Here is a 56,870-nt window from a genome sequence, read left to right on the forward strand (position 1 = left end):
GGTTACGCAGAGGATCGTAACGGGATACCAGATCAAGAGCCTGTCCAATGTGCATAAAAAAATCCGGAAACGGGTGAGCATTTCCGGATTCTTACACAGCCACTGGATCGGTCAACCGATCCTTAACTGATCGGCATTACAACCGAAGTTGCCGTTTTGCTTTTACCTACGCTACGTGATTCGCCGCGATATCCAGCAGTGCCATCTCTTCGCTGTTCAGCAGCTTCTCAATGTTCACCAGAATCAGCATACGATCGCCGAGCGCACCCAGCCCTGTCAGGTATTCGGTGGACAGCGTGACCGCGAACTCCGGTGCCGGGCGGATTTGGTCAGACGTTAACGACAGCACATCAGACACACCATCCACCACAATACCCACCACGCGCTGACCCAGATTCAGGACAATCACCACGGTGTTGTCGTTGTAGTCAACGTCGCCCTGGCTGAATTTCACACGCAGGTCAACGATTGGCACAATCACGCCACGCAGGTTAGTAACACCTTTAATAAATGCAGGCGTGTTAGCGATGCGGGTCACCTGATCGTAACCACGGATTTCCTGCACTTTCAGGATATCGATGCCGTACTCCTCATCGCCTAAAGTGAATACCAGGAATTCCTGTCCTGATGGCTCGCCCGCCAGTTTCGTTACATTACTCATACCGGTCATGTTATTACCTTTTACTTAATCAGGCGGCTGTGTACGCCACACGTTGTTCACGATTTAATCCCTGAAGCGCCGACACATCGACGATCAGCGCCACGCTACCATCACCCAGAATGGTGGCGGCTGAAATACCCGGCACTTTGCGGTAGTTACTTTCGAGGTTCTTCACCACCACCTGATGCTGACCAATCAGCTGGTCGACCAGCAGCGCATAGCGGCGACCCGCGCTTTGCAGGATCACAACGATACCCTGCGTGGCCTCGGTTTTGGCCTCGTCCACTTCGAAGACTTTCCACAGTTCCACCAGCGGCAGGTATTCACCACGCACTTCGAGGACACGTTCACCACCCGCCAGCGGGTGCAGATCTTCTTCACGCGGCTGCAGCGATTCCATCACCGCGTTCAGTGGCAGAATAAAGACTTCGTCCGCCACTTTGACAGACATACCGTCCAGGATCGCCAGCGTCAGCGGCAGCAGAATGCGTATGGTGGTACCTGAACCTTGCTTAGACTTGATCTCAACGTGGCCACCCATCTCCTGGATGTTACGTTTCACCACGTCCATACCGACACCGCGCCCGGAGACGTCCGTCACCTGCTCTGCCGTGGAGAAGCCCGGTGCGAAGATCAGCATGCCCACTTCTTCGTCGGTCATGTTTTCGTTAACAGCCATTCCCTGCGAAATGGCCTTCGCCAGGATACGTTCCCGGTTCAGACCCGCACCGTCATCCGTCACCTCGATACAGATGTTACCGCCCTGGTGTTCCGCTGACAGGATCAGGTTACCAACCGGCGATTTCCCTGCGGCTATGCGGTTTTCCGGCAGTTCAATCCCGTGGTCGAGGCTGTTACGCACCAGGTGCGTTAACGGGTCGATAATGCGTTCAATCAGGCTCTTGTCCAGCTCGGTAGAGCTGCCCATCAGCGTCAGTTCTATTTGCTTGTTCAGCTTACCGGCCAGGTCACGTACCAGACGCGGGAAGCGGCTGAAGACATATTCCATCGGCATCATACGGATGGACATCACCGATTCCTGCAGATCGCGGGCGTTACGTTGTAACTGCCCCATGCTGGTGATGAGATCGCCGTGGGTTACCGGGTCCAGTTCGTTAGAACGTTGCGCCAGCATCGACTGGGTGATCACCAGTTCGCCAACCAGGTTAATCAGCTGGTCAACCTTCTCAACGGCTACGCGAATACTGGTGGACTCACTGGAACGGGCGGCCGGTTTTTCACCACGACCTGGTGCAGCGGCATCTTTTGGCACCGCTTTCAGTGCAGGCGCAGCTGGCACCACGGCAGGTGCAGCCGCTTGTGCAACCACAGCCACTTCTTCCACCCCGGCAGGTGCTTCCACCACCGCGGCTTCGGTTTCAAAAGCAATCTGATCCGCTTCAATAACAAAGCACAGCACCGCCACGATGTCGTCCTGGCTGATACCGTCGTCAAGCGTCGCGGCAAGGCTGTCTTTGCCTTTCACCACATTGCTTAATGTCGCCAGGTTACCCAGTTCTTCTTCCAGCAGGTTAACTTCGCTCTCTTTCAGGCGAGACAGCACAACGCGCAATTTGCCCGGTTGTGCTGCGGCCGGAGCAGCATCTTGTCCGGCAACGGCATCGACAACACTCAGTTTCGCCGCGGGGACAACGGCTGCGGCCACTTCACCTTTTGCTTCCAGCGCTAACTGGCGCAGTGCATTGCAGATGTATTCAAAGCTGGCGGCATCAGGCTCTGCCGAGCTTTTATAGGCGTCGAGCTGTTCCTGCATAATATCTTTGGTTTCCAAAAACAGGTTGATAATGTCGGTATTGAGCTGCATCTCACCGCGTCGTGCTTCATCAAGCAGGTTCTCCATTAAATGGGTCGTTTCCTGCAAAATGGTAAATCCAAACGTTCCGGCTCCGCCTTTAATAGAGTGCGCTGCACGGAAGATGGCATTGAGCTGCTCTGAATCTGGTGCTTCGGGCACCAGATCCAGCAGGTGTTGCTCCATATCGGCCAACAATTCGTCGGCTTCATCAAAGAATGTCTGGTAAAAATCGCTAATATCCATGCTCACGCTATCACCTCGGATTGGCTGGTGGCGATGTTGGAACGGCAGCCGAAGGAACGGCCCCAGGCTGTTTTAAATCGTCCAGTGACTCATTCTGACTTTCGGCGTTTTCATGCAGGATGGCCTGCTCCGCCTGTTGGTTCAGCACCAGAAGACTGATACGACGGTTGATGGCATCACCCGGCCCGCGGTCGGAAAGGCGCATGGTTGCTGCCATGCCGACTACGCGCAGTACTTTGCCATCATCAAGCCCACCCGCCACCAGCTCGCGACGCGAGGCGTTGGCACGATCGGCTGAAAGTTCCCAGTTGCTGTATCCCTTTTCACCCGAGGCATACGGGAAATCATCCGTGTGTCCTGAAAGGCTCACCCGGTTTGGAATACCATTCAGCACCGGTGCGATTGCGCGCAAAATATCGCGCATGTAGGGTTCAACTTCCGCACTGCCAGTTTTGAACATCGGGCGGTTCTGGCTATCAATAATCTGGATACGCAAACCTTCCTGCACCAGATCGATCTTCAGGTGTGGTCGCAGTGCGCGCAGTTTCGGGTCGGCTTCAATCAGTTGGTCCAGGTCGCCACGCAGTTTCTTCAGACGCGCCTGCTCCATCCGTTTTTTCAGTTCGTTGATGTTAGGCTCTTTTTTCACCTCACCCTTCTGTTGGGTGTAATCATCGCCGCCACCGGGGATTGGGCTGTCGCTGTTAGAAATGCGTGGCCCACCAGCCACCGCAGTCGCCAGCGGCGTTCTGAAATATTCCGCAATCTGGATAAGCTCTTTCGGGCTGGAGATGGAAATCAACCACATCACCAGAAAGAACGCCATCATAGCGGTCATAAAGTCGGCGTAAGCAATTTTCCAGGAGCCATGCGCACCGTGCCCATGCCCCTTGTGCTTGCGCTTTTTTACGATGACGATCGGATGGGACTGATTTTTCATGCGTCCTCAGTTGTCGTCTGTTGGTTTGGGTTTTTCACCGCACGCACGTGTTCTTCCAGTTCGATAAACGACGGACGCTCGCTGGAGTACAGCGTTTTACGGCCAAATTCCACGGCGATCGGTGGTGCATAACCGTTGAGGTTAGAGAGCAGCGTGATCTTCACGCACTGCATCATTTTGGTGGTTTCGGCGCTCTTCTGGCGCAAAACACTGGCCAGCGGAGAGATAAAGCCGTACGCCAGCAAAATACCGAGGAAGGTTCCCACCATCGCGTGAGCAATCAGTGCGCCCAGTTCTGCCGCAGGACGGTCAGCGGAGGCCAGCGCGTGGACCACCCCCATCACTGCCGCAACGATACCGAAGGCAGGAAGGGAATCGCCCACCAGCGCCAGGCTGTTTGCCGGCACTTCGGATTCGCTCTCGTGGGTTTCGATCTCTTCGTCCATCAGTGCTTCGATTTCGAAGGTATTCATGTTGCCGCTGATGATGAGACGCAGGTAATCGACGATGAAATCCAGCATCATGGCATCAGCCAGAATACGCGGATAGCTGGCAAAGATTTCGCTCTCTTTTGGATTTTCGATGTCTCGCTCCAGCGAGAACATCCCCTGCTGACGGGACTTCGCCATCAGACGATAGAGCAGCGCCAGCAGGTCCATGTACATGCTTTTGGTGTATTTCGAGCGACGGAACAGCAACGGAATCGCTTTCAGCGTTCCCTTGATCGACTTACCGTTGTTACCAACGATAAAAGCCCCTACCCCTGCGCCGCCAATGATAATAAGTTCAGCCGGTTGATAGAGTGCTCCAAGGTGCCCGCCGGTCATCATGTAACCGCCGAAAACTGTACCGAGAACTACCAGGTAACCTAATAAGATAAGCACGACATCATCCTTCCGCTAGTGACTAAGGCAGGACGTTCATTTCGAGTGTGTTACCGGAACGCGGGGTAAAAAAAAGCAGCGGTAATTGCTTACCGCTGCTGGAATCTTGCCCACACGTTCGGGTTAAACAGCCTGTTCGATCTGTTCATCCAGCAGTTGTGGAATAATATCGGCAGCATCCCGGGAAAGTTTACGTCTTTTTACTGCACGGGATGGAGGCTGGCATAAACTACAGGCGAAGCTGCCAGCAGGCTGATGAGCATGGGTAATAAAATTGCCATCGCAGCAATTACAGCGCGACAGTTCAAGCATTCCACTTTCAACAAAACGCACCAGCGTCCATGCGCGGGTCAGCGCCAGCAGGGGGCCATCTTCCTGCTGTGGGCATTGCTCAAGGTAGAGTTTATACGCTTTGATCACGGCATCAACGCCGCTGCACAAACCGGTTTTTAGCAGGTACTGCCAGGCGTTACAGAACATGGATGCATGGATGTTCTGTTCCCAGGTCATAAACCAGTCTGTTGAAAACGGCAGCATCCCTTTTGGCGGAGGGCTACCGCGTAACTCTTTATACAGTTTGATGAGACGACCACGGCTCAGCTGAGTTTCGCTTTCCAGCATTTGCAAACGAGCACCCAGCGTAATCAGTTCCATTGCCAGCTGTATGTCACGCGCTTCCTGAACAATGCTTTTTTCGCTCATTTTTAAGCTCTTTTCTTACGGGCTACGTCATCAGGCTGGCTGATTTCGTTGAGCAAGCGAGTGGAAAGAAGAATACCGGTATGGATCTGCTGAAGATCGTCAACACGGGATTCCTGTGTCAGACGTGTGATGGTCTGCGGATTATCAAAGCGGAACTGACAAACAAGTTGATTCGTTTCGGCCAGCTTTACCATTTGCGGGAGCGTTAATCCGCCCAGCATGGTGGCCATTTCTTCGTTAATGCCAAGACGAAACATCGCGGACGCCTTGTCCTGACTAATCAAACGCTGTGCAAGCAGTAAATATGACAAATTGATGTCATAGATATGTTTTAGCAACTCGGATGTATGCATTTTTCCCATCCCGAATAACCAACTATTATTTTTATGCGGAAAGACCGCACCCCGTGATGTCGCCGGGAAAACACCCGGTATAAAAAAAAAGAAAAGGCCAAATGCATAGTTGAATTAAGGTTTGTATGCAGCAAAACGCGCAACAGGTACACAAAAATGTGCCCTTACACGCTTTATCATTTCTTACAAATAACTAAGATTTTTCCTAATTCGACGCAAACTCTACTCGTCAGTTTTGCCACATACAATGCAGCCACTCCCAAATTTAAAAAAAATGTGATCCACATCACACAATTTAAGTGAATATTACCCATAAATCCATCAGCGTGACTTGTAATTTGGTCGTTTTTTAAACAAAAAATGCTATTTTGTATTCTTAGAAGACGAATACTCATGCAAAAGCATGGTCTGGCGGGGTAGCACCAATTGCTTTATTGCGCATTATTGACTACGCCACCTGAACAGGTCATACCACACCCGGAGGGTGATTTTTATTATTCATAAAAAACATATAGTTATAATCAGTGCGCAAGGTAACAATTTCGCACCCTAATCATTCGAATTGTGTTTATCCCCCGCCACAACGATTTCATGCTGCAAACAGAAATTTGTGTGATTTACGTTAAGTTGTTAATTTTTTTCATCGAGACTTCGTTTTCAATTATTCTTCTTATAAGAATAATTAATGAATAATTATGATAAGCTTCACACTAATGTCGTATTCACCTCTTGCAGAAGCGGGAGATTCGCGGTAAAGCTGGCTAAAACACCGTGTTTCAGACGTCTAAGGAGTATGCGATGGGTTACACTCATCTTCTTGTTTCTGTTGCTGTTTCACCGGAAAGCCACCAGCTTGTCGCCCGTGCTGTCTCCATCGCCAGACCGAACAATGCCCGTATCAGCCTGATCACCCTTGCAGCAGAACCTGAAATGTATAATCAACTGGCAGCGCCCATGCTTGAAGATATTCGTGACGTTCTTCAGGAGGAAACGCAGCAATTTCTGCTGGAGCTGGTCGAAAAGGCTCAATACCCTGTTCACCAGACTGTCATTGCAACAGGGGAATTAAACGAACATATTCTTAGCATGTGCCGTAAGCAGAATATTGATTTGGTTATTTGCGGTAATCATAACCACAGTTTTTTTTCTCGCGCAGCCTGTGCGGCAAAATCGATTGTTGCCTCAAGCCAGGTTGATGTTTTGTTAGTGCCTCTTGGGGGCCATTAACCCCCAGGAGGAATATCACGCCAGTTTAGGGAATGTTGCGATCTTTTTTTGCAACTGCATGGCGTGATTTTGCGGGATGATTTTGCGCAGATCGTGAATAAAACGCGCCTGCCAGTGGTTGATATCATGCTTACGGACAGTGTCCATCATCTCAGCATGGCGGGAAATACGTTCCGTTAGCGGCATTGTTAACGCACGATCGAGCGCATTAGCAACATCATCGCGATCGTAAGGGTTAACGATAAGCGCTGACGTTAGCTCATTCGCGGCTCCTGCAAACTGAGATAACACCAACACGCCAGGATCAGCAGGATCTTGTGCTGCCACATACTCCTTTGCGACCAGATTCATCCCGTCACGCAGCGGCGTGACCAGGCCAACATCGGCGTAGCGGAACACCTTCATCAGGATCTTGCGTTCAAAATGCTGATTCAGATAAAACAGCGGTGTCCAGCCTAGCTGTCCATAGCGACCATTAATCCGCCCCGCCTCCATCTCCAGTTGATGGCGGATGTCCTGATAAGCCTGAACTTCACCCCGCGACGTTGGCGCTATCTGCGTATAACGGATCTTACCGCGGTGTTGAGGATACTTTTCCAGCAGGGTTTCGTACGCCAGAAAACGCTCCGGCAACCCTTTGGAATAATCGAGCCGTTCCACTGAAAAGATATTCTTTACGTGTTTCAGTTCGTTCTTGAGCTGCGCCAGCTTTGGTGGCAATGGCCCGGATGCTTGTTCGGCAATCTCCTCCGGCTCAATACCGATCGGATACACTTCGGTGTGAAATGCCTTTCCCCAGGCTGTGTGCGTTTTACCGCCTTTTGTCACCAGCCGCGTTTTGCCTGATACGGAGTCCAGGAATGCCAGCCGATCATTTTCCGTCTGAAAGCCCAGCAAATCGTAGTCACACAGCGCCTCCAGCAGATCTTCATGTGGCGGAATGGCGTTAAAAATTTCCGGTGTAGGAAACGGAATATGCAGGAAAAAGCCAATCCGGTTATTCACCCCCCGCTCCCGCAACGCTCTGGCGAAGGGAAGCAGATGGTAATCGTGGATCCATAAAATATCGTCTTTCCCGACTAAGGGCAGCAGTTTATCCGCCAGTAGTGCATTTACCCGCATATAGCCATCAAAGGCATCGCGCTGGTATTTTACCAGGTCAAGACGGTAGTGAAATGCAGGCCACAGCACCGCATTGGAGAACTCGGAGTAATACTCTTCGTAATCTTTCTCCTTCAGGGCAAAGGATGCCCACGTGATATTGCCGCGCGTCACTTTTTTGAGCGGTTTTTCTTCATCACTGATATCACCACTCCAGCCAAACCACAGCCCACCAGCGGCTTTTAAGGCACCTAAAACGCCTACTGCCAGTCCACCGGCACTGACCTTTTTGTCATCAGGCGCTGCGATACGGTTAGAAACGACGATTAAACGACCCATAATGGTTTCCCCCGTTGTTTCGCGCTATGTGTTGTTGCTGGCTGGCGACGTCAGTGATCCACTGCCAGACGCTGGCGACATTGGCCAGACGCCATCCGGCGATGGTTTCACCTGGCCCCACTTTGACTGAGATCCCTTCGGCCTGGTTCACCACGCAAAACCCTGCCTCATCGGTCAGGTCATCTCCCATGAAGAGCGGCGTCCTGCCGCGAAAAGGCGGCGTCACCATAAACGCGGCAATCGCCGCACCTTTATTAACCCCTTTGGGCTTCAGTTCCACCACGCATTTTCCCGGCTGCAGGGCCAGCTGTGGGTACCTGCTGACGATCTCAGCGGCCAGCGCAAGTACCGCGTCGGCATGCTGTGGGGCCTGCCGGTAGTGCAAAGCAAACGCCATACCTTTGGCTTCCAGCTCCGTGCCTGGCAGTTCAGCCAGTGCCGAAGAGAGCTGCGCCTGTAGCGTTTGTGTTAATGCATCGGGGAGTGAAACGATATGCGTGTGAGCATGGATGTCGCGGCGCTCCGCTCCGTGTACACCGGCTAGCGGAAAGCGATAAGGCCTGGAGAGCTGATCCAGCTCAGCCATTGAGCGCCCTGATATCAATGCCAGTGCTCCCTCATTCATCTGCGAGAGTTGGTGCAACATCTGAAGAACCGTGGCAGGGATCGCCACCTGGTCAGGATGTGGTTTTATCTCAGCAAGCGTGCCATCGAGGTCAAAAAAGAATGCAAAATTTCCGGGCAGTACAGGCGGTGCGGTTAACGAGTCAGCCACCCTTTTCCTCCTTACAGTTTTCGAGAGGTAAAAGCCATTACCTCAATCATCGCCATGTAAGTATAGACAGTGTGACGTTGCTCGCCATTTGACCACCGCCCCGCCAGCAAAACTGGCGGAGCGGTTGAGAAGTCAACTATGGTTATAAGTTGAGCAATAAAAAGGCAGGGATCGCGTTATACGGTACGTTTCGCTTTTTGCTTGTAACGGTCGAAAATCACCGCTGCCAGCAGGATCAGACCGCGAACCACATACTGCGAGAACGGAGAGATATTCAGCAGGTTCATGGCGTTCTCAACGGTCCCCAGGATCAGGATCCCGGCCACCACATATGAGATTTTTCCGATGCCGCCTTTCAGGGAAACGCCCCCCAGTACGCAGGCTGAAATCACGATCAGCTCGTAACCGATGGAGGTCATTGGCTGGCCGCTGGTCATACGTGAAGCCAGAATAATCCCCGCCGCAGCAGATACCAGCCCGGAAAGCACAAAGATAATGATTTTGGTACGCACAACCGGAACACCCGCCAGGCGTGCCGCTTCTTCATTACCGCCGATAGCCAGCGTATTGCGGCCAAAGGTAGTACGGTTGAGCAGGAAACCGAACAGGATCAGGCAGGCCACCGTCAGCCAGATTGGCGCAGGCAAGCCCAGCCAGTTGGCATAGCCCAGGGTAAAGAAGCGCTCGTCTTCAATCCCCACGGCTTTACCGTCAGAGATGATATAGGCCAGACCGCGCACAATTTGCATGGTCGCGAGTGTCGTGATCAGCGCGTTAATCTTCAGACGCGCAATCACAAAACCGTTCACCAGGCCACTGATGACACCCAGCAGCAGACCTGCCAGCACGCCAATCCACAGGCTTTCGGTCATGTTGATCACCACCGCCGTCGTGACGCCTGCACAGGCAATCACGGAGGCCACGGACAGGTCGAAATCACCGGACGCCAGGCAGAACAGCATCCCGCAGGCCACCATGCCGGACATGGAAATAGCCAGCCCCAGCCCTTTCATATTAATGAAGGTGGCAAAATTAGGTACAAATATCGCGCAGGCGAGGAACAGTGCGGCAAAAACTACCAGCATGCCGTACTGATCCCAGATGCGTCCAAAACTGAAAGCCGACTTCGGCACTCCGGATGTAGTAACAGAGGACATCATTAACTCCTTACTCAGGCGACAGCCTGGCTAACTTTAGGCATGGCGAGACTCAACGCCTGTTGTTCATTCGCCTGTTCATGCAGCAATTCACCGGCAATTTCACCTTCACGCATCACAACGATACGGTCAGCAACGCCAAGCACCTCGGGCAGATCGCTGGAGGCGAACAGCACCGCCACACCGCGTTTTGCCAGTTCATAAATCACGTTATAAATCTCGTGTTTTGCCCCCACATCGATACCGCGCGTCGGCTCATCGAGCAAAATGACCTTCATGTCTTCCGACAACCAGCGGCCTAAAATGGCCTTTTGCTGGTTACCACCGGAAAGATTCATGATCAGTTGCTCAGCACCCGGCGTTTTGATGTTCAGTGAACGAATGTGGTGGTCGGCATTGCTCGATTCCCAGCTGTCGTTGATTAAACATCCCGCCCGAATATATTTACGCCTTGCAGAAATATTGATGTTGTCGCGCACAGAGTGCACCGGAATGATCCCCTCTGCTTTGCGGTCTTCCGGGCAGAGCATCATGCCTGCGTTAATGGCATGAGCAGGCTTCTGAATATCAACCTGTTGTCCGTCAATAGAGACCTGCCCCTGCGTAATACGTGTGCCGCCAAACAAGCCTTTCATCAGCTCACTGCGTCCCGCCCCCACCAGACCAAACAGCCCGACGATTTCACCGCTGCGCACCGATAACGAAATCGGTGTCCGCACGCCAGGTGCTTTCACGTTATCCAGACGCAGGCGTTCAGGACCATATTCACGTGGCTGCCAGTGGTAAATATCCCCCAGCTCACGTCCGACCATCGCCTGAACAAGCTGATCATGGTTAACCTGTTGCATATCAGTAAAGGTGCGCACATAGCGGCCATCCTTAAACACGGTGATGGCATCGCTTAAGGCAAAGATTTCTTCCATACGGTGCGAAACGTACAAAATAATACGGCCTTCCTGACGCAGCTCGCGGATCACGCGGAACAGATTTTCGATTTCACGCGCCGAAAGCGAACTGGTGGGTTCGTCGAAGGCAATGATCTTGGCATTACGTGCCAGCGCCTTGGCAATTTCGACCATCTGCCACTGGCCGATGGAGAGATATTTCAGAGGCGTCTGGGGATCGACATCCAGACCAAGGTGTTTTAACTGCAGCCCCGCTTCATAATTAAGTAGCGAGCGATTAACCACGCCGCTTTTGTGCGGGAGCTGTCCTAAATAGATATTTTCCGCCACGGTCATCTCGGGGATCAGGTGCAGCTCCTGATAGATAATGGCAACCCCGGCGTTTAGCGCCTCTGTAGTATCGGCAAAAGCGACGTCTTCGCCGCGAATGGCCAGCGTTCCGGTCGTTGGCGTGTAGTTGCCACTGAGGATTTTCAACAGCGTGGATTTCCCCGCGCCGTTCTCCCCCATCAGGGCGTGAACCTGGCCGGCATAGCAGTCGAAACTGATATCGGTCAGCGCGTTGACACCGGGGAACGTTTTCCCGATGCCGCGAAAAGAGAGATACGGTAAGGACTGTTGCATAACGTCTCCGTAATTCCTGTAGTGTGTACGTCAGGCCCCTCACGGTGAGTGAGGGGCACAATCACAGCGTATTACTTACCGCCCAGTCCTTTTTTCGCCAGCTCCTCTTTGAAGTTATCGCGGGTGATCAGCACCACGTCGGTCACTTCGGTAAATTTCGGCGGTTCGGCTCCTTTGGTCACCCAGTTGTAGAGCATTTCGCTGGATTTATAGCCATGCACGTCCGGGCTTGGCAGCAGAGAGCCATAGAAACCTGTTGCCTGTGCTTTAGACAGTTCGCTGACGGCATCAACGCCGTTGATACCGATCCCGATAACATCAGGCGCTTTGAAGCCTTGACCTTCCGTTGCACGCACGCCGCCCAGCACGGTGTTGTCATTCATACCGACCACCAGCCAGTGTTTCACCTCTGGATGCTGCACCAGCATGGAGTTCGCCGCGTCAAAAGCCCCCGGGATGTCGTTGGATTTGGTCGGAACTTTATAGATCTGTTTTTCCGGGAAACCGGCTGCTTTCAGTGCGGCCATTGAACCGGAAGTGCGGCGACGCGCGGTGTCCAGCTCATCAGCAGTAATGGCCATCACGGCAGTCTCTTTCACATCCCAGCCGCGTTTTTGCATCTCTTTATAGAGTTCCTGGCCCTGACGTTCGCCGATTTTGGTCGCCGCCATCATCACCAGTGGTACGGTGTCCATCGGTTTGCCTTTGGCATTGACGAACTGATCGTCAACGGCAATGACCTTCATGCCGTAACCACGCGCTTTGGCTGCAATGGCTGACCCCAGTTTTGGATCTGGCGTACAGATAACAAACCCTTTCGCGCCGCTGGCTGCCAGGCTATCAATGGCGTTCAGCGTTTTTTCACCATCCGGCACGGCGATTTTAATCACATCAAAACCTAAATCTTTCCCGGCTTTATCGGCGAATTTCCATTCGGTCTGGAACCAGGGTTCTTCAGGTTGTTTGACCAAAAAACCGAGTTTTAAATTTTCTGCGATAGCGGATTGTGACATAACAGCAGCCAGACCGATGGCCGCCAGCGCTTTAGTAAATTTGTGCATGGTAAACTCCAGCTTTAGCAATCTTTTCTGTAGGGAATATGTGCGTACTTCTTATTTAATCGGACTTAAAACAAGACATTAGCGCTTACCTCGTCATAAGCGTTAGTGCTGGTGATAGTTTTAGCGGGAAATTAATCATCCATAAGAGAGCGCCATCACACCGCAGAATTACAGTAATTGCGTACATAAATTCAGCGAAAAATGACATAAAAATGGCAGTAATTGTCAGACAAATAAAAATACACTGAGCAGAATCATCCATAAGATTAGCTAAGAAATCCCTGAATAGTGGTAACGCCTTCTGGCTCCTCAAATCCTGGTAGTTACGGCACCGCAACTTTCGTCACATCCCCCCTCAGCCGGAAAAATAATGTAAACCCTTGTTCCTTTTTTTCATCTGAAACAAAAATAACCGTGCGCAGGAGCGACCTGGTCGGGTAGTCAATAAAAATGATCTAGCGCAATTTTTAAAGCGAAGAATATATCTGATAACATTAACAGCACTTATTTTTTATTATCATGCAGTGAATAGTGAGAACCTCTACCATTTCCATAAAAACGAAAAATAAAATATATAAAATTATATATTTCAATAAATTACAATAAATCCGCCCACATTCCCTTATTGCAAAACTTCAACTTCATTAAATTTTGTAATGTAGCGTAAAATTATCGAAACCAGGAGTTTTCTTAAAGGAATAACCAGCGTATGCTTGTGGATATCGAACACAGGATGTGAATATTCGAGACCATCCGGAGAAAGAGTAAAACGCTATTCTGTTACCCGCTATCGTGCGTAATGGTGATGCGCGATAGGTATTTCCAGCCTGAAGAGCCAGGTTAAGCAGCTGACTTTGCGTCCCACATAAATAAGGATATTAGTATGGCTACCCAAGCGATGATTCAAAAGCTCAATGCACAGATGAACCTTGAGTTCTATGCCTCAAATTTGCACTTGTACCTGAGTGAATGGTGCTCAGAGAACAGTCTCACCGGTACCGCCACCTTCTTCCGCACCCAGGCACAAAGCAATGTCACACATATGATGCGCGTGTTTGATTTTATGAAAGATTCTGGTGCAAATCCCATTGTGAAAGCGCTGGATGTCATGAACGATGATTACTCTTGTCTGGAAGACCTGTTCCAGAAAACACTGGAAGAGTATGAACAACGCTGCGCAACCCTCAGCAAACTGACCGATGAAGCCAAAGCGCAAAAAGACAGTACCACGCTCAATTTCCTGCGTGATATGGACAAAGAGCAACAACAGGATGGCGTACTGCTAAAAACGCTGGCCAACGAAATCCGCAATGCAAAACGCGCCGGATTATGTCCTGAACAAACCGACAAGCACGTGCTCAACGTCGTTAATTACCAGCATCACTGATTCTGCCGCCTGTACCTGTACCCAGGTGCAGGCAGCCCCACATCCCCCCTCCGCTTTTACTACCAACTCTCTGCTTTTGCTGACTTTTAACAAATCAGATCTTGCTCCCAATGAATAACCTCACAACATGTAATGATTTATTTAGTTACATAATTATTGACGAGGGAGCATCATGATCACCATTGAGTTTATTGTCATTATTCTCTGCCTGCTGGTTGGTACGCGTTTCGGCGGCATGGGGCTTGGGCTGATAAGCGGTATCGGCCTGTTTATTTTAAGTTTTATTTTTGGCCTGCAACCCGGCAAACCACCTGTTGACGTGATGCTGACCATCCTGGCCGTCATTGGCTGTGCGGCCACCTTACAGACCGCTGGTGGTCTGAATGTGATGATGCAATTTGCAGAACGTCTGCTGCGCAAACATCCTCAACACATTACCCTTCTCGCGCCCTTTACCACCTGGATGCTGACCTTTCTGTGCGGAACCGGGCACGTGGTGTACACCATGTTCCCCATTATTGCGGATATCGCGCTGAAAAAAGGGATCCGCCCGGAACGACCAATGGCCGTGGCGTCGGTAGCGTCGCAAATGGCGATCACTGCCTCCCCGGTTTCGGTTGCCGTCGTGTCACTGGTGTCCATCCTGGGTGCGCAACACGGTATCGGCCACGCGTGGGGGATCCTCGAAATTCTCGCCGTATCGGTTCCTGCCTCGCTATTTGGCGTCGCTATTGCCGCATTGTGGAGTTTGCGCCGGGGTAAAGATCTGGCGGATGACCCGGAGTTTCAGGAAAAGCTGAAAGATCCGAAACAGCGCGAGTTTATCTACGGTGGCGCTGAAACGCTGATGAATCAGCGTTTTCCTAAGCAAGCTTACTGGTCAACCTGGATCTTCTTCGCCGGGATTGCCGTTGTTGTCCTCCTGGGGGCACTGCCTGAGCTGCGCCCTGCCTTCGAGGTGAAAGGCAAAATGACAGCGCTGTCGATGAACCTTGTCATACAGATGATGATGCTCATTGCCGGGGCCATTATGCTGATGTCCTGCCAGGTAAAAGCCTCTGCCATTTCTAACGGAGCGGTGTTTAAAGCGGGGATGGTCGCAATCTTCTCGGTGTTTGGCGTCGCGTGGATGAGTGATACGTTTTTCCAGGCACACCTCGACGAGCTAAAAATGGCGCTGGAAGGCGTGGTGAAAAGTCACCCGTGGACGTATGCCATTGTGCTTTTCCTGGTCTCTAAGCTGGTGAACAGCCAGGCGGCGGCGCTCACCGCTGTTGCGCCAATGGGCTTAATGCTGGGAATCGAACCCAAAATGCTGATCGCCTTCTTCCCCGCGTCTTACGGATACTTTGTGCTGCCAACCTACCCAAGCGACCTGGCCTGCATCGGGTTTGACCGTTCAGGTACGACCCGTATCGGCAAATTTATCATCAACCACAGCTTTATTCTGCCAGGGTTGATTGGCGTGAGCTGCGCGTGTGCGGCCAGCTATCTGCTGGTACAAGCCTTCTTCTGACCCTTCTCCGGGCGACAGAGACTGTCGCCCTTTCACGTTGTCTCAGAAAACCAGGTTCAACGTATCAGCCTGTCTCAGTGAGACTCACCCTGCGGAGTGAATCTCAGCTCAATCAGAGCGATGGCTTTCTGGATCGCGCGAAGCGTAACCGGGTCGGCGGCCGCCGGATGACTGGCGAAATCAATGTTTTTCAGTTGGGTGGACATTTTCTCGCGCACTTCAACGGGTGCGATAACATCTAACACATCAAGAATTTGTTTGATAACCAGCTGGCATGCAACGACGTCAGACACCAGTTCCTGATCGGCGCTCAGGTTTTGTGACATGGACTTTCTCCTCATGTAAAGGCCGCCATAGTAGCAAAACGCACGCCCTTTCATCTCCTTCTCATCGCTGATGGGTACAAAAAAACCTGCCAGTGCAGGTTTTTGTCAGAGCATCATCCCCGCCAGACACGTGATTAACCGACAATTGCACGCACAAACGCGTTGATCTCTTTGTCCTGATTGTTTTCAAAGAAACATTGCTGGAAGCGCAAGCCGGAGACGGCAGTTTTCACCAGCTCAGGATCAATTGCACGCAGGGTGTCCAGATAGTTGTCTTTCACCACCGCCGCTTTCACCTGGTTCAGGATCGCAGCATTACGTACCTGTGGTGCTTTGCGCTCTGGCGGATAGCCCTCACCTTTACGGCCAGTGAAGGCTTTTTCGAAGATAAAACGAACATTCAGTTCAGCTCCCCAGCCAAACCCTTTTGCAAACGGCAGGGAAAGCGCGTTACCGTTGTTAATCTGGGCGAACAGGAAAGCGTCAGCTGGATCAATGCAGTAGCCACAGACAACGCCGGGATGGATGTTCAGAGACATCAGTGCGCCCTGGCCTGTACCACACCCCGTCACAACAAAATCAACCGCTTTAGCGTTCAGCAAAATGCTCGCCATAATCCCCAGATGGACATAGGTAAGCGAGTGATCGTTCTCGTCGCTCATCCCCACGTTATAAACCGGGAAGCCTTTTTCATCGGCTACCGTTTTTAACTCAGCAAGGATGCCGGCATTTTTAGCCGCCTGGCTGTTTTCCATCATCAGTGCAATTTTCATCTTGTCTCTCCCGAGTGCGACGCGGGTCAACCCGCCGTAGATACCTTTTGGCACTCACCTTACTATCAAGAAAACCAACTTTCAAATTAAATGAAATTGCGTTTTAAATAAGAAGAATGTGTTCACAATTCTGTTATGCCTCAACGGTCTTCTGGACGTTATTTAAAAGTTAAAAAAATCTGTCATCAGTAGAAACTGTTAGCTAGACTGCAACAAAACACCCTAAAAACCGCCTGGTGAACACCTGTGAATTCGCGCTGCCGGAAGCTTCGCATTCTCTTTTTATTCGGATTAACAGGTCTTCTGCTGATCTGTCCCCCTGCTCTGTGGGCAGCCAAGACCGGAGAACCTGTCCCGGTCTGGATTTATGACGCCAATGATTTTGAATCCTGGCATACACCGCAGGGGGAATTACAGGGGTTCTATCCCGATTTAATTAATGCCATCAATCAAAAAACGGGGATGAATTTACAGCTCAGGCCGCTTTCCGGTGCGGATATCGGTCAACGTTTTGCGCATGATGGCTATGGAGTGTATGCGGGCGTATTACGTACCGAAAAACGAGCCAAAACCAAGATACTCTCGTCACGATTATTTGATAATGAAGTGGTTGCCGCCAGCCTGTCGATGACAGCGGCAACGCCAGAGCAGCTAAGCCATGCCCGTGTGTTGTTCCGTAAAGATGACGCGACGCTCGAAAGCGTGCAACAACGTTATCCCGATCTCAAATTCCGCTCTCTGCGGCTCGTGGACACCAGCGACGAGGCCTTCCGTTTACTGGGTGAACATCAGGCTGATTTTTATATTAATGATGCCACCGAGATGGAAAACACCCAACGCTACTACCTCATTTCGCGACCGTTTTCTGAATTACGTACTCCGGTTGTTCTGGCATTCAGCCCTGAACTCCTGCCCCTGCGTGAACCCATCAACGACATCATTGGCCTCTGGTATCGCAATGGCGAAATGCACAAAATGCTGGAGGAGAGTAAGCGCAATTACCTGCTAAGCCGTATTACGCTGTCGGAAAGTGAACGTGCCTGGATTGCAAATAACCGTCTGCGCATCACCCTGCCTAAAAATGAAAACTTTGCACCGCTAATCTGGCGTGACAGCAAGGGCTACCACGGCACGGCAATGGATATGATTAACGACATGCGTGATTTGTTAGGTATGAAGGTCGATGTCAATTTTGTCGATAATTATTCGAACCTCTCCCGGCAGCAGTGGCCCATCCGGCTGGTTGATATTGCCGACCGGTACAACGAAGAACACACAGAGGGGCGCATTGGCCCGGACATTGCCTGGCATAACGTTTATTACAACCGCATCGACAAGCCATTTTTGTGGGATGAAGAAAGTATCCGAAGCCAGCGTGTAGGCGTGCTGGATGGGTCTTTTGCCGCGAAGTATTTACGCCAGCATTTTGGTAGTGATGTGATAATCGTGCCCCACCGCAGCATTGATGGCCTTATTGATGCAATGGAGGACAATAAAATTGATTATATTCTTGGCGATCTCAGTTCGCTGGAATCAACGCTTCGCGGCAACGAGCTGTTTCGTGGGGTGCTGAAAGTGGCGGGCGTCACCCGCTCCGAGTTTGTCATTGGCCCCTGGGTGGAACCGAACCACCCTCTCTTTCATCTGTTTATGCAGATCCATCGGTTGTCCGAATTCCGCACCCAGATTGAACGTCAGGAAGAGCAGAAATGGTTCCCCGATTTAACCAAAAATACGCTGAAAATTATTAGCCTAATTTTACTGATCGTTGCGCTGTTCAGTATCAGCATGCTCATTATGATGCGCCGCCATATGAGGCAAAGCCGGATTGTTAACCGTAATATGGTGCAGGCGCTGGAGAAGGTAAACCGCGCACATGACGACGAAACCGGTAGCCATATTCAGCGCGTTTCCAGATATTGTGAATTAATGGCGCGCCAACTTGGGCTATCACGGCAAATGATCCGTGAGATAGGACACTTCGCTTCCCTGCATGATGTCGGGAAAATCGCCGTGCCGGATCGCATTCTGCGTAAGCAAGGCCCACTGACCGCCGAAGAGTTTGCTGAGATGAAACTCCACACCGTTAAGGGGTGGCGAATCATTCAGGGGCTTGGGCTGGGAGCAGTTGCAGAAAATATTATCCACTTGCACCATGAAAAATGGGACGGTAGCGGTTATCCCGAGGGGCTGCACGGCGAGCAAATCCCGATTGAGGCTCGCATTCTGGCGCTGGCGGATGTGTATGACGCCCTGAGACAAAAACGGGTGTATAAGCCGAGTTTTACCCACGAGCAGGCCTGCGAAGTGATATTTGAGGGCGCTGGCCGTCATTTTGACCCGCAGCTTATTACACTGTTCCGTAAGCATCATCTTGAGTTCAAAACGATTTTTGACAGTCTTGCCGACTAATCCGGCCCGTTGCAAAGAGAAAGGGCAGATTGTCCGGCTATTCCAGGCATTGCGCCGGACGTCTGCGGGTACGATAACGTATTTCCATTCACTCAGAGTGAACTATGAAAAGAGTATTCGTTGTCGGTACGATCCTGCTGCTCGCGGGGTGTAGCATTAACCGCCAGGCAGAGGTAAGCAGTCTGGACGCACCAAACGGGATAGTCCGCCTTGATTACGGCCAGGCGATACTGCAAAACGCCCAATCCGATGGGTATGTTAATAACGGCACTGCAGCAAAAGCGTGTCAGACCATGGGATATGCCACCGCCTCCGCCTACGGTCAGCCCATTAAAACCTGTACCCTTATTAGCGGGTCTGTGTGTCTGAACGAGACCGTGACTATCCAGTACAAATGCATGGGATATGCCGTTAACCCTAACGCCAAAAATCCGTGGTATTAATCAGCGCTGCCAGTCCTTACTGGCAGTGTATTTAACTAAGAACAAAAATAATTCGCATTAATAAATATAAAAATTGCCAATGCGTTTTATTCCCATTCGTATTTTTAAATAAGCATCTATTTATTTTACTTTTTGCAAATAATTCAATAACAAATTATAGTATCGCTCATCATAAACCAGAAATAATACACCGGAGCTTCACCATGCTGAAAACGGAAATGATCGACAAGCTCAATGCACAAATGAACCTCGAACTTTTTTCATCTCTGCTCTACCAGCAGATGAGCGCCTGGTGCAGCTATCACAGTTTTGAAGGTGCAGCCGCGTTTCTGCGTCGTCACGCCCAGGAAGAGATGACGCACATGCAGCGTCTGTTTGCTTATCTGACCGATACGGGCAGCCTGCCGCGCATCGAAACCGTAGCGTCACCATTTGCTGAATACGGTTCGCTCGATGAACTGTTCCGCGCCACCTACGAGCACGAGCAGCTGATCACCCAGAAAATTAATGAGCTGGTTCATGCCGCAATGACCAGCCAGGATTATCCGACCTTTAATTTCCTGCAGTGGTATGTTGCTGAGCAACACGAAGAAGAAAAACTGTTTAAATCCGTACTGGACAAACTCTCTCTGGCCGGTAAATCAGGTGAAGGTCTTTACTTTATCGATAAAGAACTTTCTACCCTCGACACCCAGAATTAATTCCCTCACGGTGCTGATCCTTCAGCACCGTTTTATTTTAATGGCGGCAGATTTTACTTTCGTGCGTCGAAAACCCGTCCGTCGCCGGAATAAATTTTCCGCGCGCCGCCAGAAATGCCACCAGTTCCACCGCAGTCATATCTGCAGCTGAACAGGTATGAAAACGCGCCGTTTCACCAAAGCGTGCATGAATAGCCTCAACCAGACTGTGTTCCGTGTATTGCTCGCCCGACTCAATCATCATATTGAGCACGTCGTGTCCATGAATTGACATTGTCATCCCCTCTGAAAAAACAAGCAGACTAAACGCTCGTCCCGAAGCACGCTTTGCGCTGGCGCAGGTTTATCTCTCCCCAATCGCCAAAGATTCGTAAACAATTAATTACACCAGTTGTAACGGTGATTTGACGAGGTATGACTTTTCCCTTACTCTGCGCCGCAGATTTTGTCGCGGTTGAGAGTCGTTGTAGAGGAAAGCGTGAAAAACAGAACACTGGGAAGTATTTTTATCGTCGCCGGAACGACGATTGGCGCAGGAATGCTGGCAATGCCGTTGGCGGCCGCAGGCGTCGGATTTAGTGTGACATTGCTGCTGCTCGGCACGCTCTGGGCTTTGATGTGCTATACCGCACTGCTGCTGCTCGAAGTTTATCAGCACGTGCCTGCCGATACCGGATTGGGTTCACTTGCCGCGCGCTATCTGGGGCGCTACGGCCAGTGGGTCACCGGCTTTAGCATGATGTTCCTGATGTACGCTCTGACCGCAGCCTATATCAGCGGAGCCGGGGAATTGATCGCCTCCAGCGTCAACGACTGGTTCGGCTCTGACATCACACCGGCGACGGGTGCCATCTTCTTTGCGCTCATTGGCGGTGGCGTGGTCTGTGTCGGCACCTCGCTGGTCGACCTGTTTAACCGTTTTCTGTTCAGTGCCAAAATTCTCTTTCTGATTGTCATGCTGGTTCTGCTGGCACCACATGTTCACAAAATTAACCTGCTGACGCTGCCGCTGGAAAAAGGACTGGCGCTCTCCGCCATTCCGGTGATTTTCACCTCATTTGGTTTCCACGGTAGCGTGCCGAGCATTGTCAGCTATATGAATGGCGACATTCGCAAACTTCGCCGCGTCTTTGTCATCGGGAGTGCCATTCCACTGATTGCCTATATTTTCTGGCAACTGGTGACGCTGGGCAGTATTGACGCGTCGACCTTCACTGGCCTGATGGCGGAACACGCCGGTCTGAATGGTTTCCTGCTGGCACTGCGTGAGGTAGTGACCTCTCCGCACGTTGAGCTGGCGGTGCATCTGTTTGCCGACCTGGCGCTGGCGACCTCGTTCCTGGGCGTGGCACTCGGTCTGTTTGATTATCTGGCCGATCTGTTCCAGCGTCGCAATACCGTCACCGGACGTTTACAGACGGGTGCCATCACCTTCCTGCCTCCGCTGGCCTTTGCATTGTTTTATCCGCGTGGGTTTGTGATGGCGCTGGGGTATGCGGGCGTGGCGTTATCCGTCCTTGCCCTGCTGCTCCCTTCCCTTCTGGCATGGAAGAGTCGCCAACAGCATCCTCAACAAGGGTATCGCGTTGCCGGCGGGAAACCTCTGCTGTGTATAGTATTTGGCTGTGGGGTCGTGGTTATTCTGGTGCAGATGTTAATTGCGGCAGGGATGTTACCGGAAGTGGGTTAAGGAAAAGGGGCTATCAGTAGCCCCTTTTTTATCAGTGCAAGCAACAGCTCTTAAATTTCTTTCCGCTGCCGCACGGACACGGATCGTTACGCCCGACCTTCGTTCCATTAACAACTGGCTTTTTCGCTTCCGGCTGCTGCGGGTTAGCCACCCAGTAGTTATACAAACGCAGTGCCGCAGGCTGGATGCTCTCGATACTGGCTTTGTATTCCTCTTCGGTCAGTTCATCCAGCTTCTCGCCATTCCCCTCTGTACCGTGCAGCGCAATAGCGTCCAGGTCGGCCTTCAGTTCTTCCGGCAATGCTGACCAGTCTGTCAGTGCCACGCCGCGCATGTAGCCATAGCACCACTCTTCAACGACGGTGTAACTCTGACCGTCAACGTCGTTATAACCAAACATCGGCTCAAACTGTTCCGGGTATTCGCTCAGGCGCTCAGCAATATCGTTCATATGCTTAAAGCAGAGATCGATAAAACGGTTCATTTCACGATCGTTCTTCCAGCGCGGAATGTACTTTTCGCCACCCCATACCGCCACCAGCCAGGCATCTGGCTCAACCACAACGGGGCCGGAAAGCACTGCAGTAAGCATGCCGTCGAGTTCGGACACGTCAATCACGGACGCATCGTCATGACCGTAGGACATTAACGTCTCTTCCAGCCACTCCATTTCACTTTCATTTAACGGGCCTTCAGTCATTGCTGACACTCCTGATAAAAAAGGAAAGATCCTGACACATATCGCCGCCTGTGCCTATCTGAAGTTTAGGTCTTTATTGCTGCAAAAACGTGCAAATCGTGACCCTTGCACAACTTATGGGCTTTATTGTTAATGAGATGTGATCTCCGCTGTAATTTCAGGCCGTTCCGCAAGGCTGCATAAAACGGCGCTCTATACTCAAACATGTCGCAACCCAGTCAATGGGTTAGCCATTCTGGCAACCATTTTGCTTAATGTTCTGTGCGCTTCACCGCGCAAGGAAACCTCGCCGTATTAAGCAGGATGTTGTCTGGAGCTCGTTATTTTGTTCTCGCTCTTGCTTCTGGATTGGCTGCACCGCCGGACGTTCGGATTTTTACCGTGGTGCAAAAACCTCTTTGCTAAGGAACATAATGATGTCGCTGAAACTTATCAGAAGTCCTCTTTCTCTTGTATTGGCCGGTTGTCTGGCCACGGCATTTTCCGCCCAGGCCGATATTGTGATTGGTGTGGCCGGGCCGTTTACTGGCCCCAATGCCACCTATGGCGATCAATACTGGCACGGCGCAACGCAGGCCGCTGAAGACATTAACGCCGCAGGAGGGATCAACGGTGAAAAGATTAAACTGGTTCAGGGGGATGATGCCTGCGAGCCTAAACAAGCCGTCGCGGTCGCCAACCGTCTGGTCGACCAGGAAAAAGTCAACGCGGTTGTCGGCCATTTCTGCTCCTCATCCACCATGCCCGCCTCTGAGGTGTATAGCGATGCGGGCATTATTACCATCACCCCCGGCTCAACCAACCCACTGATCACCGAACGTGGCATGAGCGATATGTTCCGCATGTGTGGCCGCGATGATCAGCAGGGCCAGGTCGCCAGTGATTTCATCATCGACAAGCTGAAAGCCAAACGCGTGGTGATCATCCACGATAAAGACACGTACGGCCAGGGTCTGGCGGATGCCACCAAAGCCGCGCTGGCAAAACGCGGTGTCCAGGATGTGATGTACGAGGGGTTATCACGCGGGGAAAAAGACTTTAACGCGCTGGTCACTAAAATTGGGGCGCAAAAGCCGGACGTGGTGTTCTTCGGCGGCTGTCACCCGGAGGCAGGCCCACTGGTTCGCCAGATGCGCGAACAGGGCGTGCAGGCGAAGTTCTTCTCCGGTGACTGTATTGTCAACGAAGAGATGGTGACCGCGGCGGGCGGCCCGCAATACACCAACGGTATCTATATGACCTTTGGTAAAGATCCGCGACTGATCCCGGACGGTAAGGCCGTTATCGAGAAATTCCGCGCGGGTAAATTCGAACCGGAAGGTTATACCCTCTACTCCTACGCTTCAGTTCAGGCGATTGCTGCCGCCTTTAAGGCCACGGGTGGCAAGGACTCGGCCAAAGCCAGCGAATGGCTGAAAGCCAATTCCGTCGATACGGTGATGGGCAAAAAAGCCTGGGACGGCAAAGGTGACCTGAAAGTCTCTGACTACGTGGTGTATCAGTGGGACGACAAAGGGAAATATAAGGAAGTGCAGTAACGGGACGGAGTCACGCTCAACGTCGGCAGGTTCGCCTGTCGACGCGTAATAAACACCAGGCTGCGCGCAAGGCGCGGCCTCAAAACACGAGCGCGCGATGATGAGTACATTCTTCCTGCAACAGTTAGTCAATGGCTTAACGCTGGGTTCCGTCTACGGATTAATCGCCATCGGCTATACGATGGTGTATGGCATCATTGGTATGATTAATTTCGCCCACGGCGAAGTGTATATGATCTCCGCCTATCTCTGTGCCATTGGCCTGGCGCTGCTGTCATTCTTCGGCCTGCAGTCATTCCCCCTGCTGATCCTCGGCACGCTGGTCTTCACCATTGTGGTAACCGGTGTCTACGGCTGGACTATCGAGCGCATTGCCTATAAACCGCTACGTAACTCCACCCGTCTTGCCCCGCTAATCTCCGCCATTGGGATGTCGCTTATCCTGCAAAACTATGCGCAGTTAAGCCAGGGGCCGCGCCAGCAAGGGGTGCCTACCATGCTGGATGGTGTATTCCGCGTGCATCTGGGTGAAGGTTTTGTCCAGATAACCTACACCAAAATTTTTATTCTGGTCGCCTCGTTCGCGGGAATGCTGCTGCTCACCTGGATAATCAGCAATACCCGCCTTGGACGGATGTGTCGGGCGGTACAGCAGGATCGCAAAATGGCCTCCATTCTGGGCATTAACACCGACAGGATTATTTCCCTGGTGTTTGTCATCGGTGCGGCGATGGCCGGACTGGCGGGTGTGTTAATCACCATGAACTACGGCACCTTTGATTTTTATGTCGGGTTTGTCATTGGCATCAAGGCCTTTACGGCGGCGGTGCTCGGCGGCATTGGCTCCCTGCCAGGCGCGATGCTCGGCGGGCTGATTCTGGGCGTAGCAGAAGCACAATTCTCCGGCATGGTGAACTCGGATTATAAAGATGTGTTCTCGTTTGGATTACTGGTCATGATCCTGATTTTCCGTCCCCAGGGGCTGCTTGGTCGGCCCATCGTGGCCAAAGTGTGAGGGAGAAAGCAATGAGATCACGCGCGGTTTCGACTGATGGTTTCTCTCTTAAACGCTGCATTCTGGACGCCATTTTTTCCGGGCTGGTTGCATTGATTATTTTCGGCCCTATCGCAGGCGTGGTGCTGGACGGATACAGCTTTAACTTTGCCGGGCAGCGGCTGGCGTGGATGGTCGGCATCGTTATGCTGGGGCGTTTTCTGCTGAGCGCCTTTTTAGGTACTCCCGCTGGCGCACGCTTCCAGGCACGTTTTGACGCTGACAGCGCGGGCGTTTATGTCCGGCCACCGGAATACAAGAGCCGCATGCGCTGGATAATCCCCCTGATCATCGCGCTGGCGATCTGTTTTCCCTTTGTCGCCACCAAATATGTGCTGACGGTTGCCATTCTCGGGCTGATCTATGTTCTTCTTGGTCTGGGACTGAATATCGTTGTGGGTCTGGCGGGGTTATTGGATCTGGGTTATGTCGCCTTTTATGCCATTGGCGCGTACGGTCTGGCGCTGGGGTATCAGTATCTGGGATTAGGGTTCTGGAGCATGTTGCCGCTGGCGGCGCTGATGGCCGCCGCCGCGGGTGCCTTGCTTGGTTTCCCGGTGCTGCGTATGCATGGTGACTATCTGGCTATTGTGACGCTCGGGTTCGGAGAAATTATCCGCCTGATCCTGAACAACTGGCTGGCCTTTACCGGCGGTCCTAACGGCGTCTCGGCTCCTCCTCCCACCTTCTTCGGTCTCGAGTTTGGCCGGCGCGCTAAAGAAGGCGGCGTGCCGTTTCACGAATTTTTCCACCTGACATATAACCCGAACATGAAGTTTATCTTTATCTACGCGGTACTGTTTCTGGTGGTGCTGCTGGTGCTTTACATCAAGCACCGTCTGACGCGCATGCCGATTGGCCGGGCATGGGAGGCACTACGGGAAGATGAAATTGCCTGTCGTTCAATGGGGTTAAATCATGTTCTGGTCAAGCTCTCAGCCTTTACGCTGGGCGCATCAACGGCCGGGATTGCAGGCGTATTCTTCGCCACCTGGCAGGGGTTTGTGAACCCGACCTCGTTCACCTTTTTTGAATCCGCACTGATCCTCGCCATCGTGGTGCTGGGCGGGATGGGGTCAACGCTGGGCGTCGTGCTGGCAGCTTTTGTGCTTACCGTCACACCGGAACTTCTGCGTAGCTTTGCAGAGTACCGCGTCTTGCTGTTTGGCATGTTGATGGTGGTGATGATGATCTGGCGTCCACGCGGATTGATCCGCATTAACCGCAGCGGGTTTGCCGTGCGTAAGGGTGTTGCACCATGAACGGAACGATATTATGCGTTGAACACCTGATGATGCATTTTGGCGGTATTAAGGCATTAAACGACGTTAATCTTGAGGTGCAGCGTGGATCGATTACGGCGCTTATTGGTCCAAACGGTGCGGGAAAAACGACCGTGTTTAACTGCCTGACCGGCTTCTATAAAGCGTCTGGCGGCAGCATATTATTCAATACGCGAAGTCAAACCACCAACGTCATTCAGGTGCTTGGACAAAAATTCCAGTCAGGCGACTGGGTAAACCCCGCGCAGTTCGGGAAACGTCTTTTCTACAAAATGTTCGGCGGTACCCATCTTGTGAATCGCGCGGGGCTTGCGCGCACCTTCCAGAACATCCGCCTTTTTCGCGAAATGTCGGTCGTTGAAAATCTGCTGGTCGCGCAGCATATGCGCGTTAATCGTAATCTGCTGGCCGGTGTGCTGAATACACCGGCTTACCGGCGGGCGGAAAGTGATGCACTGGACAGGGCATTTTACTGGCTGGAGGTGGTGGATCTGGTGGATTGCGCGAATCGTCTGGCGGGAGAGATGTCGTATGGCCAACAGCGGCGTCTGGAGATCGCGCGGGCGATGTGCACCAGGCCGGAGATGATCTGTCTGGATGAACCCGCCGCCGGGCTGAACCCGGTTGAAACGCGTAAGCTGAGTAACATCATCCGTTTTCTGCGCGACCACCACGACATCACGGTATTACTGATTGAGCATGATATGGGAATGGTGATGGAGATTTCGGACAATATTATCGTACTCGACCACGGTGACGTCATTGCCCAGGGCAAGCCAGAGCAGATCCAGCATGATGAAAAAGTGATTGCCGCCTATCTGGGTACCGATGAAAGCGAGGTCAATTTATGAGTGAACCGATGCTGGCATTTCGCGACGTGGATGTGTTCTACGGCGTGATCCAGGCGTTGAAGCAGGTCTCCCTGGAAGTTAATAAAGGCGAAACCGTGGCGCTGATTGGTGCTAACGGTGCGGGCAAATCGACATTACTGATGTCTATTTTTGGGCAACCCCGTATCCGTAGCGGGCAGATCCTTTTTTGCGGGGAGGATATCAGCCATAAATCCACCCACTATGTCGCTTCCGGCGGCATCGCGCAGGCTCCTGAAGGTCGGCGTATTTTCCCGGATATGACCGTTGAAGAGAATCTGCTGATGGGAACCATCCCAATCGGGGACCAGCATGCCACCAGTGATATGCAAAGCATGTTCGACCTGTTTCCGCGCCTCAAAGAGCGTCGCAAACAGCGCGCCATGACCATGTCCGGCGGAGAGCAACAAATGCTGGCGATCGCCCGTGCATTAATGGGCCGCCCGAAGCTGCTGTTGCTGGATGAACCCAGCCTGGGCCTGGCTCCGATTGTAGTGAAACAGATCTTCCAGACGCTGCGTGAGCTGGCCCGCAATGGAATGACCATTTTTCTGGTGGAGCAGAATGCGCACCACGCGCTGAAGCTGTCCAATCGTGGGTATGTCATGGTGAACGGTCAGATTCGACTAAGTGGCAGCGGCGAAGAACTACTGGGAAATCAGGAGGTGAGGAAAGCGTATCTGGGAGGGGTTTAATTGCGAAGCTGAAACCCTGCAGCGTAAAATGAATCACCAGGCAATCTCAGTAAGTCACTCTCTGTAATATGAGATTCTTTTTGAACACTGTTCTTTTAGTATGTGATGTTTTATGTCACCTGTCGCAGATCTTCATAAGACAGATTAAAAATAATGAAATTAGTTTTCGTTCTCACTTCACTGTGCATCATTAAATTTCTTCGTATCTATGCAATTATGAATTATTAGCACAGTTAATGAATTCATTCTGATATCTATTATGCAAGAAGAGTATCAAGAAAGTAGCCCGCAAATTTGAACTGTAATATTACACCATGCATTTATTCATATGGAATTGATAAGAAAAATGAGTGCAAACCCATAGATAAATGGTATACTACATGCAACATTCAGCACAATCAAAATCATTTAGATAGTTCATTCACTACATTCTGATATAACTATAAATACTTACGGAATTGCTTATGGATTACGAAAGAGAATTTGACCCGCAAGAGTTACTAATGGGAAATGGTGAGGAAAATAGTATAATCCTGCCAGCAGCTTTTATCCACAAGCTATCAGAGTCTCGATCACTTAAGATGGTTTTGGACACTTTCTCAGAATGGGTCAATATCTTATTCTATGCTGACAGAGTCAGCTTAACGCTCTACAATAACCAAAAGCATTTAGAACTGTATTCTATTTCTGGTAATCAGGCAATACCTCTTGACTTCAAAGTTCCAATCGACCAATCATTTGTTGGCAGAGCCTTTACAAAAAGAAAATTAATGATTTGTGATAATCTGTCAAAATCCCAGGAGATCGATTGTAAAATGCTCTTCGCTAATGGTATTCAAACGTGCATGGATGCCCCTCTTCTGGTTTCAAATAAATGTATTGGAACCCTGAATGTAGGCCATTTAAATAAGCACTATTATACTAAGTCTCAAGCGTTGAAGCTGCAGTGTCTGGCAAACTGGATCGCTCTAAACATCTCCTTGCATTTGCAGGTAATGGAAATGGATAAACTTGCTTCAACAGACTATTTAACAGGCGTACCCAACCGCCGTGAGTTTAATAAATTCATTAGCGAGAAAATACATCATTACAACAAAGATAGAGAAGCTTTTTTCTTTGGCATACTGGATATTGATCATTTCAAAAAGCTAAATGATTATTATGGGCATGCCGCTGGCGATGTTATACTCAGAACAATATCTCTGGAGATAACATCCACCATTCCTTCTGGATATTTCTTCGCCCGAATTGGAGGTGAAGAATTTGCTCTGGCAACCTCATCAAATTTATCTCAAAATTCGGCTTACACATTCTACAACTCAATACGTGAACTCATAAAAAATATAACTATAAAATATTTCGATGAAACTATAACATGTACTGCCAGTATTGGTTTCACCGCAATTCATGAGGGTGACGTTCAAATTGAGGATATTTATGCAAGAGCCGACAAAGCCCTTTACAATGCAAAAAATTCGGGAAGAAACATTGTTAAATTTTCAACATAGCCACCTGATTTATAGAATAATAAGTGTAAAAGCCTGCCGATAATTTTATCTTTCGTTTTTAAATCTTTAATAAAATTTCTCCCGGATATCATAGCCCGTTTACTGAGCACCTGATTATGTCGATTGAAGCCGGGGCTGTGCGCAATCTCTTCTGTCAAAATATTTGTCTGAGAAATAACCCTGGCTTCCATCGACTCACTTCGCGGGAGAATGATGCTGGACAATGTTTTGCCTGCCTGACGGACTCGCACGAAATAACCAGAGTGGAGATTGTGCCCCGTGAGCGCTGGATGTGGATTTCAGGCACAAAAAAACCACCTTTCGGCGGTTTCACGACACGGCTTATCATTGATTTTATTCTTTGTTTCCCATGGTAGCTGGAGTGGGACTTGAACCCACACAGTGCGAAGTCCGAGGGATTTTAAACACAATGCCAGTCACCTTAAGTGACTGGCATTAGCCGTAAGGCCTCTTTTTCTATCCAGCGTTAACGTCGTTAAATAAAACTGTCGTCATCATTGCTGTAGTCGTCATCTGCATCGTCGTTCTGCCAGGTGTCGTTATTATTGCCGAACGGATCATCCTGGTTGAGGAAACGGGTGTCAGAGACATTATTAAAGTCGCCGTACTGATTACCGACAAACGGCTCACCACCGGCGGGTGTTGTCGGTTCTTCGATGATGTTCACGATCTCTTCCGGCCGCGACTGATGGAACATACTGGTCAGCATCTCGGCCAGCACGACGCCACCGGCCACACCAGCGGCTGTCTGGAGCGCGCCTGCCATAAAACCGCCGCCGCGAGGAGCCGAAGCCGGCGCTGACGCCCGTGAATAATCCTGCGCTGGTGGCTGTTGCGGCTGGGCATTCCAGCTATTGTCCGGCTGCGGGCTGCTTTTCCCACCACCAAACAGGCCGCCGAGAAAACTGCCGCCCGTCGAGGGTTTGCTTTTTTGCGCGGCTAATTCGCTTTCAAGCTCCTGAACCCGGGCCTGCAGGCGTTTCAGCGCCGCTTCCTGAATCAAAATCGATTGCGCCATATAATAGGGGGCCGCAGGCTGCTGTCTGACGAATTCCGCGATCTGACGCTCTGCATCTGCATCCCGTTGGCTGTTTTGTTGTCCGGTCTGTTTCAGACGTTCGAAAAGGCCGTTGATAAGCTGTTGTTCTTCATATTGCATGACAATAACCTTCCGCTCTCCAGGGTGGATGCCATCTAGTTTATCAGCGGCGACAACCTGTGTCTGGCGAGCGAAATGTTTGTTTAATATTGGTTGCAAGTTAGCTGAAACTCGCCCTACTTTCGAGGCGAAAAAAATCCAAATACCCTTTTAAACACAATGCCAGTCACCTTAAGTGACTGACATTACACCTATTGGTGGGATGAAAAGCAGGTAACCATTTTTCACAGTTGCAATAGCGCCCAGACTGGAGGCACAAAAAAACCACCTTTCGGTGGTTTCACGACACTGCTTATCATTGATTTTATTCTTTGTTTCCCATGGTAGCCGGAGTGGGACTTGAACCCACACAGCGCGAACGCCGAGGGATTTTAAATCCCTTGTGTCTACCGATTCCACCATCCGGCCAGGGAAGAAAGTGGAGGCGCGTTCCGGAGTCGAACCGGACTAGACGGATTTGCAATCCGCTACATAACCGCTTTGCTAACGCGCCTTAAATCTTTTGTCTTTCAACCAGCACCCGCAATTGCCGATGCATTTAATCTGGAGCGGGAAACGAGACTCGAACTCGCGACCCCGACCTTGGCAAGGTCGTGCTCTACCAACTGAGCTATTCCCGCATGTCATCAAGTTAACAGCTAACCACTTGATTTCATTATCGTCCGGCTAACTGTGCCGCCGTTCGATGCGTTGCATTCTACTGATATGACGTTTTGAGTCAACGTTATTTTTTACATCCCTGGATCGTTTGCTGAAATTTACGGCGAAACGATCACTGTTCAAGCAAATCTCCGCGCGCAGCGTTCAAATATTGCAGCATGGACCACAGCGTCAGCACTGCGGCAACCCACAGCAAACCAATACCCGCCCACTCAACCCAGGCATTTGGACGCCACAGCATCCAGACCAGAGCCGCCATCTGCGCGGTTGTTTTAACTTTACCGATCCAGGATACCGCCACGCTGCTGCGTTTACCCAGCTCCGCCATCCACTCACGCAGGGCAGAGATGATTATCTCGCGGCCAATCATGGTTGCCGCAGGCAGCGTCACCCACCAGGTATGATAATGCTCAGCCACCAGCACCATCGCGATAGCGACCATCACTTTATCGGCCACTGGATCAAGGAACGCCCCAAAGCGGGTGCTTTGATTCCAGCGACGCGCCAGATAACCATCAAACCAGTCGGTAACGGCGGCAACCAGGAAAATCAGCGCACAGGCAAACGGAGCCCAGACAACCGGCAGATAAAATGCCAGTACAAAGAATGGGATGAGCACGACGCGAAAGAGAGTGAGCAACGTAGGGATATTAAATCGCATAATGACGGTAACTGTCTGTTGTCAGTAAAATTTAGCTCTATGTTGCTACAGAGCCCTTAATGTTTCAACGAGTAGTAGATCTTTTCTGCCAGCCCTTGCGAAATACCCGGCACTTTTGCAATTTCGTCCACGCTGGCGTTGAGTAATCCTTGCAATCCGCCCATATATTTCAGCAGCATCTGGCGGCGTTTTGGCCCAACGCCTTCAATCGTCTCCAGCGTACTGGTATTTTTTACTTTCGCCCGTTTTTTGCGGTGCCCGCTAATCGCATGATCGTGTGATTCATCACGAATGTGCTGAATCACATGCAGCGCGGGGGAATCCGGCGGCAGGCTAAAGCCTTCACCTTCCGGTTCGAAGAACAATGTCTCCAGCCCGGCTTTACGATCTGCCCCTTTCGCCACCCCGAGCAACAACGGATGGTTTTTATCCCAGACCACATCCAGCGATTCAAACACCGCTTTAGCCTGCCCCAACTGCCCTTTCCCACCGTCGATAAGAATGACATCCGGGATTTTGCTCTCTTCGATGGCTTTACCATAGCGGCGACGCAGCACCTGGTTCATTGCCGCATAATCATCGCCCGGCGTGATCCCCGTGATGTTATAGCGACGATACTCGGCACGCAGCGGACCATTCGCATCAAACACCACGCAGGAAGCCACGGTCTGTTCGCCCATCGTGTGGCTGATGTCGAAACATTCCATGCGTTTGACGGCCGGCAGTTTCAGGAGCGTTGCCAGGGCGGTTAACCGCTGGCTGACCGTCGATTGCTGGGAAAGTTTGGTGGTAAGTGCTGTCGCCGCGTTGGTGCGCGCCAGTTTCAGGTAACGCGCACGGTCGCCCCGCGGTTTGGTTTGTACATTAACCCGACGGCCAGCCAGTTCAGACAGCGAATCGGCCAGCAAGGTTTTGTCGTCGAGATTAAAATCAAGCAGGATCTCCGACGGCAGCGTGCGCATCTGGCTTCCCTGCAGGTAGAACTGACCGACAAAGGTTTCGACCACTTCACCCAGCTCGGTACCGCCAGGGACTTTCGGGAAATAGCTGCGGCTGCCAAGCACTTTGCCCTGGCGAATAAACAGCACATGCACGCAGGCCAGCCCGGCGTCAAAGGCAACGCCAATAACGTCGAGATCGTCGCCGGTATTCGACACGAACTGTTTCTCGGTCACCCTGCGTACTGCCTGGATTTGGTCGCGTATACGCGCGGCCTCTTCAAATTCCAGCGCCGCGCTGGCTTTCTCCATACGGGCGATCAGTTGGGTCAATACCTGGTCATCTTTTCCGGCTAAAAACAGACGCACATATTCAACCTGTTGCGCGTACTCTTCTTCGCTCACCAGACCGGCAACGCACGGCCCCAGGCAGCGACCAATCTGGTACTGCAGGCACGGGCGGGAGCGGTTACGGTAGACGCTGTTTTCACACTGGCGAACCGGAAAGATTTTTTGCAGCAGCGCCAAAGTTTCACGCACCGCATAACCGTTAGGAAACGGTCCGAAATACTCTCCCTTTGCATGTTTTGCACCACGGTGCATGGCGAGCCGGGGGTGAGTATCACCGCTCAGGAAGATAAACGGGTAGGACTTATCATCGCGCAGCAGGACGTTATAGCGCGGCTGATACAGCTTAATATAGTTATGCTCAAGCAGCAGCGCTTCTGTCTCCGTATGCGTAACGGTGACATCAATAGTCTGGATGAGTGCGACCAGCGCTTCGGTCTTACGGGAGGCAAGGTTGCTGCGGAAATAACTGGAAAGGCGTTTTTTGAGATCTTTCGCCTTCCCCACGTAGATAACCGTACCGCCAGCGTCATACATGCGATAGACGCCTGGCTGGCTGGTGACGGTTTTCAGAAATGCTTTTGAATCGAACACATCACTCACTGACTTATTAACGTCTCCGCATTGCACAGACCATGACGAATGGCCAGATGAGTCAGTTCGACGTCGCCGTGGATGTTCAGTTTACTGAACATCCGATAACGATAGCTGTTCACCGTTTTGGGGCTGAGATTCAGTTGTTCTGAGATCTCATTCACCTTCTGACCTTTGGTGATCATCAGCATAATCTGCAATTCGCGCTCAGACAAACTGGCAAACGGTGATTCCGTTTTCTCCGGTTCAATCTGGCTCAGCGCCATTTGTTGAGCAATGTCGGAAGCAATATAACGCTGCCCGGCAAACACAGAACGGATAGCATTGACCACTTCCTGTGGTGCCGCGCCTTTACTCAGGTAACCGGCTGCTCCCGCCTGCATAACTTTCGCGGGCAGTGGGTTTTCAGTATGCACGGTCAGCATGATGACTTTGGTATCAACAAACGTGCGGGCGATTTTACGCGTTGCTTCAAGCCCACCAATACCGGGCATGTTCATATCCATCAGCACAACGTCTGCCGAGTTAGCGCGACACCACTTCACCGCGTCTTCGCCACAGCACGCCTCACCGGCAACTTTGATACCCTTTATGTCTTCAAGAATGCGTCGTATCCCTGCGCGCACCAGTTCGTGGTCATCAACAAGAAGGACGTTGATCAAAGGAAATGTCTCCAGAATAGGGATAACGCTACTGACTGCTAATTTGGTTTATATTAACGGTTTTCACCGCAAGATTAAAACGCTAAAAACCCGACGCTTCGATTTTGCTCTCGTTTTTGGAAATTAGCCTGTACAGAGGGTGGAAAGAAAACCCGCACAGCCAGCGCTTTTGCAGCTATTTTTAAGCATCTGCATTCAAAACGTTACAAAAAACCGCTGGCATCATCAGCAAAAAGAACAACTCTCAACTTTTTGTAACAATAATTAACGACAAGCGAACCGGTGATAAACAATTAATAGCTGATAAACAGTTGTTCACTTTACTCCGCTGCCATGTTTACGCAAATAAACACCTGACGGGAAAGTACAAAAAACAACCACTGCATTTTTTGGTTCAGCTTGTGGTATACTCCGCCGCCTTAACTTTCATCGTCGCGCTCAAGCGCTGTTTAATAATGAGGAAAATAAATGAGCACACCTGATTTTGCCACTGCAGAGAATAACCAGGAACTGGCACAGGAAGTAAACTGCCTGAAAGCACTGCTGACGCTCATGCTGCAGGCTATGGGCCAGGCTGATGCTGGTCGTGTGATCATTAAGATGGAAAAACAAATCGCGCAGATGGAAGGCCAGGCTGAATCCGCGGTATTTGCCAATACCGTTAAGCAAATTAAACAAGCTTACCGTCAGTGAAAAAAAACGGCTGGATGCGATGCATTCAGCCGTTATTTCGTCTGGCACGCAGAACATTTTGTCTAATCAGATCAATCCCGTCGCCGCTGCATAACAGGCTATCTGCGTCTTGTTTGGCGCATTGAATTTCTTCTGCATATTCTTTTGATGGAAGTTAACCGTATTCTCAGAGATTGAGAGAATGATTGCTATCTCTGCAGAGGTTTTCCCTTCTGCGGTCCATTTCAGAATTTCCCGCTCACGTTTGCTGAACCTCATTTCAGGCGGCATCACCATTTCATGTTCAAAACGAAGCAGAGACGTTAAGGCCATTTGCACCAGCATTTGCAGCCGCAACTCTATTTCTTCGTTGGCTAACGAATTTGCCAGTACACTCGTACGAGAAACCGACAGAAAGCCAAGTGCATGATTAGGCAGCATCAGGCACTGTGTTATTCCCTTACGTAAACCGTGATCGCGCGCACCGTCCCATAATTCCTGGGCATCTGCGAATAATTCATCAGTCCAGGGTAAATGCCCCTGAATGAAATTCTCCGGCTTCAGTACCGGATCGATGGAAAAATAATTCTCTGACTGATATTGCGCCATCCATTGTTGCGGATAACTGGAATGTACTGAAATCCTGGGGCGCGTAAATGGCACGGGGTGGCGCACGCAGAGAGCGAAATAATCAAACTCGAGTGCCTGCGTTTGCAGCTGGAGTTCCTGATATACCTCGTCGGCACAGGTCAACGCCTGAAACCGGAGGAAGCATTCCCGTCGCCAGTTGAAAAAGTCTGAATCCCTCATACTTAGTGAATAAAACCTCTGATAAAGATAATCATTATTATGGTGAATATAACCTAACACATAAAACTTCTTTCTTACTACGAAATATCGGCATTATTACAATTAACTTTAGTTTTAATGCGGTTTAACCGAAGTTAGCGGAATTAAAAAACAGAAGAAGAGACATAACAGGAGAATAATTTGCTCCAGAAAACAAACCTGGAGCAAATTAACGTAAAAATGCTACTGCATGAGGAATTTTTCAAGGAACTGACGGGTTCGCGGCTGCTGTGGGTTTGCAAATAAACGCTTCGCTGGCCCCTGCTCCACAATCCGTCCCTGATCCATGAAAATAGCCCGGTCTGCAACATCACGGGCAAAGCTCATTTCGTGGGTTACGATAACCATCGTGCGCTTTTCCTGCGCCAGCTGGCGGATAGTATTCAGCACCTCGCCCACCAGTTCTGGATCAAGCGCCGAGGTTGGTTCATCGAACAGGATCACATCAGGGCGCATCGCCAGCGCACGGGCTATCGCCACGCGTTGTTGCTGCCCCCCAGACAGACGGCGCGGATAGCTGGTTTCTTTACCCGCCAGCCCTACCTTAGCAAGCAGTTCGCGCGCTCGCGCCGTTGCTTCGTCTTTAGGCTCACCTTTCACGATAACCGGCCCCTCAATAATGTTCTCCAGCACCGTCCGGTGCGGGAACAGATTGAAGTTCTGAAAAACGAAGCCAACGTGCTGACGCAGACGACGAATTAACCCCTTCTGCTGGTTGATAGACTTACCGGTATCAATAGTGATATCCCCCACCCGAATCGTTCCGCCCTCAGGCTGTTCAAGCAGGTTGATGCTGCGCAGCAGCGTCGTTTTTCCTGAGCCGCTTGGCCCAATAATCGCCACCACTTCGCCCTGCTCAACCTCAAGATCGATTCCGTGGAGCACCGTTTGCCCGTGGAACTTTTTCACCAGGTTTTTAACGTCGATAGCACTCATTTCGGATCACGCTCCTGGCGGTTAAGCTGGTTTTCAAAGTAGTTTTGCAACGCAGACAGCACCGTCGCCATCACCCAGTAAATCAGCGAGGCCGCCAGATACATGGTGAACACTTCAAGCGTGCGCGAAGTGATAAGCTGCGCCTGACGGAACAACTCTGGTACCTGGATCGTTGCCGCCAGCGAGGTGTCTTTCACCAGGCTAATAAAACTGTTGCTGAGCGGAGGCAAGGCCACGCGCGCCGCCTGTGGCAGGATTGCCCGACGCAACGTTTGCCACGGTGTCATACCGATACTGGCCGCAGCTTCCCATTGCCCTTTATCAATAGACGAGATGGCCGCCCGCAGGGTTTCCGAGGTGTACGCCGCGGTATTCAGCGACAGCCCAATCATTGCCGCCGGGATCGGATCAAGCTCAATACCAAACTGCGGTAAACCGTAGTAGATCATAAAGAGTTGAGCGATGAGCGGCGTACCGCGAAACACAGAGATATAAAAACGCGCCAGCCAGCGTACCGGCCAGACGGGCGACATACGCATTAAGGCCAGCACAAACCCGAGCACCAGACCGAAGAACATCCCGCCGATACTGAGCTGTAACGTAAACACCGCCCCCTTGAGCAGGAACGGTAGCGAATCAATAACCAGTTGAATACTTTCTTGCATTATTATTTTTCGACCTGACTTTTAAACGTGAGGATGGTAGGCAAACAGCGCAGGTGCCCCGCCGGTGTGAACAAACAAAATCGGCCCTTCATCCTTAAAGCGTTTCTGCGCGATACCGTCAATAAGACCCGCCATCGCCTTGCCGGTATAGACCGGATCAAGCAGGATCCCTTCGAGGCGCGCCAGCAATTTCACGGCTTCCATCCCCTCTTCATTTGGCGTGCCATAGCCCGGTGCAAAATAGTCATCCCAGAGTACAATATCCGCCTTCGCCTTCAGCTCCAGCTGCTCTGCCACCGCCTGCTGTAAAGTCACCACTTTCGGCTTCTGCTCCGCAACGCTGCGGGATACCGTCACGCCAATAAGCTCCACATCCGGCAGTAGTTGTTCCAGGCCGACAGCCAGCCCCGCGTGCGTACCCGCACTGCCAGAAGCGACGACCACGGAGGACAAACTGACAGCACCTTCGCATTGCTGGGCAATTTCCAGCGCACTTTCCACATACCCCATCGCCCCCAGCGCATTCGAGCCGCCCACAGGAATGACATACGGACGGAACCCCTGCGCTTCCAGCCGCGTGGCCAGCTCCCCGAGCTGTGCAGCCGGGTCAGTCAGAGCATCAACCATTTCGACCTGTACATTAAACAGATCCAGCAGCAGGCGGTTGCCGTTGGTCAGGTAATTTTCCGCGCGCGTGCCGATCGGGTTTTCCAGCAGCGCCACGCAGTGCAGCCCGAGTTTTGCCGCAACTGCAGCCGTCTGGCGAACGTGGTTAGACTGGATTGCTCCTGCGGTGATCAGCGTATCCGCACCTTCACGCAGCGCATCGGCCGCGAGGAACTCCAGTTTGCGCAGCTTGTTACCGCCCATCGCCATTGGCGTCACGTCATCACGCTTAATAAAAATATCGCGTCCTAAATAATCAGAAAACCGCGGTAAGTACTCCAGCGGCGTCGGTGCACCGATAAACTCCAGACGGGGAAAACGCGTTAAATTCTGTAGTGACATGGATCCTCCGGTAACGCTGTTTTTATGTATTATTTTTATTATGCACGTTGTCGTGCCAGAAATAAAAAAGGCGCTTTTAAAAGCGCCTTTTTTTATCGTCAGAGACTTATTTAGTCACGTCAGCCCCGAACCACTTCTCAGAGAGTGCCTTCAGGCTGCCGTCTTTTTGCATATCCGCAATGGCGGCATCAATGGCTTTCACCAGATCTTCGTTACCTTTACGCACTGCAACACCCGACTCCTGGCGAGAGAATGCATCACCAGCCACCGCCAGGGTATTGTTCGTTTTCTTCACCAGATCCAGCGCGGCCAGACGGTCAACCAGAATGGCGTCGATACGGCCAACACGGAGATCCTGGTACTTCGTCGGGTCATCATCATAGGTGCGGATATCCACACCCTGAACGTTCTGGCGCAGCCACTCTTCGTAGTTCGTCCCCAGGCCGACGCCCACTTTCTTACCTTTCAGGTCAGCAGCGGACTTAATGGTGCCCTCGTTGCCTTTCTTCACCAGCGCCTGAATACCAGACACAGTGTACGGCGTAGAGAAATCATATTTCTTCTTACGCTCGTCAGAAATGGTCACCTGGTTGATCACCACATCAATACGTTTGGAATCCAGCGATGCCAGCATGCCGTCCCATTTAGTGGGTTTCAGGGATGCCTGCACGCCGAGATGTTTCGCCAGTTCCTGTGCAAATTCCACTTCGAAACCGGTCAGTTTACCGTCATCACCCTGGAAGCTGAACGGAGGATAGGTTCCTTCCAGCCCGACCAGCAATGTGCCGCGCTCTTTCACTTTATTCAGCAGGTTTTCTGCCGCAAACGTTTTCACGCTCATACCCGCGACCAGCGCAACGGCCATTACGCCCATCAGCGCCTGACGACCCAGAAGTGCTAATTTCATAAGTACCCCGATATAGTGGAATTTTTGAGTAGTGTAGTGAAATCGCCTGCAACGTCAAAGGCAACTGCGCTACATCTTATTCCTTTTTAATATATATCAGAAGTTGTTCCGGCGTGGACTTTCTGCTCTACAGCACCGGGCATTTGTACCTTATATTGTGCATACTTGCGCAGCGCAATACGGTAGTTGTTGGTGCTGGTTGCAGGCAACCACGGCTCCAGATTCTCATCCAGATACCCAGTTTTAAGCAGATCGCGAGAAATGTTTTGTACGGTCAGATGCTGGCCAAGACGACGCAGGCGAACCACATATTCGCGTACAGTGCCATGACTCATCTCCGTTTGTTCAAACAGGAATTGTTTAAAGCCGATGATATCGAAGAAATCGCTTTGTTCTTTGCAGTGAAGATCGCCACAGAAACGGCAAAGCGCCACCCACTCTTTTTGCTCTTCGAGCCATGCGGCTTCATCCATCAACGTGTCGAGACGAGAAATCGCAATTTTATTAACGATTTCACCGCGACGAACCAGCGTGATACGATCGAGTAACTTGTTACAGTGGGCGCAATGCGTCTGGCTGTGTTTAAAGTCTTTCAGGTAGCGGCTTAAAGGCCGTCTTTTAGATTGCTGCACCGTCATGATAACTCCTGGTTGTCAATACGTTGTGCGGCATTTTTCAGATGAATCAATCACCTATAACTTACCCAGTTTCGTCCGTAAGCGTTTAATGGCCTGACTGTGCAGCTGGCTCACCCGCGATTCACCCACTTCCAGAACAGCGCCAATCTCTTTGAGGTTAAGCTCTTCCTGGTAATAGAGGGTCAACACCAGTTGTTCACGTTCGGGTAAAGCTTCAATCGCTTCCATGACGCGATGGCGTAGATTACCTTCCAGTAAATGGTGTAACGGGTTTTCTTGCTGATGCTCATCCGTCACCAGCTCGATGCTATCGCCATGCTCTTCACGCCACTCGTCATAAGAGAAGAGTTGGCTATTATTGGTGTCGAGCAACATCTGACGATACTCTTCAACAGCAATGCCAAGACGTTCCGCTACTTCAGTTTCCGTCGCGTTACGTCCCAGTTCCTGTTCCAGCTGCCCCATCGCATGCGCCACTTCGCGCGCGTTGCGGCGAACGCTGCGCGGCACCCAGTCGCGGCTGCGCAGCTCGTCCAGCATCGCACCACGAATACGCTGAACTGCGTAAGTAGTAAATGCCGTTCCTTGCAGAGCGTCGTATCGGTCAACTGCATTCAATAACCCGATACCGCCCGCCTGTAGCAGATCGTCCAGTTCCACGCTCGCCGGCAAACGCACCTGGAGGCGCAATGCTTCGTGACGCACCAGCGGGACATAACGCTGCCACAGCGAGTGTTTATCCATTACACCTTCAGCGGTATAGAGTGAATTCACGATAAACAGCCCTGCGTTAATTGAGTTATCGGCATGATTATCCGATTCTGCAGGGGTTTTAATTGGGTGAATAGTGGGTGAAATGAGGGGTTATTTAGGGGTTACAGGCAAATTTTAACGGAAAAAAACCCCGCCGAAGCGGGGTTTGAGCTTATTCAGGCAATTAGCCCTGCAGCAGAGACAGAACCTGCTGAGGAACCTGGTTAGCTTTAGACAGCACGGAGTTACCCGCCTGCTGAACGATCTGCGCTTTAGACATGTTGGACACTTCGGTCGCATAGTCGGCGTCCTGAATACGGGACTGAGCAGAAGACAGGTTAGTGGTGGTGTTGTTCAGGTTGGTTACAGCAGAGCTCAGACGGTTCTGTACCGCACCCAGAGAAGAACGCAGTTTGTCTACAGAAGCGATAGCTTTGTCCAGCAGAGCCAGTGGGTTCTGAGTCGCAGTACCTTTCAGTTCTGCCGTTGCAGTTGCACCGCTCAGCTGCAGAGTACCGGTAGCTACGCCAGTCGTTGGAGCTGCTGCCGCGCTGTTCACCAGAACGTCAACACCGGTAGTACCAGCCTGATAGTTTTTACCCTGGATGGTGACGAAACCTACAGCTGCGCCGTTAGCATCAGAGGTCACTTTGATCAGCTGACCGTTCTGCACCGCACCAGTAACACCGTTTGCAGAGTCATCATAAGTGACTTTAGTGGTGTTCAGGTTAACATTACCAGTAGCCTTGTCGATAGATACAGCGTAGTTATCGCTGCCAGAGCTCACTACAAATGTACCGGTACCTGCACCAGCGTTGTTCTGAACTTCGTGCAGGCTCAGGCTGCTTGCGTTCACGCCCAGAGTAGTAGCAACGGTGCTCAGGTTAACGTTCAGAGACGCTGCACTGGTATCACCGATCTGAGTAATAGAATCGCTCAGTTTCAGGGAGTTCTGAGATACAGAGAAACCGCCCAGGCCCAGAGTAGAAGAGTCGATTTTCTGCAGGTCGATGTTGATGGTCTGGCCATCGTTCGCGCCAACCTGAATCGCCATAGAACCGTTTTTAGCCAGTACGTTCACGCCGTTGAACTGAGTCTGACCAGATACACGGTCGATTTCAGACAGACGGGATTTGATTTCGTCCTGGATTGAAGTCAGGTCAGAAGCGGAGTTAGTACCGGTAGTTGCCTGAACGCTCAGTTCACGAACACGCTGCAAGTTGTTGTTGATTTCAGACAGTGCGCCTTCAGTGGTCTGCGCCAGAGAGATACCGTCGTTTGCGTTACGTGCAGCCTGAGTCAGACCCTTGATGTTAGACGTGAAGCGGTTGGCAATCGCCTGGCCCGCAGCATCATCTTTTGCGCTGTTGATGCGCAGACCGGAAGACAGACGCTCGATAGAAGAAGACAGAGCAGACTGGTTCTTGTTGATGTTGTTCTGAGTGATCAGCGAGAGGCTGTTGGTATTAATGACTTGTGCCATGATTACGTTTCCTGTTGTTCATCAAATCTGTTTGGTTAGATTTGGGTTTCCACCCTTCGGCTTCATCGCCGTCAAAGGTGTTATCGTCTGCCCCAAAACAACCTTTAGATTTTTTTTCAGGATCTCGATAATTTTTTTAGCCACGGAAATACTCTTCTCTATATGCCTTATTCCTGCCATTAGAAAAAAGAAATTAATCGTAAACTTTCCCCTGTTGAGGCCGATAACCCCATTATTCGTTCTACGTGTCGATACATTAAGGAATAAATATGGCAAGTATTTCATCATTGGGAATCGGTTCGGGCCTAAAGTTAGCGGACATTCTGGATAGCCTGACGACTGCGGAAAAAGCACAGTTGACGCCGATCTCCAAACAGCAGACCTCCTATACCGCCAAGCTCAGCGCCTACGGCACGTTAAATAGTTCGCTGGCAGCGTTTCAGACGGCCAACACCGCGCTAAATAACGCCGACCTGTTTACCGCGACCAGCACGGCAAGCAGCACCACCGCGTTTAGTGCAACCACGACCGGGAGTGCGATTGCCGGGAAATACACCATCAGCGTGTCACAGCTGGCACAGGCGCAGACGCTGACCACGAAAAATACCCGGGCGGATAACACAACCGCTATCGCTTCGGCTGACAGCACAATCACCTTTACCGCCGGTAATGGTAAACCGCCGGTAAGCATCGGCATCAGCGCAGCAAACTCATCGTTAACCGGTATCCGCGATGCGATCAACAAAGCTGAAGCGGGTGTGAGCGCCAGTATTATCAACGTTGGCAATGGTCAGTACCGTCTGTCCATTACCTCAACCAATACCGGTTCTGCAAATGCCGTTAGCATTGGCGTAAGTGGTGACAGTGCCCTGCAGTCCTTCATGGGTTACAACGGTACCAATACCGACGCCAGCAACGGTATGAGCGAAAGCGTGACCGCGCAAAACGCAAAGCTGAAGGTTAACAACGTTGATATCGAAAACAGCAGCAACACTATCAGTGATGCGCTGGAAGATATCACCCTGAACCTGAACGATGTGACGAGCGGTAACCAGACGCTGACGATCAGCAAGGATACGTCTAAAGCATCAACCACGATTAAAGCATGGGTTGATGCCTACAACACCCTGCAGGACAGCTTTGCCGCGCTGACCAAGTATACGGCAGTGGATGTAGGTTCCACGCAGGATGCCAACAACGGTGCTCTGCTGGGTGACAGCACGTTGCGTACGATTCAGACTCAGCTGAAAACCATGCTGAGCACCTCAGTAGGTGGAACGGCCTATAAAACGCTGTCGCAGGTGGGCATTACCTCCGATCCGTCTACCGGTAAGCTGCAGCTGGACAACACCAAGCTGCAAACTGCGCTGACCAATAACTCGCAGGCTGTGAAAGACCTGGTGGTGGGTGACGGTAAAACCACCGGTATCACTACCAACATGGCGACTCACATGACTGACTGGCTGTCCAGCAAAGGCATTATTCAGGCAGCAAAAGATGGTGTCAGCAAAACGCTGAACAAGCTGACGGATCAGTACAACGCCGTGAGCGATCGCATCGATGCGACAGTTGCACAGTATAAAGCCCAGTTTACCCAACTGGACATCATGATGACCTCGCTGAACAACACCAGCAGCTACCTGACGCAGCAGTTTGATACCAGCTCGTCAAGCAAGTAGTAAACGCTAACCAGACCCGAGGGGGATAACATGTACGGCGCAAAAGGCACGCAAGCCTACGCAAAAATAGAAGTTGAAAGCGCGGTGATGAGCGCCAGCCAGCATCAGCTGGTTATCATGCTATTTGATGGAGCCCTCAGCGCGCTGGTACGCGCGCGTCTGTTTCTGCAGGACGGCAATATCCCGGCAAAAGGGCTGGCGCTTTCAAAAGCCATCAACATTATCGAAAACGGGCTCAAAATCGGCCTGGTTGAAGGGAATGGTGATGAGCTGACACAAAATCTGATTGCCCTTTATGCCTATATGGTAAGACGACTCCTGCATGCCAACGTGAATAATGATGCCAGCGCCATCGAAGAGGTGGAAATCTTGCTGCGCAATATCGCTGACGGCTGGAAGGAGGTTGCCGGTTCGCCACAACTGATTCAGGACGCCGTCTAATGAGTAATGCACCGCAACTTTATTCTCTCTATCAACAACTCCTTGAGCAGAGCCAGTTGATGCTGCGACTTGCTCGTCAGGGGTTATGGGATGATCTCATCACCTGTGAAACCGATTATGTTAATGCGGTGCACTCTCTGGCCAGACTCACTCAGGAAACCGCCCCTTCCGCACAATTGCAGGAGCAGCTTCGTCCGACGCTACGGGTGATTCTGGATAATGAAAGTCAGGTTAAAACGTTGCTGCAAGCCAGAATGGATGAGCTGGCAAAGCTGGTGGGTCAATCCTCCATGCAAAAAACCGTTCTGTCGACCTACAGCAACCAGGGCGGTCACGTTCTGGTTCCGCAAGGTAATCCTGAAGTCAGTTAGCCACTTTACTGGCGAACGAACTCCTCTCGCGTCGTTCGCCAGGCATTTATTCCCCCGCTACGCCATACTTGAGTTTCGCGACCTCATGGAGATGGTGCATGCGCAATCCCACCTTACTGCAATGCTTTCACTGGTATTACCCCGCTGGCGGTGAACTGTGGCGAGAAATTACGGCCCTGGCCCCTAATCTTAATGAAATTGGGGTCAATATGATCTGGTTACCCCCGGCGTATAAAGGCGCATCAGGCGGGTATTCGGTTGGATACGACTCTTACGATCTTTTCGACCTGGGTGAATTCGACCAGAAAGGCAGCATCGCGACAAAATACGGTGATAAACCCCAGCTTCTGGAAGCCCTCGACGCCTTAAAGAGTAATCAAATCGCCGTGCTGCTTGATGTGGTGGTGAACCACAAAATGGGGGCAGATGAAAAAGAGTCCATCCGCGTACAGCGTGTGAACGAGCAGGATCGTACGCAAATCGATGATGACGTTATCGAATGCGAGGCCTGGACGCGCTACACCTTCCCTGCCCGCGCCGGGCAATATTCACAGTTTATCTGGGATTTTAAATGCTTCAGCGGTATCGACCACATCGAAAACCCCACTGAAGACAACATCTTTAAAATCGTCAACGACTACACCGGCGAAGGCTGGAATGACCAGGTCGATGATGAAATGGGTAATTTTGATTATCTGATGGGCGAAAATATCGATTTTCGCAATCACGCCGTTACGGAGGAATTAAAATACTGGGCGCGCTGGGTGATGGCGCAAACACAGTGCGACGGCTTTCGTCTGGATGCGGTAAAACACATTCCAGCCTGGTTTTATAAGGAGTGGATTGAACACGTTCAGGAGATTGCCAGTAAGCCGCTGTTTATCGTGGCCGAATACTGGTCGCATGAAGTCGATAAACTGCAGAATTACATCAACCAGGTCGACGGAAAAACAATGCTGTTCGACGCCCCTCTGCAGATGAAATTTCATGAAGCTTCGCGCCAGGGGCGAAACTATGACATGAGCCAGATCTTCACCGGCACGTTGGTGGAAGCCGATCCGTTTCATGCGGTGACGCTGGTTGCCAACCACGACACCCAGCCTTTGCAGGCGCTGGAAGCGCCGGTTGAAGCCTGGTTTAAACCGCTGGCGTATGCGCTGATCCTGCTGCGGGAAAACGGTGTGCCGAGCGTGTTTTATCCGGATCTGTTCGGCGCACGCTATGACGATACCGGGGGCGACGGTAAAACGTATCACATTGATATGCCGGTTATTGAACAGCTTCACGAGCTGATTCTGGCGCGCCAGCGCTTTGCCCACGGCGTTCAGACGCTGTTTTTTGACCATCCTAACTGTATCGCCTTTAGCCGCAGCGGCACCGAGGACGATCCCGGTTGTGTGGTGGTGCTTTCCAATGGTGATGATGGTGAGAAGGTCATTTGTCTCGGGGAAAACTACGGCAACAGAACGTGGCGTGATTTTCTGGGCAATTGCGAAGAAAGCGTCATAACAGCGGCGGACGGTGAAGGTACGTTTACCTGCAAAGGTGGAAGTGTGAGCGTGTGGGTAATAGAGGATGTGCTGTAGCGCTGGAAAAAGTACAGCCTGATGCCCTCACCCCGTTCCTCTCCCACGGGGAGAGGGCGAAAACACAAAAAACGGCAACAACGTTGCCGTTTTGCTTTTACCCTCAGGGCAGCTTACTCTCCAGCGGGTTTTTGCTCAGATAATCTGCGCATTCCACCGTTGGGCGGTCAACCTTCTGCAACACCATACCATCATACTCAAGCGTCAGGCCATCACGCGCCAGCGGGTAGATATCCAGCTTGCGGGTCACGTTATAATAGTTTTCTGAACGCAGCATAATTTTACCCGGCACGGCCAATACGCGCTGCCACTGACGGCAATCCAGCGTATCGCCCTCCTCCGTCACCACCAGCGTGGCAATCGCCTCCGGGCTGACCATTTTGCTCTGCGGCCCTTTTGACTGCCAATATCCCGCCAGATACGCCGGAACAGGATGTTTTATCACGTCCTGATAGTTATCAACCTGAGCGCACCCGGTCAGTGCCAGCAGCGCACCCATAATTGCTATTTTTTTCATCATCTTTCCTGCATGCGAAGAAAAAAATATTGTGGCATTAAAGCGCGGAAGCCGCCAGAAGAAGATATGAAGCGCCTACACCTGCATGGACATGATGTCCTGATACGCAGACACCAGCTTATTACGCACCTGGATCCCCATTTGCAGGGAGACCGATGCTTTTTGCAAATCGGTCATCACATCGTTTAGCGCCACGCCCGGCTCACCGAGGGTGAACTTTTCCGCCTGCGTACGCGCAGCGGTCTGGGTATCGCTGATACGGTCAAGAGCGGCGTGCAGTTGCCCCGCAAAGCTGATGGCCGGCTGTTCTGCTGCCACGTTCTGATTACGGGCCGTCATCGCCGTTGCCTGCAACTGACTGATTACCCCTTCAATGCCCTGTATAGCCATGACTCTCCCCTGGATGGTTTTTTACGCGGTCAAGACTAACAGCTTGTCAATAAGATAATGGCGGTAAATAACGTGAAAAAACCAGGTTATTTGACGCATAGAAAATCCCGAATCATCAAATAATGGCAGGGCCATCAATATGGAACTTTTGTCGTGTTTGCCGACCCGGGAGTCAGTTTTGTTTCTCTACACGAATAACGTAAACCACCAGGATTTAAGAGGTGCGCAATGACTGCAACAGCATCAACAGCGCCACAAAATAAATCACTCGAGTGGATGAACCGCCTTCGCGCGAACCCTAAAATCCCGTTGATCGTGGCAGGCGCTGCCGCAATTGCGATCCTTGTAGCGATGGTCTTGTGGGCAAAAAGCCCTGATTACCGCACACTCTATAGCAACCTTTCCGATCAGGATGGCGGTGCCATCGTCACCCAGCTTACCCAGATGAACATCCCTTATCGCTTTGCCGATAACGGCGGTGCGCTTGAAGTGCCTGCGGATAAGGTACATGAGCTGCGTCTGCGTCTGGCTCAGCAAGGTCTGCCGAAGGGGGGGGCGGTCGGTTTTGAACTGCTGGATCAGGAAAAATTCGGTATCAGTCAGTTCAGCGAGCAGGTGAATTACCAGCGCGCGCTGGAAGGTGAACTGGCCCGTACGATTGAAACCTTAGGCCCGGTGAAGAGTGCCCGTGTGCATCTGGCCATGCCTAAACCGTCTCTGTTTGTTCGTGAGCAAAAATCCCCGTCGGCTTCCGTTACCGTTAACCTTGAACCTGGCCGCGCGCTGGATGAAGGGCAAATCAGCGCCGTGACGCATCTGGTGTCCAGCGCCGTTGCAGGCTTACCGCCGGGTAACGTGACGCTGGTCGATCAGAGCGGCCATTTGCTGACCCAGTCCAATACCGCGGGTCGCGATCTGAACGATGCTCAGTTGAAATACGCAGCCGATGTGGAAAACCGCCTCCAGCGCCGTATTGAAGCGATCCTTGGCCCGGTTGTGGGTAACAGCAATGTGCATGCGCAGGTGACCGCGCAAATTGACTTCGCTAATAAAGAACAAACTGAAGAACAATACAGCCCGAACGGTGAACCGTCTCAGGCCGTCATGCGTTCTCGCCAGATCAACTCGAACGAGCAGGTCGGTGGCCCTTACCCTGGCGGTGTGCCGGGTGCGCTGTCGAACCAACCGGCTCCGGCTAACGCTGCCCCTATTTCTACTCCTCCGGCAAACCAGCAGAACGGACAGCAAAATAATCAGCAGACGACCTCTACGGCAAGCAGCAATGCAGGCCCGCATACCAGCAGCCGTAACGAAACCACCAACTATGAAGTTGACCGTACTATCCGCCACACCAAACTGAACGTGGGCGATATTCAGCGTCTTTCTGTTGCCGTGGTCGTGAACTACAAAACGCTGCCGGACGGTAAATCGCTGCCGCTGACGGCCGAGCAGATGAAGCAGATCGAAAACCTGACCCGCGAAGCAATGGGTTACACGGAAAAACGTGGCGATACCCTCAACGTGGTGAACTCACCGTTCAACTCCGTTGATGAAACGGGTGGCGAGCTGCCGTTCTGGAAACAGCAGGCGTTTATTGATCAACTGATGTCCGCTGGTCGCTGGCTGCTGGTTCTGATTGTCGCGTGGCTGCTGTGGCGTAAGGGCGTTCGTCCGCAGCTCCAGCGTCGTGCTGAAGCCGAGAAAGCCGCTCTGGAGCAGATGAATTCGCGTCAGGAAGTGGAAGAAGCGGTTGAAGTCCGTCTGAGTAAAGACGAACAAACGCAGCAGCGTCGTGCTAACCAGCGCATGGGTGCCGAGGTGATGAGCCAGCGCATTCGCGAAATGTCAGATAACGATCCGCGCGTCGTCGCGCTGGTCATCCGTCAGTGGATGGGTAACGAACATGAGTAACACGCTTACAGGCACCGATAAAAGCGTCATCCTGCTGATGACCATTGGTGAAGACCGTGCGGCAGAGGTGTTTAAACACCTCTCCCAACGAGAAGTACAAATTCTCAGTGCGGCAATGGCAAACGTCCGCCAGATCTCCAACAAGCAGCTCACCGAAGTGTTGGCGGAGTTTGAGCAGGAAGCGGAACAGTTCGCGGCGCTGAACGTCAACGCCAACGACTACCTGCGTTCGGTGCTGGTGAAAGCGCTGGGCGAAGAGCGTGCCGCCAGCCTGCTGGAAGATATTCTGGAGACGCGCGATACCGCCAGCGGTATCGAAACGCTCAACTTTATGGAGCCGCAGAGTGCCGCCGACCTTATTCGCGACGAGCACCCGCAGATTATTGCCACCATTCTGGTTCACCTCAAACGTGGCCAGGCAGCCGATATTCTGGCACTGTTCGACGAGCGTCTGCGTCACGACGTCATGCTGCGTATCGCCACCTTCGGTGGTGTTCAGCCTGCCGCGCTGGCGGAACTGACCGAAGTGCTGAACAACCTGCTCGATGGCCAGAACCTCAAACGCAGCAAAATGGGCGGCGTGAGAACGGCAGCAGAAATCATCAACCTGATGAAAACACAGCAGGAAGAAGCGGTTATTACTGCAGTTCGCGAGTTCGACGGCGAACTGGCGCAGAAAATTATCGACGAGATGTTCCTGTTCGAAAACCTGGTCGAAGTGGACGATCGCAGCATCCAGCGCCTGCTCCAGGAAGTGGACTCCGAATCGCTGCTTATCGCCCTCAAAGGTGCCGAACAGCCGCTGCGCGAGAAGTTCCTGCGCAACATGTCCCAGCGTGCGGCAGATATCCTGCGCGACGACCTGGCCAACCGTGGCCCGGTGCGTTTGTCTCAGGTGGAAAACGAACAGAAAGCCATCCTGCTTATTGTTCGTCGTCTGGCGGAAACCGGCGAGATGGTGATTGGCAGCGGAGACGACACCTATGTCTAATGAGCTGCCGTGGACACGCTGGACGCCTGACGATCTGGCTCCTCCCCTCGCCGGGTTCACGCCCGCCGTGATGTTGCCTGAGGAAGGCGACACGGAAGCCGAGGTACCTGAGCTTAGCGAAGAAGAGCAACGTGCCCAGATGCTGGCGCAAATGCAAATGCAGGCGCATGAACAGGGCTTCAACGCCGGTCTGAACGAAGGGCGACAGAAAGGCCAGGAGCAGGGTTACCAGGAAGGTCTGGCAAAAGGTCTGGAACAAGGCATTGAGCAAGCACGTCAGCAACAGGCCCCGCTTCATGCCCGTATGCAACAGCTGGTCAGCGAATTCCAGCATACGCTGGATGCGCTGGACAGCGTGATTGCGTCGCGCCTGATGCAGATGGCGCTTGAAGCCGCTCGCCAGGTGATTGGTCAGACGCCGACGGTAGATAACGCGGCACTCATCAAACAAATTCAGGGGCTGCTCCAGCAGGAGCCGCTATTTAGCGGAAAACCACAACTGCGCGTTCATCCGGACGATCTGCAGCGTGTGGAAGATAGCCTGGGTGCAACGCTGAGCCTGCACGGCTGGCGTCTGCGCGGCGATCCGTCATTACATCACGGTGGATGTAAAGTGTCTGCCGATGAAGGCGATCTGGATGCCAGCGTCGCCACCCGCTGGCAGGAACTGTGCCGCCTGGCCGCACCGGGAGTCGTCTGATGACTGCACGCCTCACGCGCTGGCTCAACACGCTCGATAACTTTGAAGCAAAGATGGCACAACTGCCGTCTGTTCGTCGTTACGGGCGCTTGACGCGCGCCACCGGTCTGGTGCTGGAAGCAACCGGTCTGCAACTTCCGCTGGGTGCGACCTGCGTGATTGAGCGCCAGGATGGGCAAGAAACGCGTGAAGTGGAAAGCGAAGTCGTCGGTTTTAACGGTCAGCGTCTGTTCCTGATGCCGCTTGAAGAAGTGGAAGGCATTCTGCCCGGCGCGCGCGTGTACGCCAAAAACATCAGCGGCGATGGCCTGCAAAGTGGTAAACAGCTGCCGCTTGGCCCTGCGCTGCTCGGCCGCGTACTGGACGGAAGCGGCAAGCCGCTCGATGGCCTGCCCTCACCCGATACGACTGAAACCGGCGCGCTAATCACCCAGCCGTTTAACCCCCTGCAGCGAACCCCTATCGAGCATGTTCTGGATACCGGCGTGCGCCCGATTAACGCCCTGCTGACGGTGGGCCGTGGGCAGCGTATGGGCCTGTTCGCCGGTTCCGGCGTGGGTAAATCGGTTCTGCTCGGCATGATGGCGCGTTATACCCAGGCAGACGTTATCGTCGTGGGCCTGATCGGTGAACGTGGCCGTGAAGTGAAAGACTTCATTGAAAACATTCTGGGTGCGGAAGGCCGTGCCCGCTCGGTGGTCATCGCCGCACCGGCGGATGTTTCACCGTTACTGCGTATGCAGGGTGCCGCGTATGCCACCCGTATTGCAGAAGATTTTCGTGACCGTGGGCAGCACGTGCTGCTGATCATGGACTCCCTGACCCGTTACGCCATGGCGCAGCGTGAAATCGCGCTGGCGATCGGTGAGCCACCGGCCACCAAAGGCTACCCGCCGTCGGTATTTGCTAAGCTCCCGGCTCTGGTAGAACGTGCAGGGAACGGCATCAGCGGCGGTGGCTCAATCACTGCTTTTTATACGGTTCTGACCGAAGGCGATGACCAGCAAGACCCGATTGCCGACTCTGCGCGTGCGATCCTTGACGGTCACATTGTGTTATCGCGCCGTCTGGCCGAAGCCGGGCACTATCCGGCCATCGATATTGAAGCATCAATCAGCCGTGCAATGACGGCATTGATAACCGAGAAGCACTACGCCCGCGTGCGTAACTTCAAACAACTGCTCTCCAGCTTCCAGCGCAACCGCGATCTGGTGAGCGTGGGGGCGTATGCCAAAGGCAGCGACCCGATGCTCGACAAAGCGATTACCCTGTGGCCACAGCTGGAGGCGTTTTTGCAACAAGGTATTTTTGAACGCGCCGACTGGGAAGATTCGATACAGGCTCTGGAGCTGATTTTCCCGCAGGTGTAATACAGGTGGAGGGCGAAGGTCATGGCGCAAAATAGCGCGTTATCAACGCTAAAAGATCTGGCTGAAAAAGAAGTTGATGATGCCGCATTGCAGCTTGGCGCAATGCGACGCGGGTGCCAGCAGGCTGAAGAACAGTTGAAAATGTTAATCGACTATCAGCATGAATATCGCACCAACCTTAATACCGATATGACTCAGGGCATTGGAAGCCAGCGCTGGATTAACTATCAGCAGTTTATTCAGACGCTGGAAAAGGCGATTGAACAGCATCGCCAGCAGCTTCATCAATGGACCCAAAAAGTGGATACCGCGCTAACTTTCTGGCGCGAGAAAAAACAGCGACTGCAGGCCTGGCAGACCTTACAGGACAGGCAGGTTGCGGCAGCGACTCTGGCGGAAAACCGTCAGGATCAGAAAAAAATGGATGAGTTTGCCCAGCGCGCATCAATGAGGAAACCGGAATGATCACACTGCAACAACTGCTGATGACCGACAGCGGCCTGTCAGGCGACACGCAGACGGGGAAAGGCACCGACGGTGCGCAAGATTTTCTGTCTCTGCTGGCGGGAGCCTTGACCGATGCTACCGGTAAGGGCAAAGATGCGCCGCTGACCCTGGCTGATCTGAAAGCTGCCGGCAGCAAACTGTCAAAAGCCACGCAGGATGCCAAAGGCGAAACGACCCTGCAGGCAAAAATTGCCGATCTCCTTTCACGTCAGGCAACGGCGACCAGCGATGAGACGGCCGGGACGACCTCGCTGCAATCTCTCGTTTCCGGGTTGATGCCGGCATCAAACGCGGATGCCCTGAAGACGCTGGCCGCAGCCAATACAAAAGATGACAGCAAAAGCGAGTTGAGTGAAGACGAGCTGGCGGGATTAAGCGCGCTGATGGCAATGCTGCCGCACCAGCAGACCACCGCGCCGGTGGTGAGCCAGCCAACAAGCGCTGGCGGCATTGCCGCACAGTCGGCGTTGACCTCTGCCGCGCTCACGCAAAACAGTGCAGGTCAACAGCCCCTGAACAACTCGCTGGCGGGACATGACCATGATAAAGCACAACCTGCCGCGCAATATCAGGCACAAAACGCTGATTCTGCCCTGCCAGCCAGCGCGTCTGCAACGCCAGCCGTGGCCGCTTCAGCCGAGAAACAGGACATAGCCAGTTCCTCATCAACAACAACAACGCCGACCGCCACTCTGGCACCGATTGTCACCAGCCAGGCAACCTCTCAGCCTGCCGCTACCGTGGCCACCGCGCCAGTGTTAAGCCAGCCGCTGGGCACCAGCGAATGGCAACAAACGCTGAGCCAGCACATCACGCTGTTCACGAAACAGGGGCAACAAACAGCAGAACTGCGTCTGCACCCGGAAGATCTGGGCCAGGTGCAAATTTCGCTTAAACTGGATGATAACCAGGCGCAACTGCAGATGGTGTCTCCACATAGTCATGTGCGCGCGGCACTGGAAGCTGCACTGCCAACGCTGCGTACATCGCTTGCTGAAAACGGCATTCAGCTTTCGCAGAGCAGCGTCAGCAGTGAGAGCTTCAGCGGGCAGCAACAGTCGTCATCCCAGCAGCAACAGGCTTCGCGTTCTGGTCAGAATGGCGGTTTTAACGAAGAGAGTGATGAGTTATTACCCACTCCGGTGTCACTGCAATCCGCCGCGCGTGGAAACAGTGCCGTAGACATCTTCGCCTAAACGCCAGAGGTAGCGTGATTATCCCCGTCTTTTCCACGCTTTGACGTCCGCCGGACACGGGATAATCACCTTATTAAGCTGTACCGAAACAGGAAGCTCGTATCAGATGACTGACTCCGCTATCACCAAAAAAAGTAAGCGTTCCATCTGGATCCCGCTGCTGGTGTTGATCACGCTCGCCGCCTGCGCCACCGCGGGCTATAGTTACTGGCGTATGCAGCAGGAACCTACCACCGCTGCAGCCAAAGCTGAAGCACCCCCTCCGCCGGCTCCGGTGTTCTTCCCGCTGGATACCTTCACCGTCAACCTGGGTGATGCGGATCGTGTGCTTTATGTTGGCATTACGCTGCGTCTGAAAGACGAAGCCACGCGTTCTCGTCTGAACGATTACCTGCCTGAAGTCCGTAGCCGTTTGCTGCTGCTGTTCTCACGTCAGGATGCGTCGACACTGGCCACCGCTGATGGTAAGCAAAAACTGGTCGATGAGATTAAGCAGACGCTGGCCACGCCGCTGGTAAACGGTCAACCTAAGCAGGAAGTCACTGACGTTCTGTACACAGCCTTCATTCTGCGGTAACGACATGGGCGACAGTATTCTTTCTCAGGCAGAAATCGATGCGCTGCTTAACGGCGACAACGATAAGAGTGATGATCCGCAACCGGGTTTGAGCGGTGACGATAATATTCGTCCCTATGACCCGAATACCCAGCGCCGCGTGGTACGTGAACGTCTGCAGGCGCTGGAGATCATCAACGAACGTTTTGCTCGTCAGTTCCGTATGGGGCTGTTTAACCTGCTGCGTCGTAGCCCGGATATCACCGTCGGTGCGATCCGCATTCAGCCTTATCATGAGTTTGCCCGCAACCTGCCGGTGCCGACCAACCTTAACCTGATCCATCTGAAACCGCTGCGCGGTACCGGGCTGGTGGTGTTTTCGCCAAGTCTGGTGTTCATTGCGGTAGATAACCTGTTTGGTGGCGATGGCCGTTTCCCGACCAAAGTGGAAGGACGCGAATTTACCCATACCGAGCAGCGCGTCATTAACCGCATGCTGAAGCTGGCGCTGGAATCTTACAGCGACGCGTGGAAAGCCATTAACCCGCTGGAAGTGGAGTACGTGCGTTCGGAAATGCAGGTGAAATTTACCAATATCACCACCTCCCCGAACGATATCGTCGTGAACACTCCGTTCCATGTGGAGATCGGTAACCTGACCGGCGAGTTCAACATCTGCCTGCCGTTCAGCATGATCGAGCCGCTGCGCGAGCTGCTGGTAAACCCACCGCTGGAAAACTCTCGCAACGAAGATCAGAACTGGCGTGAAAATCTGGTGCGTCAGGTTCAGCATTCACAGCTTGAGCTGGTGGCGAGCTTCGCCGATATCCCGCTGCGGTTATCCCAGATCCTGAAATTACAACCCGGCGATGTTCTGCCGATAGAAAAACCCGACCGCATTATTGCCCATGTGGATGGTGTCCCCGTGCTGACCAGTCAGTACGGCACGATTAACGGCCAGTATGCGTTACGCGTTGAGCACTTGATCAACCCGATTTTGAATTCGCTGAATGAGGAACAGCCCAAATGAGTGACATGAACAATCCGTCCGATGAAAACAGCGGAGCACTGGACGATCTGTGGGCTGACGCGTTAAACGAGCAAAAAACCACCCCGGCCAAAAGCGCGGCGGACGCGGTATTCCAGCAATTAGGCGGTGGCGACGTCAGCGGCACGCTGCAAGACATCGACCTGATCATGGATATCCCGGTTAAACTGACCGTTGAACTGGGTCGTACCCGTATGACCATTAAAGAGCTGCTGCGTCTGACGCAGGGTTCCGTGGTGGCTCTTGACGGACTGGCCGGTGAGCCACTGGATATTCTGATCAACGGTTATCTGATTGCTCAGGGTGAAGTCGTGGTTGTCGCCGATAAATACGGCGTGCGTATCACCGACATCATTACGCCATCTGAACGTATGCGTCGTCTGAGCCGTTAAGCATGAAAACCCAGGCAACACTATCGCAACCTTCCGCTGTCCCCGGCTCACCGCTGCTCCAGGTGAGCGGCGCGCTGTTCGGTATTATTGCCTTCATTCTTATCGCCGCATGGCTGGCAAAACGTTTTGGCCTGGCGGGTAAAACCGCCGGAGCACGCGGTATGAAGGTCAGCGCCAGCACGTCACTGGGACCACGCGAGCGCGTGGTCATTGTGGATGTTGACGATGCGCGCCTGGTGTTGGGCGTGACCGCGTCAACCATCAACGTCTTACATAAACTGCCGCCTGCGCCCACCCCGGGTGACGAGAGCGCAGAATCCCCTGCGGATTTTCAGTCCGTCATGAAGAGTTTGCTTAAGCGTTCCGGGAGATCCTGATGCGCCGTTTGTTATCCCTTACGCTTGCGGGTCTTTGCCTGTTCGCTCCCGCCGTGTATGCGCAATTGCCGGGTCTGGTCTCTACCCCCATTGCCGGTGGCGGACAGAGCTGGTCGCTCCCGGTTCAGACGCTGGTCTTTATCACCTCGCTGACGTTTATTCCGGCGATCCTGCTGATGATGACCAGCTTCACCCGTATCA

59 protein-coding genes and 3 tRNA genes (2 of these 62 running past the window's edge) are annotated in these 56,870 nt (G+C 52.2%); 29 read left to right on the plus strand and 33 right to left on the minus strand.

The genetic code is table 11. The features are described from left to right. The 7 genes from ACJ9N4_RS02650 to flhD form a co-directional block, all read right to left on the minus strand. Positions 1-55, minus strand: the beginning of a protein-coding gene (locus ACJ9N4_RS02650; RefSeq protein ID WP_182919870.1) for a hypothetical protein. The gene continues 143 nt to the left of window position 1, outside the view; 55 of the gene's 198 nt are visible here — the first part of the coding sequence; it begins with the start codon at positions 53-55; its stop codon lies off the left edge, out of view. A 111-nt stretch (positions 56-166) separates the two neighbouring features. Next, positions 167-670, minus strand: a complete 504-nt coding sequence (gene cheW / locus ACJ9N4_RS02655) for a chemotaxis protein CheW (protein ID WP_182271849.1) — start codon at positions 668-670, stop codon at positions 167-169. Positions 671-689: 19 nt separating this feature from the next. After that, a complete protein-coding gene (cheA, locus tag ACJ9N4_RS02660; RefSeq protein WP_182919869.1) occupies positions 690-2,726 on the minus strand; it encodes a chemotaxis protein CheA in 2,037 nt (678 codons plus the stop codon). A 4-nt stretch (positions 2,727-2,730) separates the two neighbouring features. After that, on the minus strand, positions 2,731-3,660 hold the full coding sequence (gene motB / locus ACJ9N4_RS02665; protein ID WP_182271851.1) for a flagellar motor protein MotB: 930 nt from the start codon (positions 3,658-3,660) through the stop codon (positions 2,731-2,733). Then, a complete protein-coding gene (gene motA / locus ACJ9N4_RS02670; RefSeq protein ID WP_008500417.1) occupies positions 3,657-4,544 on the minus strand; it encodes a flagellar motor stator protein MotA in 888 nt (295 codons plus the stop codon). Before motA ends, motB begins: the two co-directional genes overlap by 4 nt. 123 nt (positions 4,545-4,667) lie before the next feature. Then, positions 4,668-5,246 (minus strand): flagellar transcriptional regulator FlhC, encoded by a 579-nt coding sequence (flhC, locus tag ACJ9N4_RS02675; protein WP_010432486.1) that lies wholly within the window; start codon positions 5,244-5,246, stop codon positions 4,668-4,670. Positions 5,247-5,248: 2 nt separating this feature from the next. Further along, entirely contained in the window at positions 5,249-5,599 is a 351-nt protein-coding gene (gene flhD / locus ACJ9N4_RS02680; RefSeq protein WP_196390118.1) for a flagellar transcriptional regulator FlhD, read from the minus strand. A 798-nt stretch (positions 5,600-6,397) separates the two neighbouring features. On the opposite strand from flhD, the gene uspC reads away from it, so the two are divergent. Then, on the plus strand, positions 6,398-6,826 hold the full coding sequence (gene uspC, locus ACJ9N4_RS02685) for a universal stress protein UspC (RefSeq protein ID WP_182919867.1): 429 nt from the start codon (positions 6,398-6,400) through the stop codon (positions 6,824-6,826). 15 nt (positions 6,827-6,841) lie between these two features. Here the strand turns inward: uspC and otsA are convergent, their stop codons facing one another. The 5 genes from otsA to araF form a co-directional block, all read right to left on the minus strand. Beyond that, the gene (otsA, locus tag ACJ9N4_RS02690) at positions 6,842-8,266 is read right to left on the minus strand and encodes an alpha,alpha-trehalose-phosphate synthase (protein WP_182919866.1); all 1,425 of its coding nucleotides are present in this window, start codon (positions 8,264-8,266) and stop codon (positions 6,842-6,844) included. Further along, entirely contained in the window at positions 8,241-9,041 is an 801-nt protein-coding gene (gene otsB, locus ACJ9N4_RS02695; RefSeq protein WP_182271855.1) for a trehalose-phosphatase, read from the minus strand. The genes otsA and otsB overlap by 26 nt, the downstream gene beginning before the upstream one ends. A gap of 176 nt (positions 9,042-9,217) precedes the next feature. Beyond that, a complete protein-coding gene (gene araH / locus ACJ9N4_RS02700) occupies positions 9,218-10,198 on the minus strand; it encodes an L-arabinose ABC transporter permease AraH (protein WP_032666953.1) in 981 nt (326 codons plus the stop codon). 14 nt (positions 10,199-10,212) lie between these two features. Continuing rightward, positions 10,213-11,727 (minus strand): L-arabinose ABC transporter ATP-binding protein AraG, encoded by a 1,515-nt coding sequence (araG, locus tag ACJ9N4_RS02705; RefSeq protein ID WP_182271856.1) that lies wholly within the window; start codon positions 11,725-11,727, stop codon positions 10,213-10,215. A 71-nt stretch (positions 11,728-11,798) separates the two neighbouring features. Further along, positions 11,799-12,788 (minus strand): arabinose ABC transporter substrate-binding protein AraF, encoded by a 990-nt coding sequence (gene araF / locus ACJ9N4_RS02710; protein WP_182271857.1) that lies wholly within the window; start codon positions 12,786-12,788, stop codon positions 11,799-11,801. Between the two features lie 883 nt (positions 12,789-13,671). Between araF and ACJ9N4_RS02715 the strand changes: the two genes are divergently transcribed. Beyond that, positions 13,672-14,175 carry a non-heme ferritin-like protein gene (locus tag ACJ9N4_RS02715; protein WP_182271858.1) on the plus strand — a complete coding sequence of 168 codons (504 nt, stop codon included), beginning with the start codon at positions 13,672-13,674 and terminating at the stop codon, positions 14,173-14,175. A gap of 172 nt (positions 14,176-14,347) precedes the next feature. Beyond that, positions 14,348-15,691: an anaerobic C4-dicarboxylate transporter gene (locus tag ACJ9N4_RS02720; protein ID WP_182271859.1), complete on the plus strand. Its 1,344-nt coding sequence runs from the start codon at positions 14,348-14,350 to the stop codon at positions 15,689-15,691. A 74-nt stretch (positions 15,692-15,765) separates the two neighbouring features. Here ACJ9N4_RS02720 and ACJ9N4_RS02725 read toward each other — a convergent pair whose 3' ends face one another. Continuing rightward, entirely contained in the window at positions 15,766-16,017 is a 252-nt protein-coding gene (locus tag ACJ9N4_RS02725; protein WP_008500405.1) for a DUF2766 family protein, read from the minus strand. A gap of 134 nt (positions 16,018-16,151) precedes the next feature. Continuing rightward, positions 16,152-16,790 carry an RpiB/LacA/LacB family sugar-phosphate isomerase gene (locus tag ACJ9N4_RS02730; RefSeq protein ID WP_182919865.1) on the minus strand — a complete coding sequence of 213 codons (639 nt, stop codon included), beginning with the start codon at positions 16,788-16,790 and terminating at the stop codon, positions 16,152-16,154. Between the two features lie 246 nt (positions 16,791-17,036). On the opposite strand from ACJ9N4_RS02730, the gene ACJ9N4_RS02735 reads away from it, so the two are divergent. From ACJ9N4_RS02735 to ftnA, 3 genes are all read left to right on the plus strand, one after another. Then, complete coding sequence (locus ACJ9N4_RS02735) at positions 17,037-19,202, plus strand: HD domain-containing phosphohydrolase (protein WP_182919864.1); 2,166 nt, start codon at positions 17,037-17,039, stop codon at positions 19,200-19,202. Positions 19,203-19,306: 104 nt separating this feature from the next. Next, positions 19,307-19,645, plus strand: coding sequence for a YecR family lipoprotein (yecR, locus tag ACJ9N4_RS02740; RefSeq protein ID WP_182271862.1), 339 nt, complete (start codon positions 19,307-19,309; stop codon positions 19,643-19,645). A 203-nt stretch (positions 19,646-19,848) separates the two neighbouring features. Beyond that, a complete protein-coding gene (gene ftnA, locus ACJ9N4_RS02745) occupies positions 19,849-20,346 on the plus strand; it encodes a non-heme ferritin (protein ID WP_182271863.1) in 498 nt (165 codons plus the stop codon). Between the two features lie 37 nt (positions 20,347-20,383). On the opposite strand, the gene ACJ9N4_RS02750 is transcribed toward ftnA, so the two are convergent. Continuing rightward, on the minus strand, positions 20,384-20,620 hold the full coding sequence (locus ACJ9N4_RS02750; protein ID WP_182919863.1) for a YecH family metal-binding protein: 237 nt from the start codon (positions 20,618-20,620) through the stop codon (positions 20,384-20,386). Between the two features lie 204 nt (positions 20,621-20,824). Between ACJ9N4_RS02750 and tyrP the strand changes: the two genes are divergently transcribed. Then, a complete protein-coding gene (gene tyrP / locus ACJ9N4_RS02755; RefSeq protein ID WP_182919862.1) occupies positions 20,825-22,036 on the plus strand; it encodes a tyrosine transporter TyrP in 1,212 nt (403 codons plus the stop codon). 31 nt (positions 22,037-22,067) lie between these two features. Here the strand turns inward: tyrP and ACJ9N4_RS02760 are convergent, their stop codons facing one another. After that, positions 22,068-22,736 (minus strand): YecA family protein, encoded by a 669-nt coding sequence (locus tag ACJ9N4_RS02760; RefSeq protein ID WP_182919861.1) that lies wholly within the window; start codon positions 22,734-22,736, stop codon positions 22,068-22,070. A gap of 416 nt (positions 22,737-23,152) precedes the next feature. Here ACJ9N4_RS02760 and ACJ9N4_RS02765 point away from each other — a divergent pair, with 416 nt between their 5' ends. The 6 genes from ACJ9N4_RS02765 (at position 23,153) to ACJ9N4_RS02790 (ending at position 29,683) form a co-directional block, all read left to right on the plus strand. Next, positions 23,153-24,274 (plus strand): branched-chain amino acid ABC transporter substrate-binding protein, encoded by a 1,122-nt coding sequence (locus ACJ9N4_RS02765; RefSeq protein WP_182274533.1) that lies wholly within the window; start codon positions 23,153-23,155, stop codon positions 24,272-24,274. A 100-nt stretch (positions 24,275-24,374) separates the two neighbouring features. Further along, complete coding sequence (locus ACJ9N4_RS02770) at positions 24,375-25,289, plus strand: ABC transporter permease subunit (protein ID WP_182274534.1); 915 nt, start codon at positions 24,375-24,377, stop codon at positions 25,287-25,289. Between the two features lie 11 nt (positions 25,290-25,300). Next, positions 25,301-26,590 carry a high-affinity branched-chain amino acid ABC transporter permease LivM gene (livM, locus tag ACJ9N4_RS02775; RefSeq protein ID WP_182271867.1) on the plus strand — a complete coding sequence of 430 codons (1,290 nt, stop codon included), beginning with the start codon at positions 25,301-25,303 and terminating at the stop codon, positions 26,588-26,590. Continuing rightward, positions 26,587-27,462: an ABC transporter ATP-binding protein gene (locus ACJ9N4_RS02780; protein ID WP_411500222.1), complete on the plus strand. Its 876-nt coding sequence runs from the start codon at positions 26,587-26,589 to the stop codon at positions 27,460-27,462. The genes livM and ACJ9N4_RS02780 overlap by 4 nt, the downstream gene beginning before the upstream one ends. Further along, entirely contained in the window at positions 27,459-28,175 is a 717-nt protein-coding gene (locus ACJ9N4_RS02785) for an ABC transporter ATP-binding protein (protein ID WP_411500223.1), read from the plus strand. The genes ACJ9N4_RS02780 and ACJ9N4_RS02785 overlap by 4 nt, the downstream gene beginning before the upstream one ends. Before the next feature lie 464 nt (positions 28,176-28,639). Further along, positions 28,640-29,683 carry a sensor domain-containing diguanylate cyclase gene (locus ACJ9N4_RS02790; protein WP_182919859.1) on the plus strand — a complete coding sequence of 348 codons (1,044 nt, stop codon included), beginning with the start codon at positions 28,640-28,642 and terminating at the stop codon, positions 29,681-29,683. A gap of 496 nt (positions 29,684-30,179) precedes the next feature. Here ACJ9N4_RS02790 and ACJ9N4_RS02795 read toward each other — a convergent pair whose 3' ends face one another. The 7 genes from ACJ9N4_RS02795 to uvrY form a co-directional block, all read right to left on the minus strand. Beyond that, entirely contained in the window at positions 30,180-30,863 is a 684-nt protein-coding gene (locus ACJ9N4_RS02795; protein ID WP_182919858.1) for a DUF2076 domain-containing protein, read from the minus strand. A 321-nt stretch (positions 30,864-31,184) separates the two neighbouring features. Continuing rightward, a tRNA-Leu gene (locus ACJ9N4_RS02800) sits at positions 31,185-31,271 on the minus strand. Positions 31,272-31,282: 11 nt separating this feature from the next. Beyond that, positions 31,283-31,356: transfer RNA gene (locus ACJ9N4_RS02805), tRNA-Cys, on the minus strand. Positions 31,357-31,407: 51 nt separating this feature from the next. Further along, a tRNA-Gly gene (locus ACJ9N4_RS02810) sits at positions 31,408-31,483 on the minus strand. A 152-nt stretch (positions 31,484-31,635) separates the two neighbouring features. Then, complete coding sequence (gene pgsA, locus ACJ9N4_RS02815; protein ID WP_006176115.1) at positions 31,636-32,184, minus strand: CDP-diacylglycerol--glycerol-3-phosphate 3-phosphatidyltransferase; 549 nt, start codon at positions 32,182-32,184, stop codon at positions 31,636-31,638. 56 nt (positions 32,185-32,240) lie between these two features. Continuing rightward, positions 32,241-34,073, minus strand: a complete 1,833-nt coding sequence (gene uvrC / locus ACJ9N4_RS02820) for an excinuclease ABC subunit UvrC (protein WP_196390169.1) — start codon at positions 34,071-34,073, stop codon at positions 32,241-32,243. Beyond that, entirely contained in the window at positions 34,070-34,726 is a 657-nt protein-coding gene (gene uvrY, locus ACJ9N4_RS02825) for a UvrY/SirA/GacA family response regulator transcription factor (protein WP_182271873.1), read from the minus strand. Before uvrY ends, uvrC begins: the two co-directional genes overlap by 4 nt. 468 nt (positions 34,727-35,194) lie before the next feature. Here uvrY and ACJ9N4_RS02830 point away from each other — a divergent pair, with 468 nt between their 5' ends. Continuing rightward, on the plus strand, positions 35,195-35,419 hold the full coding sequence (locus ACJ9N4_RS02830; RefSeq protein WP_182271874.1) for a DUF2594 family protein: 225 nt from the start codon (positions 35,195-35,197) through the stop codon (positions 35,417-35,419). Between the two features lie 66 nt (positions 35,420-35,485). On the opposite strand, the gene sdiA is transcribed toward ACJ9N4_RS02830, so the two are convergent. From sdiA to ACJ9N4_RS02870, 8 genes are all read right to left on the minus strand, one after another. Beyond that, positions 35,486-36,208, minus strand: coding sequence for a transcriptional regulator SdiA (sdiA, locus tag ACJ9N4_RS02835; RefSeq protein ID WP_182274535.1), 723 nt, complete (start codon positions 36,206-36,208; stop codon positions 35,486-35,488). A gap of 222 nt (positions 36,209-36,430) precedes the next feature. After that, the gene (gene tcyN, locus ACJ9N4_RS02840) at positions 36,431-37,183 is read right to left on the minus strand and encodes an L-cystine ABC transporter ATP-binding protein TcyN (protein WP_182919855.1); all 753 of its coding nucleotides are present in this window, start codon (positions 37,181-37,183) and stop codon (positions 36,431-36,433) included. Continuing rightward, positions 37,180-37,848, minus strand: coding sequence for a cystine ABC transporter permease (gene tcyL / locus ACJ9N4_RS02845; RefSeq protein WP_013096022.1), 669 nt, complete (start codon positions 37,846-37,848; stop codon positions 37,180-37,182). The genes tcyN and tcyL overlap by 4 nt, the downstream gene beginning before the upstream one ends. Before the next feature lie 21 nt (positions 37,849-37,869). Beyond that, positions 37,870-38,856 (minus strand): D-cysteine desulfhydrase, encoded by a 987-nt coding sequence (gene dcyD, locus ACJ9N4_RS02850; RefSeq protein ID WP_182919854.1) that lies wholly within the window; start codon positions 38,854-38,856, stop codon positions 37,870-37,872. Between the two features lie 106 nt (positions 38,857-38,962). After that, positions 38,963-39,763 (minus strand): cystine ABC transporter substrate-binding protein, encoded by an 801-nt coding sequence (tcyJ, locus tag ACJ9N4_RS02855; protein ID WP_182271878.1) that lies wholly within the window; start codon positions 39,761-39,763, stop codon positions 38,963-38,965. A gap of 86 nt (positions 39,764-39,849) precedes the next feature. Further along, positions 39,850-40,401 (minus strand): flagella biosynthesis regulatory protein FliZ, encoded by a 552-nt coding sequence (gene fliZ, locus ACJ9N4_RS02860; RefSeq protein WP_182271879.1) that lies wholly within the window; start codon positions 40,399-40,401, stop codon positions 39,850-39,852. Positions 40,402-40,455: 54 nt separating this feature from the next. Beyond that, the gene (locus ACJ9N4_RS02865; RefSeq protein ID WP_181619939.1) at positions 40,456-41,175 is read right to left on the minus strand and encodes an RNA polymerase sigma factor FliA; all 720 of its coding nucleotides are present in this window, start codon (positions 41,173-41,175) and stop codon (positions 40,456-40,458) included. A 163-nt stretch (positions 41,176-41,338) separates the two neighbouring features. After that, positions 41,339-42,637: a FliC/FljB family flagellin gene (locus ACJ9N4_RS02870; protein ID WP_182271880.1), complete on the minus strand. Its 1,299-nt coding sequence runs from the start codon at positions 42,635-42,637 to the stop codon at positions 41,339-41,341. A 269-nt stretch (positions 42,638-42,906) separates the two neighbouring features. On the opposite strand from ACJ9N4_RS02870, the gene fliD reads away from it, so the two are divergent. The 4 genes from fliD to amyA all read left to right on the plus strand — a co-directional run bounded on the left by fliD (position 42,907) and on the right by amyA (position 46,714). Next, positions 42,907-44,316, plus strand: a complete 1,410-nt coding sequence (gene fliD / locus ACJ9N4_RS02875; protein ID WP_182919852.1) for a flagellar filament capping protein FliD — start codon at positions 42,907-42,909, stop codon at positions 44,314-44,316. Positions 44,317-44,346: 30 nt separating this feature from the next. Further along, entirely contained in the window at positions 44,347-44,757 is a 411-nt protein-coding gene (gene fliS, locus ACJ9N4_RS02880; protein ID WP_182271882.1) for a flagellar export chaperone FliS, read from the plus strand. Beyond that, a complete protein-coding gene (gene fliT, locus ACJ9N4_RS02885; protein WP_182271883.1) occupies positions 44,757-45,128 on the plus strand; it encodes a flagella biosynthesis regulatory protein FliT in 372 nt (123 codons plus the stop codon). Before fliS ends, fliT begins: the two co-directional genes overlap by 1 nt. A gap of 98 nt (positions 45,129-45,226) precedes the next feature. After that, complete coding sequence (amyA, locus tag ACJ9N4_RS02890) at positions 45,227-46,714, plus strand: alpha-amylase (protein WP_411500224.1); 1,488 nt, start codon at positions 45,227-45,229, stop codon at positions 46,712-46,714. Between the two features lie 103 nt (positions 46,715-46,817). Here the strand turns inward: amyA and yedD are convergent, their stop codons facing one another. Both yedD and fliE read right to left on the minus strand, forming a co-directional pair. Beyond that, the gene (yedD, locus tag ACJ9N4_RS02895) at positions 46,818-47,231 is read right to left on the minus strand and encodes a lipoprotein YedD (protein WP_411500276.1); all 414 of its coding nucleotides are present in this window, start codon (positions 47,229-47,231) and stop codon (positions 46,818-46,820) included. Positions 47,232-47,306: 75 nt separating this feature from the next. Beyond that, positions 47,307-47,621 (minus strand): flagellar hook-basal body complex protein FliE, encoded by a 315-nt coding sequence (gene fliE, locus ACJ9N4_RS02900; RefSeq protein ID WP_182271885.1) that lies wholly within the window; start codon positions 47,619-47,621, stop codon positions 47,307-47,309. Positions 47,622-47,849: 228 nt separating this feature from the next. Here fliE and fliF point away from each other — a divergent pair, with 228 nt between their 5' ends. The 11 genes from fliF to fliP all read left to right on the plus strand — a co-directional run. Continuing rightward, entirely contained in the window at positions 47,850-49,532 is a 1,683-nt protein-coding gene (fliF, locus tag ACJ9N4_RS02905; protein WP_182271886.1) for a flagellar basal-body MS-ring/collar protein FliF, read from the plus strand. After that, the gene (gene fliG / locus ACJ9N4_RS02910; RefSeq protein WP_182271887.1) at positions 49,525-50,523 is read left to right on the plus strand and encodes a flagellar motor switch protein FliG; all 999 of its coding nucleotides are present in this window, start codon (positions 49,525-49,527) and stop codon (positions 50,521-50,523) included. Before fliF ends, fliG begins: the two co-directional genes overlap by 8 nt. Continuing rightward, positions 50,516-51,223 carry a flagellar assembly protein FliH gene (gene fliH / locus ACJ9N4_RS02915; protein WP_182271888.1) on the plus strand — a complete coding sequence of 236 codons (708 nt, stop codon included), beginning with the start codon at positions 50,516-50,518 and terminating at the stop codon, positions 51,221-51,223. Before fliG ends, fliH begins: the two co-directional genes overlap by 8 nt. Beyond that, complete coding sequence (gene fliI, locus ACJ9N4_RS02920; protein ID WP_182271889.1) at positions 51,223-52,593, plus strand: flagellar protein export ATPase FliI; 1,371 nt, start codon at positions 51,223-51,225, stop codon at positions 52,591-52,593. The genes fliH and fliI overlap by 1 nt, the downstream gene beginning before the upstream one ends. Before the next feature lie 21 nt (positions 52,594-52,614). After that, positions 52,615-53,058: a flagellar export protein FliJ gene (fliJ, locus tag ACJ9N4_RS02925; protein ID WP_182271890.1), complete on the plus strand. Its 444-nt coding sequence runs from the start codon at positions 52,615-52,617 to the stop codon at positions 53,056-53,058. Next, complete coding sequence (fliK, locus tag ACJ9N4_RS02930) at positions 53,055-54,296, plus strand: flagellar hook length control protein FliK (RefSeq protein WP_411500225.1); 1,242 nt, start codon at positions 53,055-53,057, stop codon at positions 54,294-54,296. The genes fliJ and fliK overlap by 4 nt, the downstream gene beginning before the upstream one ends. Positions 54,297-54,402: 106 nt before the next feature. Continuing rightward, positions 54,403-54,873, plus strand: coding sequence for a flagellar basal body-associated protein FliL (gene fliL, locus ACJ9N4_RS02935; RefSeq protein ID WP_182271892.1), 471 nt, complete (start codon positions 54,403-54,405; stop codon positions 54,871-54,873). A gap of 4 nt (positions 54,874-54,877) precedes the next feature. Next, complete coding sequence (gene fliM / locus ACJ9N4_RS02940; RefSeq protein WP_182271893.1) at positions 54,878-55,882, plus strand: flagellar motor switch protein FliM; 1,005 nt, start codon at positions 54,878-54,880, stop codon at positions 55,880-55,882. Then, entirely contained in the window at positions 55,879-56,292 is a 414-nt protein-coding gene (gene fliN / locus ACJ9N4_RS02945; protein WP_014170738.1) for a flagellar motor switch protein FliN, read from the plus strand. The genes fliM and fliN overlap by 4 nt, the downstream gene beginning before the upstream one ends. Positions 56,293-56,294: 2 nt before the next feature. Next, positions 56,295-56,669: a flagellar biosynthetic protein FliO gene (gene fliO / locus ACJ9N4_RS02950; RefSeq protein WP_182271894.1), complete on the plus strand. Its 375-nt coding sequence runs from the start codon at positions 56,295-56,297 to the stop codon at positions 56,667-56,669. Beyond that, positions 56,669-56,870, plus strand: partial view of a flagellar type III secretion system pore protein FliP gene (fliP, locus tag ACJ9N4_RS02955; RefSeq protein WP_182271895.1) — the beginning only. 536 nt of this gene lie beyond the right edge of the window; 202 of the gene's 738 nt are visible here — the first part of the coding sequence; its start codon is at positions 56,669-56,671; its stop codon lies beyond the right edge, outside the window. Before fliO ends, fliP begins: the two co-directional genes overlap by 1 nt.

Source organism: Enterobacter sp. LM3, assembly GCF_046622475.1.
Taxonomy (GTDB): domain Bacteria; phylum Pseudomonadota; class Gammaproteobacteria; order Enterobacterales; family Enterobacteriaceae; genus Enterobacter; species Enterobacter cloacae_P.

Excerpts from the sequence above, each read along its gene's own strand:
- ACJ9N4_RS02720 (WP_182271859.1), top strand. The coding sequence starts at position 14,348 with ATGATCACCATTGAGTTTATTGTCATTATTCTCTGCCTGCTGGTTGGT.
- fliN (WP_014170738.1), top strand. The coding sequence starts at position 55,879 with ATGAGTGACATGAACAATCCGTCCGATGAAAACAGCGGAGCACTGGAC.
- ACJ9N4_RS02830 (WP_182271874.1), top strand. The coding sequence starts at position 35,195 with ATGAGCACACCTGATTTTGCCACTGCAGAGAATAACCAGGAACTGGCA.
- ftnA (WP_182271863.1), top strand. The coding sequence starts at position 19,849 with ATGCTGAAAACGGAAATGATCGACAAGCTCAATGCACAAATGAACCTC.
- araF (WP_182271857.1), bottom strand. The coding sequence starts at position 12,788 with ATGCACAAATTTACTAAAGCGCTGGCGGCCATCGGTCTGGCTGCTGTT.
- pgsA (WP_006176115.1), bottom strand. The coding sequence starts at position 32,184 with ATGCGATTTAATATCCCTACGTTGCTCACTCTCTTTCGCGTCGTGCTC.
- fliE (WP_182271885.1), bottom strand. The coding sequence starts at position 47,621 with ATGGCTATACAGGGCATTGAAGGGGTAATCAGTCAGTTGCAGGCAACG.
- ACJ9N4_RS02870 (WP_182271880.1), bottom strand. The coding sequence starts at position 42,637 with ATGGCACAAGTCATTAATACCAACAGCCTCTCGCTGATCACTCAGAAC.
- araG (WP_182271856.1), bottom strand. The coding sequence starts at position 11,727 with ATGCAACAGTCCTTACCGTATCTCTCTTTTCGCGGCATCGGGAAAACG.
- ACJ9N4_RS02780 (WP_411500222.1), top strand. The coding sequence starts at position 26,587 with ATGAACGGAACGATATTATGCGTTGAACACCTGATGATGCATTTTGGC.
- ACJ9N4_RS02790 (WP_182919859.1), top strand. The coding sequence starts at position 28,640 with ATGGATTACGAAAGAGAATTTGACCCGCAAGAGTTACTAATGGGAAAT.
- yedD (WP_411500276.1), bottom strand. The coding sequence starts at position 47,231 with ATGAAAAAAATAGCAATTATGGGTGCGCTGCTGGCACTGACCGGGTGC.
- fliD (WP_182919852.1), top strand. The coding sequence starts at position 42,907 with ATGGCAAGTATTTCATCATTGGGAATCGGTTCGGGCCTAAAGTTAGCG.
- ACJ9N4_RS02725 (WP_008500405.1), bottom strand. The coding sequence starts at position 16,017 with ATGTCACAAAACCTGAGCGCCGATCAGGAACTGGTGTCTGACGTCGTT.
- fliF (WP_182271886.1), top strand. The coding sequence starts at position 47,850 with ATGACTGCAACAGCATCAACAGCGCCACAAAATAAATCACTCGAGTGG.
- fliM (WP_182271893.1), top strand. The coding sequence starts at position 54,878 with ATGGGCGACAGTATTCTTTCTCAGGCAGAAATCGATGCGCTGCTTAAC.
- fliT (WP_182271883.1), top strand. The coding sequence starts at position 44,757 with ATGAGTAATGCACCGCAACTTTATTCTCTCTATCAACAACTCCTTGAG.
- ACJ9N4_RS02750 (WP_182919863.1), bottom strand. The coding sequence starts at position 20,620 with ATGTCAATTCATGGACACGACGTGCTCAATATGATGATTGAGTCGGGC.
- ACJ9N4_RS02785 (WP_411500223.1), top strand. The coding sequence starts at position 27,459 with ATGAGTGAACCGATGCTGGCATTTCGCGACGTGGATGTGTTCTACGGC.
- amyA (WP_411500224.1), top strand. The coding sequence starts at position 45,227 with ATGCGCAATCCCACCTTACTGCAATGCTTTCACTGGTATTACCCCGCT.
- motB (WP_182271851.1), bottom strand. The coding sequence starts at position 3,660 with ATGAAAAATCAGTCCCATCCGATCGTCATCGTAAAAAAGCGCAAGCAC.
- yecR (WP_182271862.1), top strand. The coding sequence starts at position 19,307 with ATGAAAAGAGTATTCGTTGTCGGTACGATCCTGCTGCTCGCGGGGTGT.
- fliJ (WP_182271890.1), top strand. The coding sequence starts at position 52,615 with ATGGCGCAAAATAGCGCGTTATCAACGCTAAAAGATCTGGCTGAAAAA.
- ACJ9N4_RS02770 (WP_182274534.1), top strand. The coding sequence starts at position 24,375 with ATGAGTACATTCTTCCTGCAACAGTTAGTCAATGGCTTAACGCTGGGT.
- fliH (WP_182271888.1), top strand. The coding sequence starts at position 50,516 with ATGTCTAATGAGCTGCCGTGGACACGCTGGACGCCTGACGATCTGGCT.
- tcyN (WP_182919855.1), bottom strand. The coding sequence starts at position 37,183 with ATGAGTGCTATCGACGTTAAAAACCTGGTGAAAAAGTTCCACGGGCAA.
- flhD (WP_196390118.1), bottom strand. The coding sequence starts at position 5,599 with ATGCATACATCCGAGTTGCTAAAACATATCTATGACATCAATTTGTCA.
- livM (WP_182271867.1), top strand. The coding sequence starts at position 25,301 with ATGAGATCACGCGCGGTTTCGACTGATGGTTTCTCTCTTAAACGCTGC.
- fliL (WP_182271892.1), top strand. The coding sequence starts at position 54,403 with ATGACTGACTCCGCTATCACCAAAAAAAGTAAGCGTTCCATCTGGATC.
- ACJ9N4_RS02795 (WP_182919858.1), bottom strand. The coding sequence starts at position 30,863 with ATGCAATATGAAGAACAACAGCTTATCAACGGCCTTTTCGAACGTCTG.
- cheW (WP_182271849.1), bottom strand. The coding sequence starts at position 670 with ATGACCGGTATGAGTAATGTAACGAAACTGGCGGGCGAGCCATCAGGA.
- ACJ9N4_RS02760 (WP_182919861.1), bottom strand. The coding sequence starts at position 22,736 with ATGACTGAAGGCCCGTTAAATGAAAGTGAAATGGAGTGGCTGGAAGAG.
- flhC (WP_010432486.1), bottom strand. The coding sequence starts at position 5,246 with ATGAGCGAAAAAAGCATTGTTCAGGAAGCGCGTGACATACAGCTGGCA.
- sdiA (WP_182274535.1), bottom strand. The coding sequence starts at position 36,208 with ATGAGGGATTCAGACTTTTTCAACTGGCGACGGGAATGCTTCCTCCGG.
- fliO (WP_182271894.1), top strand. The coding sequence starts at position 56,295 with ATGAAAACCCAGGCAACACTATCGCAACCTTCCGCTGTCCCCGGCTCA.
- otsA (WP_182919866.1), bottom strand. The coding sequence starts at position 8,266 with ATGGGTCGTTTAATCGTCGTTTCTAACCGTATCGCAGCGCCTGATGAC.
- fliK (WP_411500225.1), top strand. The coding sequence starts at position 53,055 with ATGATCACACTGCAACAACTGCTGATGACCGACAGCGGCCTGTCAGGC.
- fliG (WP_182271887.1), top strand. The coding sequence starts at position 49,525 with ATGAGTAACACGCTTACAGGCACCGATAAAAGCGTCATCCTGCTGATG.
- fliI (WP_182271889.1), top strand. The coding sequence starts at position 51,223 with ATGACTGCACGCCTCACGCGCTGGCTCAACACGCTCGATAACTTTGAA.
- fliZ (WP_182271879.1), bottom strand. The coding sequence starts at position 40,401 with ATGACGGTGCAGCAATCTAAAAGACGGCCTTTAAGCCGCTACCTGAAA.
- ACJ9N4_RS02765 (WP_182274533.1), top strand. The coding sequence starts at position 23,153 with ATGTCGCTGAAACTTATCAGAAGTCCTCTTTCTCTTGTATTGGCCGGT.
- tcyJ (WP_182271878.1), bottom strand. The coding sequence starts at position 39,763 with ATGAAATTAGCACTTCTGGGTCGTCAGGCGCTGATGGGCGTAATGGCC.
- fliS (WP_182271882.1), top strand. The coding sequence starts at position 44,347 with ATGTACGGCGCAAAAGGCACGCAAGCCTACGCAAAAATAGAAGTTGAA.
- tcyL (WP_013096022.1), bottom strand. The coding sequence starts at position 37,848 with ATGCAAGAAAGTATTCAACTGGTTATTGATTCGCTACCGTTCCTGCTC.
- araH (WP_032666953.1), bottom strand. The coding sequence starts at position 10,198 with ATGTCCTCTGTTACTACATCCGGAGTGCCGAAGTCGGCTTTCAGTTTT.
- ACJ9N4_RS02715 (WP_182271858.1), top strand. The coding sequence starts at position 13,672 with ATGGCTACCCAAGCGATGATTCAAAAGCTCAATGCACAGATGAACCTT.
- dcyD (WP_182919854.1), bottom strand. The coding sequence starts at position 38,856 with ATGTCACTACAGAATTTAACGCGTTTTCCCCGTCTGGAGTTTATCGGT.
- uspC (WP_182919867.1), top strand. The coding sequence starts at position 6,398 with ATGGGTTACACTCATCTTCTTGTTTCTGTTGCTGTTTCACCGGAAAGC.
- ACJ9N4_RS02730 (WP_182919865.1), bottom strand. The coding sequence starts at position 16,790 with ATGAAAATTGCACTGATGATGGAAAACAGCCAGGCGGCTAAAAATGCC.